Origin of the sequence: Streptomyces sp. NPDC090022 (assembly GCF_044748145.1) — a bacterium.
Lineage (GTDB): Bacteria > Actinomycetota > Actinomycetes > Streptomycetales > Streptomycetaceae > Streptomyces.
This window is the reverse complement of the sequence record NZ_JBIVFN010000004.1, coordinates 1-54,584: the sequence shown is the minus strand read 5'-3', so window position 1 is coordinate 54,584 and position 54,584 is coordinate 1. Positions and strand designations below refer to the sequence as shown.

Genomic DNA, 54,584 nt, shown 5'->3' with positions numbered 1-54,584 from the left:
CGACGACACGATCGCCACGGTGACGCTGACCAATCCGGCCAAGCGAAACGCCCAGTCCCCCGCGCTCTGGCGGGCGTTGGCGGAGGCCGGGCGGTCGCTGCCGGGCACCGTCCGGGTCGTGGTGCTGCGCGGTGAGGGCAAGTCCTTCTCCGCCGGACTGGACCGGCAGGCCTTCACGCCCGAGGGGTTCGAGGGCGAGCCGTCCTTCCTCGACCTGGCGCGCGGCTCCGACCAGCTGCTCGACGACACCATCGCCGAGTACCAGGAGGCGTTCACCTGGTGGAGGCGCAACGACATCATCACGATCGCGGCGGTGCAGGGGCACGCGATCGGCGCGGGCTTCCAGCTCGCGCTCGCCTGTGACCTGCGCGTGGTCGCCGACGACGTGCAGTTCGCCATGCGCGAGACCAGCCTCGGACTGGTGCCGGACCTCGGTGGCACCCAGCCGCTGACCTCCCTCGTGGGCTACGCCCGCGCCCTGGAGATCTGCGCCACCGGCCGCTTCGTCCACGCCGAGGAGGCCGAGCGCACCGGCCTGGCCAACCTGGTCGTGCCCGTCGGCGAGCTCGACGCCGCCGTGGCGGACCTGACCGCCGCCCTGACCACGCCGCCGCGCGACGCGGTCGTGGAGACCAAGGCGCTGCTGCGCGGCGCGGTCACCCGTACGTACGACGACCAGCGCGTCGCCGAGCGCGCCGCCCAGGCCCGTCGGCTGCGCGATCTCGCCGGTCTCTCGGACTGACGGCCGCGCCCGCCGGCCGGGCATGAGCGGGCGGCGCGCGGGCAGGGCGCTTACGGTGGTCGGGAGTCCGAACGCGCGAAGGGACAGGATGATGAGCGAATCCACATCCGCAGGACCCCCTCGGGACCCGGCCGACCGGGGCCGTACGTCGATCGCCGACGGAGTGGTCGAGAAGATCGCCGGCATGGCCGCCCGCGAGGTCGTCGGCGTCCACGCCATGGGCAGTGGCCTCTCCCGCACCTTCGGCGCGGTCCGCGACCGGGTGCCCGGCGGGGCCAAGGCCTCCGTGACGCGCGGGGTGAAGGCCGAGGTCGGTGAGGTCCAGACGGCGATCGACCTGGAGATCGTCGTGGACTACGGCGTGGCGATCCGGGACGTGGCCCGCGCGGTCAGGGAGAACGTCGTCGCGGCGGTGGAACGGATGACGGGCCTCGAGGTCGTCGAAGTGAACATCGCCGTCATCGACGTCAAACTCCCCGACGAGGAAGACGAGGAGCCGGAGCCCGGCACCACCCGGATCCAGTAGCCGCCGGATCCAGTAGCCGCCGGATCCCGCAGCCGCCGGATCCCGCAGACGGCGGTATCCGCCGAGAGGAGCCCGCATGAGTATGGCGGTCGCCGGCCTGCTGGCCGGCATGGCCCTGGGATTCGCCGGGTACTTCGGCGGATTCGGAGCGTTCCTGCTGGTCGCCGCCCTGGGCGCCGTCGGCTTCATCGCCGGCCGGTTCCTCGACGGGGACCTGGAACCCGGCGACTTCTTCCGCCCGCGCGGCGACCGGCGCCGGTGACCCCCCGATGACCACACCACGGGCCACCGCGCCGTCCCGGGCCACCCGGGTGCCGCCGGCCGAGCGCGGGGCCACCCAGATCACCGACCGGGTCGTCGCCAAGATCGCGGCCAGGGCCGCCCGCGAGGCGCTGGGCGGCCCGCCGCCCGGCGGTACGGCGCCGCACGCGACCGTCACCGTGCACCACGACATCGCCCGCGTCCGCATCAGCCTCGAACTCGGCTACCCCGGCGACCTCGCCGCCCAGTGCGCCGCCGTCCGCCGCCACGTGACCGAGCGCGTCGAGAGCTGCGCCGCCATGACCGTGCCGGAGGTGGACATCGACATCGAGCACCTGCACGCCGCGCACACCGGGCCCGGCTCCCGGCGGAGCCGGCTGCGATGAGCGCGGCCCCCACCGAGGCCGACGTCCCCGGGAGCCCGGCGCCCGCCGGCCGCGCGCGCCGGTTCCGCTCCACCCGCCGGATCCCGGCCGTGCTCACCGCGCTCGCCGTCCTCGGGGCCGCGGGCCTCTTCCTCTACGACCTGGTCGCCGTACGGACCGAGCGCCCCGGCATGCGCTGGCGCCGCGAACTCGCCCGCCAGCTCGACCGGCACACCCTCGCCGAGGCCGCCGTCGTCACCGGCGCCGCGCTCCTGGCCCTGCTGGGCCTGGTGCTGCTGGTGCTCGCCTGCACCCCCGGCCTGCGCAGGGTGCTGCCGATGCGGTCACCGGCCGCCGGGGTGCGCGCCGGACTCGGCCGCAAGGGCGCCGCCCTGCTGCTGCGCGACCGGGCCATGGAGGTCTCCGGCGTGCAGTCCGTCCGGGTCGCGGTGCACCGCCGCCGCATCACGGTGCGGGCCGCCTCGCACTTCCGCGAACTGGACGACGTACGGGCGGACCTGGACGCGGTGCTCCGCGTGGGCCGCGAGGAACTGGGCCTGGCCCGTGAGCTGCCGCTGCGCGTGCGGGTCGTGCGGCGCGCCGCCGGGAAGAGGTGAGTGGACATGCTCCGCCGGGTCAACCGGATCGTCCTCGGCCTGATCGGCACGGCGCTGCTGGCGGCCGGGGCCGTCGTGCTCGTCGGCACCTGGCCGTTCGCGGGCCGGCACGAGCCGCTGCTCAGCGAGGCCCGCCGACGCGGGTTCCACGCCGAGGGATGGCGGTGGTGGGTACTGCTCGCCGCCCTCGCCCTCTGTGTCGTCCTGGCGCTGTGGTGGCTGCTGTCCCAGCTGCGCCGCCCACACCTGCGGGCCGTCCTGGTGGACACGGGTGACGGGGCGTACGCGACGCTGCGCGGCCGGGCCCTGGAGGAGGCGGTGGCGGCGGAGTGCGGAGCGCTGGGCGGTGTCGCGGCCTGCCGGGTCCGGCTCCAGGGCCGCCGCGGCGCGCCCGTCCTGCGCATCGCCCTCAGCCTGGAGCCGTACGCCGTGCCCGCCGACGTGGTGGCCGCGCTCGCGGGGCCCGTCATCGAGCGGGCCCGCGCCTCCGCGGGCCTGCCGGACCTGTCCGCCGAGGCACGGCTGACCATCACCGGGCACCGGGCACGGCGGGTGCTGTAGCCCCCGGGACGCGGGCCCCGTGGCGAGGCCCCCCGGGCGCGGGGCCCCCGGGCGCGGGGCCCCCGGGCGCGGGCACACCGGACGCGGGTCCCCCGTGGCGCGGGCCCCGGGGGACCCGCGTCCGGTGTGCCCGTAACGCGACGCGGTCAGAAGCCGTGCCGGGCGCCGCCGTCCACCGGCACCATGATCCCGGTCAGGTACGACGCGGCGGGCGAGAGCAGGAACGCCGCCGTGCGGCCGAACTCCTCCGGCGTGCCGTAGCGCCGCAGCGGGATCCGGGACTCGTGGCCCGCCCGGGCCGCCTCCGCGTCGCCGGAGAGGGCGTCCAGCTCGCGCACCCGGTCGGTGTCGATCCGGGCCGGCAGCAGCCCGACCACCCGGATGCCGCGCGGGCCCAGGTCGTCGGAGAGCGACTTCGCGAAGCCCGCCAGCCCCGGGCGCAGCCCGTTGGAGATGGTCAGCCCCGGGATCGGCTCGTGCACCGAGCCCGACAGGACGAAGCCGATGACCCCGCCCTCACCGAGTTCGGCGGCCGCGGCGCGGGCCATCCGTACGGCGCCCAGGAAGACGGACTCGAACGCCGTCTGCCACTGCGCGTCGGTGTTGTCCGCCGCGGAGCCGGGGGCCGGACCGCCGACGCTGACGAGGACGCCGTCGAAGCGGCCGAAGCGCTCGCGGGCGGTCTCGACGAGCCGGCGGGCGGCGTCCGGGTCGGCATTGTCGGCGGCGACGCCGACCGCGTTCGGGCCGAGCGCGGCGGCGGCCTCCCGCGCGCGCCGCTCGTCCCGTCCGCTCAGGACGACCTTCGCGCCGTCGGCGGTCAGTTCGCGGGCGGTCGCCAGGCCCAGGCCACGGGTGGCGCCGGTGACGACGTAGACACGGTCCTGCAGTCCAAGATCCATGCCCGACACGCTACGCCGTCGCGGCCGTGGCCTCCTCGGCGGGCGGGCTGCCGGCGGCCGGGGTGCCGACGGCGGCGGCCTGTTCGCGGTCGCGCCGCTCGCGCCGGACGAGGACCACCCAGCCCACCGGGACCCCGGCCGCGAACAGCCACCACTGCACGGCGTACGCCATGTGCGCGCCGATGGAGTCGTGGTCGGGCGCACCGATCGGGTCGGGGCTGCGGTCGGCCGGGACCGGCGCGGTCAGCTCCAGGTAGCCGCCGAGCACCGGCCTGCCCAGCGTCTGCGCCTGCTGCCCGCTGTTGATCAGCATCACCTGGCGGTCCGGCAGGCCCTTGCGGTCCTTGATGCCGCTGCCGCCGCTGGTCTCGTCGGCCTTGAGCCGGCCGGTGACGGTCACCTCGCCCGCGGGCGGCGCGGGCACCGGGGGGTAGGCGCGCGGGTCGCCGCCGCCCGGCACCCAGCCGCGGTTGACCAGGACCACCCGGCCGTCGGTGAGGACCAGGGGGGTCAGCACGTGGAAGCCGACCTTGTCGTCGGCGTCGGTCCGCATCCGCACCACGACCTCGTGCGCGCTGTCGTACGTACCGGTGGCCGTGACCGCGCGCCAGTAGTCGGAGCGCGGGACCGTGTGGCCGGGGGAGGTGAGGTCGGTCACCGGCACCGGCTGCGCCGACAGAGCGGCCGCGATCAGCTCGTTGGACGCCACCCGGCGCTCGTGGCGGTGGAACTGCCAGAACCCCAGCTTGATCATCACGGGGATGAGGACGAGGGCCACGAGGGTGAGGCACACCCACTGCCGGGTCAGCACAAAGCGGTACACGCCATCGACGGTACCCCGCGCGCGAGCGGCCCCGGCGGCCGGGTGGCCGGCCGGGGCCGGGGGAAACAGGGGGAGGGGCGACGGGCGACGGTGGGGGAAGGGGGTCAGACGCGGTCGACGATGCCCACCTTCCCCTCCGAGCGGGCGCAGTGGGCTCCGCAGAACCACTGCCCCTCCACCTCGACACCCTGCCCGATGATCTGGACCCGGCAGTGCTCACAGATGGGCGCCATGCGGTGAATGGCGCAGGAGAAGCAGTCGAAGACGTGCACCGCGCCCTGCGCGTGCACCTCGAAGGACATGCCGTAGTCGTTTCCGCAGACCTCGCAACGAGCCATGCGCCGCATGCTCCGGAGCGCGCCCGCGCGGAGCAAGATCCAGCGGGGTGAGTCGTCCGCGGCGCACCCGCCCGGCGCAACGGCGGCCGGATGCGCCGGGGATGCGGGGTGCGCCGGGATGCGGGGTGCGCCGGGGATTGCCGGGTGCGCCGGGGATTGCCAGGCCCCCGCGACCGGCCCGGGGCGGGCGTCAGTCCCCGGCCGGGGCCACGTCGCGCAGCAACTGGGTGAAGGCCGCCTCGTCGACGACCGGCGTGCCGTACGCCTTGGCCTTGACCGTCTTGGACGTGGCCGAATCCGGATCGTTGGTCACCAGCAGCGAGGTGAGCCGCGACACACTCGTGGCGATGTGCAGGCCCGCCTCGACGGCACGGTCCTCCAGCAGCTCGCGCTCCACGGAGGTGTCACCCGAGAAGGCGACCCGCATGCCCTGCCGCAGGCCCTCGCCGTCCTCGAAGCGCCCCGGGTTCGGGTACGGGCACGCCGGGCGCTTGCGCGCGGGGCGCCAGCTGACCGGGCGGTAGGACGCCTGGTGGCCCACGCGCGGGGCGGCGGGGGAGTCCGACCACTCCGTCAGCGGCCGGCACTCCAGCAGCGGCAGGCGGACGCCGCCCTGCGCCGCGGCGTGCAGCGAGGGCCGGAAGGCCTCGGCCAGCACCCGCGCGTCGTCGAGCGCGTGGTGGGCGCGCTGCTGGACCACGCCGAAGTGCGCGGCCAGCGACTCCAGCTTGTGGTTGGGCAGCGGCAGGTTCAGCTCCTTCGACAGGGCGATGGTGCACAGCCGCTGACGGACCGGCGCCGCGCCCTCGGCCCGCGCGTACTCGCGGGCGATCATCTGCCAGTCGAACATGGCGTTGTGCGCGACCAGCACCCGGTCCGCGAGCCGCCCGGCGAACTCCTCGGCGATGTCCTTGAACAGCGGGGCGTCCGCGAGCATGTCGCTGGTGAGCCCGTGGATCCACACCGGCCCCGGATCGCGCTGCGGGTTGACCAGCGTGTACCAGTGGTCCTCGACCTCGCCCTGCGCGTCGAGCCGGTAGACGGCGGCCGACACGATCCGGTCGTCGCGCGCGAGCCCGGTGGTCTCCACGTCGACGACCGCGTACCCCTGGGGGTACGCGGTCGGCCAGGTCGTCTCTGCGGTCGTACGGTCGTCGAGCATGGTCACAGAGGATACGGGCCCCGACTGACAGCCGTGGCCGGAAGGCCGGACGTACGCGGCTTTCAGCCGAGTTCCGCGAGCAGGTCGCCGGCCTCGGCCCGGACGAAGGAATCCGGTACGTCCCCGTCGCCCTCGAAGAGCCGGTACGCCGTCCCCGAAGCCCCCTCGGGAGCCGGTCCGGCGTGCACCCGGGCGAGGAACACCCGCTTCCCGGCGGCCTCCTGGAGGGCCGCCGCCTCCGGGTCCGGACACGTCAGGCGCTCCTCGGGGACGTCGAGCCGGGCGATCCGCGCGGCGAACGCGACGGCCTCCTCGGCGGCCCCGCGCCGGTAGCGCAGCAGCTCCCCGTCGCGCACGACATCCACCTCGCGGCAGCGTGCCGCGGCCCGCCACACCGTCAGGTCCCACAGGGTGACCCGGGTTCCCGACCCGAAGTGGTCCCACAGGTCGCGGGCGACGGAGGCGAGCCGCTCGCCGTGCGAGCCGACGCTCTGGAAGCCGTCGGCCGGCGGCAGGTGGACGTCCGTCCAGCGGGCCCGGCGCGCGGCCAGGTCCACCACCATCGGCAGGGTCACCAGCGACGCGCCCGCCAGGTCGAAGCGCTGGCGGACCGTGCGCGGGTCGTACTCCGCGTCCCGGGGCGCGCCGGCGGGCAGGGCCATGAAGCCGGCGAAGGCGTCGGGCAGCTCGTCGAAGGGCACGTTGTTGTAGCTGAAGACCACCGGTACCGCGTACACGTCACCGCGCCGGGCGAGGGCCTCCAGGTCCAGGTCGACGTACTCGGTGGCACCGGCCGGGGCCGGGGCCGAGGTGAGGTCGCCGGAGTGGACGGCCTCGCCGTGGTCGCCGTGGTGCAGCGAGGTGTAGTCGCACAGGCCCGTGAAGTTCCAGCCGGCGTCGAAGAACGCCACCGACAGGTCCAGGTCGGTGCGCCGGTCCGCCGGCTGCGTCCAGTGCAGGAACAGCCGCACCACCTGGCCCGCGGGCAGGGTCAGCGTGCTGCCGCGCGGCACGGCCACCAGGGCGCGCGCCGTGGAGCGCGCGCCGAAGGGCACCGTGAGGTCCGCGAGTCCGGCGTCCAGCACCGCCCGCTCGTACGCCCGCCCCCGCTCGCCCGGCTCCGCGCCGGCGGCCTCGAAGCGGCGTACCACCTCGGCCTCCAGCAGCGCCGTGACCGCCCCCACGAGCGCGGCGGGCAGCGGCGCCCGCTCCTCCGGGGCGACCTGCGCCCGGGCGACCCGGCCGGCCGGGAAGAACACCCGGCGGGTCGCGGTGCGGTCCTCGGCGCGCGGGCGCAGCGCGCCCAGCGCCGACAGCAGCGGGCCGGGACCGGCCCCGGGCAGCGCGCGCCGCAGCGCCCGCTCCAGCTCGGGGACGAGTGCCTCGCCGGTGTGCAGCCGCAGCAGGTGGTCCAGGCGCCGGACGAGCTCGCCCGGCCGCTGCCCGGCCAGCTCCGCCGCCCGGCCCGCGTCGCCCTCGGCGAGCGCCTGCTCCAGGCGGCCCGCCCAGGTGGCGGGGCGGATCCGGTCGCCCTCGACGCGGACCGCGTCGGGGTGCATCGAGGCGTGGTCCAGCAGCCAGGCGCCGAACGCGGTCACCGGCGAGGGCACGCTCCCGCGCAGCACGGCGAACGCCATCGCCGCCCGCGGGAAGCGGATGTGGTGCTCGAAGGGGTGCAGGCCCTCCCCGGCCCGCTTCCAGGCACGCGGGTGCCGCAGCAGGTCCTCCACGAGGTAGGGGGCCGGCAACACGTCGAGGGCGCCCAGCAGTTCGCGGCGCAGCGGCCGGGGCAGGCCGGTGAACCGGGGCAGCGTGTCCAGCCCGGGGTCCCCGCCCGCGTACACGGCCAGCAGCCGCAGCACGTCGGTCGCGGTCGTCAGCCGGGCGGCGAGCAGGAGCCGTACGGCGTCGCGCGTGCGCGCGTCGCGCAGCAGCGAGCCGAGCACCAGCGCCTTGGTCTCGCGCACCGGGATGTCCACGGGCAGCCAGCCCAGGTCCGCGGGCGCCCAGGGCAGCAGCGCGGCGAGGTCGTCGAGGTCCTGCGGGGCGGGCGGGGTACGCCGGGCCAGCAGGCCGGCGAGCACCGCGCCCGCGTCCGCCGCGCGGTCCGTGCCCAGGCGCAGCAGCCGCAGCGGTCCCGCGGGGGCCTTGCGGATCCGGCGGGAGGCCGCGGCGGCGCGGGAGGCCGGGCGCAGGAAGGGGTCGGCGGGGTCGATCCGGCGGTGGCACAGGGGGCAGCCGGCGTAGTCGGAGCCGTCCCAGCACAGCCGGCAGACCAGGTGCGCGCAGGGCGCGACGGGGAAGACGGTGCGCTGCTCCCCGCACAGCACGCACGGCTGCTCGGGGGCCTGGAGCAGGTGCGCGAAGACCCGGTCGACGTACAGCCGGTCGGTGTCGCGCGGCGTGCTGAACGGGAAGCGGCGCAGCAGCGGGACGTGGACGCGGTCGGCGCCCAGGAGCGCGTCGGTCAGCGCCGTCAGCCGGGCGCCGGCCGGGGCCAGCCGGGCGGCGGGCAGGGCCGCCAGCGCGGCGTACAGGTCGGGCGAGAGGGTCCAGCCGCGCTGGAGGAGGTCGTTCTCCAGACGGCGCAGCGCGGGGCCGGCCGGCTTCGTGGCCGGGGTGGCCAGGGTGTCCCGGTCCACGTGGACGGTGCCCAGGCGGCGCAGCAGAACGGCCGCGACGGCCGCGACGGACTCGCTGGATTCGCTGGATTCGCCGGACTCGCCGGACTTCGTGGATGCGACGGACTCGGTGCCTTCGACGGCGCTCACTTGGCGGATTCCCCTCCGGGTACGGAAAACGGGGGCGGAGAGTGGGCGCGCGGATTTTCACCTGAAGAAAGTAGAGAAGGATGCACGCCGGGGAGCCGCCCCCGTCACCCCGATCCCACCACACGCGGTCCGCCCGGCCAAACCGTTATCGGGCGGCCGGGGCCGTCATCCGGGCGCCGGGCCGTCGAGCAGGGCGGCCACCAGGGCCCGTACGGACAGCAGGAACAGCCGCTCCGGGTCGGCCGGCCGGGCCAGCGCCCGGGACAGCGCCGGGTCCCCGGGAGCGGCGGCCGCGTCCCACAGCTCGCCCTCGCCGGGGGACTGCACGGGGGAGCGCTCGCGGTTGCGCTCGACCAGGACGAAGCCGACCACCTGGAACTGCACCGCCCGTACGGCGTCCGCGGCGCGCGTCCCGCGCAGGCCCGCCGCGTGCACCTCGTGGACGAGCGCCTGCTGGGCGGGCAGGAACATCCGCTCGGTCAGTCCGCGTTCGTGGACCATCGCGATCAGGTGCGGTCGCTCGCGCAGCTCCCGGCGCAGGATCCGGGCGACGGAGACGATCCGCTGGGCGGGGGTGCGGCCGGTCGGGCGCAGGTCGCCCATGTCCCGCACGGTGCGCTCCACGAGCGCGTCGAGCAGCGACTCGCGGTTGCCGACGTGCCAGTAGATGGAGGTCACCGCGGTGCCCAGCTCGGCGGCGAGTCCCCGCATGGTCAGTGCCGCCGGGCCGTGCCGCTTGACCAGGAGCGCGGCCGCCCCCAGCACCTCCTCGCGGGTCAGTGCTCTTCTGCCCATGACCCGGCCCCCTCGATCTGTCGAACCGTCAGTTCTGGTGCGTGCAGCCCTCTTTACCCTTCATCGGCGCCGGTGTAACTGTGTTACAGAAGCCGGCAGACCCGTCGACGAAGGGTGGTCCACCCATGGCACGCGTACGGTACGGCGCACGGACGGAGGCCGAGATCTCGGCCTCGCGCGAGAAGAACTCCCAGCTCCCCGACATCTGGTCCACCGGCGTGGTGGCGCTGTGGGAGAGCGATCCCGACGTGGTCGCGGCGGTCCTGCCGCCGCCGCTGAAGCCCGCCGAACGCCCGCTCGTACGGGCCAACATCAGCAAGGTCGACCTGCCCGGCTACCCGCTCGGCGCCGGCTCGGTGGCGGTCGCGGCCCGGCACGGCGGGGTCGAGGGCTGGTACCCGCTGGTCATGCCGATGACCCACGAGCGCGCCCTGACCGGCGGCCGCGAGGTCTTCGGCGAGCCGAAGAAACTGGGCGAGGTCACCGTCGAACGGGACGGCCTCGTCGTACGGGCCGCGCTCGCCCGGCACGGCATCGCCTTCGTCGAGGTGCGCGGCGCCGTCGACGGCGCGCTGCCCCTGCCCGAGCCCACCCGCAAGACGGACTTCTACTTCAAGTTCCTGCCCGCCGTGGACGGCAACGGCTTCGACGCCGACCCGGTGCTGGTGCACTGCACCCGCAACGAGAAGGTCCGCAAGCTGGAGAGCATCACCGGTGACGTGGTCCTGCGGGAGTCCATGTTCGACCCCGTGGCCGACCTCCCGGTCCGCCGGATCGTCGAGATCACCATCGGCGAGAAGACCACCGACCAGCAGGGCCGGATCGTCGAACGCGTCAGCGCCCAGGCCCTGCTGCCCTACATCCACCAGCGCTACGACGACCCGATGCAGATCCTCGACGGGCCGCCCGCGGGGAGCGTGTGACATGCGGCTCGAACCCGGCCGGACCGCCGTCGTCACCGGCGCCGCGAGCGGTATCGGCCTCGCCATGGCCCGCCGCTTCGCGGCCGAGGGCCTCAAGGTCGTCCTCGCCGACGTCGAGGAGAAGGCCCTGGAACGGGCCGCCGACGAGCTCACCGCCGACGGCGCCGAGGTCCTCGCCCGCCCCGTCGACGTCGGCGACCGCGCGTCCGTCCTCGCGCTCGCCGACGCCGCGTACGAGGCCTTCGGCGCGGTCCACGTCCTGTGCAACAACGCCGGGGTCGGCTCCGGCGCCGAGGGCCGGATGTGGGAGCACGAGCCCAACGACTGGAAGTGGGCCTTCTCCGTCAACGTCTGGGGCGTCTTCCACGGCATCCAGGCCTTCGTCCCCCGCATGATCGCCGGCGGCGCCCCCGGCCACGTCGTCAACACCTCCTCCGGCGACGGCGGCATCGCCCCGCTGCCCACCGCCTCCGTGTACGCGGTCACCAAGGCGGCCGTGGTCACCATGACCGAGTCGCTCTACGCCCACCTGAAGGCCGAGGGCGCGGCCATCGGCGCCAGCGTCCTCTTCCCCGGCCCCCACATGCTGCGCACCGGCCTGTGGGAGTCCCACCGCAACCGCCCCGAGCGGTTCGCCAAGCAGCGACCGCGCCGGACCCCGTACCGCAGCCTCGACCAGTACGAGTCCGCGATGAAGCAGGCCGGCCACGAGGTGAACTTCACCCCGGTCGAGGAGGTCGCCGACCACGTCGTGGCCGGCATCCGCGCCGACCGCTTCTGGATGCTCCCGGCGAGCGAGCACAGCGACCGGCAGATCCGCGCCCGCTCGCAGTCCATGCTCGACCGCGCCAACCCCGCCTACCTGGAAAGCTTCATCCTCGACTGAGGGGACCGACGTGCCCGACGAGACGCACGAGACGCACGAGACACACGAGACACACGAGACACACGAGACGTACGAAGACCCGTACCTGATCATCTCCTCCGACTGCCACGCGGGCCTGCCCACCGAGCGGTACCGCCCCTACCTGGACGCGCGCTTCCACCCCCGGTTCGACGAGTTCCTGGGCCAGCGCGACGCCCGCCGCGAGGAGGCCACCCGCCTGGGCGTCCGCAACGAGGCCTTCGCCGAGAAGTGGTTCCACGACCACGAGGAGGGCCTCAAGGGCGGCTGGGACGTGGCCCAGCGCCTGAAGGAACTCGACGGCGACGGCGTGGCCGCCGAGGTCGTCTTCCCCGACGCGGACGCCGTCGACAGCCAGACCGCGGCCCCCTTCGGCGTGGGCCTGGGCCTCTCCGGCGACCAGGACCCCGAGCTCGGCATGGCCGGCGCGCAGGCGCACAACCGCTGGCTGGCGGAGTTCGTCTCCGAGAACCCCGAACGCCACTGCGGCGTGGCCCTGCTGCCCATCACGGGCGAGCCGGACAAGGTCGTCGCCGAGATCCACCGGGCCAAGGAGTCGGGCCTGGGCGCGCTGATGATCCCCTCGATGTGGGTGGACCGGGCGCCGTACCACGACCGCCGCTACGACCCGGTCTGGGCGGCGGCCGCCGAGACGGCCATGCCGGTCGTCACCCACTCCGGGGCCGCGCCCCGCCACGAGTACGGCGACCACCTCGGCATCTACGTCTCCGAGGTCACCTGGTGGCCGGCCCGGCCCCTGTGGTTCCTGCTCTGGTCCGGTGTCTTCGAGCGCCATCCGGGCCTGAAGTTCGGGGTCGCCGAGTCCGGCTGCTGGTGGCTGCCCAACCAGCTCTGGTTCATGGACCGCCTCTACCTCGGCGCCCACGGCGGCAAGAAGCTCTCCCCGTTCGCGGAGCTGAAACGGCCGCCGAGCGAGTACCTGGACCGCCAGGTGTTCGTCTGCGCGACCAACACCAAACGGCGCGAGCTCGCCCAGCGCTACGAGATCGGCGTCGACAACATCCTGTGGGGCTCGGACTTCCCCCACCCCGAGGGCACCTGGCCCAACACCCGCACCTGGCTGCGCACCACCTTCCACGACATCCCGGTCGGCGAGACCCGCCGCATGCTGGGCCTGGCGGCGGCCGACGTCTTCGGCTTCGACACGCAGAAGCTGGCCCCGCTCGCCCGCCGGATCGGCCCCACCCCGGCGGAGCTGGGCCAGAGCACGGACCAGGCGGCGGTGGAGGCCTCCTGGGCGCGCTCGCGCGAGGTGGGCCGGCACTGGCTGACCGAGCACGACTTCCCCGTGCTGGGGGCCGGCCGATGACCGACCGCTACACGGTGATCTCGGCGGACTGCCACGCGGGCGCCGACCTGCTCGACTACAAGCCGTACCTGGAGAAGAAGCACCACGACGACTTCGACGCGTGGGCGGCCACCTACGTCAACCCGTACGAGGACCTCCTCGCCGACACCGCCGACCGCAACTGGAACTCCGCCCGCCGGCTGGCGGAACTGGAGGCCGACGGCATCGTCGCCGAGGTGGTCTTCCCCAACACCATCCCGCCGTTCTTCCCCAAGGCCTCGCTGATGGCCCAGCCGCCGGAGCGGGCGGAGTACGAACAGCGGTGGGCGGGCCTGCAGGCCCACAACCGCTGGCTCGCCGACTTCTGCGCGGACGCGCCGGGACGGCGGGCGGGCGTCGTACAGATCCTCCTCAACGACGTGGACGCGGCCGTCGCCGAGGTCCGCCGCACCCGCGAGGCGGGCCTGACGGGCGGCATCCTGCTGCCCGGCGTCCCGCCCGGCTCGCCCGTACCGGAGCTGTACTCCACGGCGTACGACCCGCTGTGGGCGGTGTGCGCCGAACTCGGCGTCCCCGTCAACCACCACGGCGGCTCGGCGTCGCCGCCGCTGGGCGACGAACCGGCAGCCCGCGCCGTGTTCATGGTGGAGACCACCTGGTTCTCGCACCGCGCCCTGTGGCACCTGATCTTCGGCGGCGCGTTCCGGCGCCACCCGGACCTCAGACTGGTCCTGACCGAGCAGGGCTCGGGCTGGATCCCGGGCGTGCTGGAGATGCTGGACTACTACCACGGCCGGCTGGTGTCCGCCGCGACGAAGGCGGCCACGGCGGAGTCCAAGTTCGGCGCGGGCCTGGCGGAGGCCATGGGACGGGGCCCGAGCGAGGTCTGGCGGGACAACTGCTTCGTGGGCGCGAGCTTCATGCGACCCCACGAGGTCCCGCTGCGGGACCGGATCGGCCTCGACAAGATCATGTGGGGCAGCGACTACCCCCACGACGAGGGCACCACCCCCTTCTCCCGCGAAGGCCTGCGCATCGCGTACGCGGGCCTGCCGCGCGAGGAGGTCGCGGCGATGGTCGGCGGCAACGCGGCCCGCGTGTACGGCTTCGACCTGGCCCGCCTGGACGCGCTGGCCGCCGTCCACGGCCCGACGGTCACGGAGATCGCCGAGCCGCTGACCACGGTCCCGGACGGCGCCACCAGCCCGGCCTTCGCCACGGGGGGCTCGGTCCGGGTCTGGTGACGGGGGTTCCCGCCGGGGCGGCCGGGCTCAGTGGACCCGCAGCCGCTCCGGCGGGAACCCTTCCGCACCGGTTACGTCGGTGCCGCCGTAGAGATGGACGGTGAGGTCCGCGAGCCCGGCCAGGGGGGCCAGGTCCACGGTGCCGCAGGCGCTGAGGGAGAGGGTCTTCAGCCCGGTCGCCTGCCGCAGGACCCCGAGCCCGCCGGTGAACCGGCAATCGGCGAAGTAGAGGCCGTCCAGCCGGGGGAACCGCAGCACATCCTCGAGGTCGTAGGCGTCGTCGTGGAGGAGCTGGAGCGAGGTGAGGTCCGGTGGCCGGGCCATCGAACGCAGCTCCTGCGCCTGCCGGCTCCCCGTGATGCCCAGGAACGACAGGTCGGGCCAGCGCTCCAGGCCGTCCAGGGACATGTCCTCGGTCCCTTCGTGGAGCCACGCACTGGTGAGCTGGTACCGCCCCGGGAGCTCGCCCACCGACCGGTGGCCGCCCGTGGTGGCCAGGCCGAGCGAGTCGAGCCCCGGCAGTCGCTCCAGGACGCCCAGATCGACATGGTGGCTGCCGAAGGTGAACAGGTACCTCAGGGGTACCTCCGCGAGGGGACCCAGGTCCGTCAGCGCCGTGCAGTCGGTCAGGCTGATGTGCTCCAGCTCCCGGCATCCGGACAGCGGCCCGAGATCGGTCAGCTCGGGCGAGTCGATTACGTACAGCGCTTCCATGCCGCGGTGGGCGGCGACCTCGGGCGGCACCCGCCGGACGTCGTCCAGCCGCAGGCGCTTGAACTGCGGGAGCGCCGCCAGGCAGTCCAGCTGGTGCTGGGTCCGCAGGGTCAGCACCCCACTGCCCAGCGAGGCGCCGTCGAGCACGGCCTCGGCGTACTCGTCGGCCTTGAACCGGCCCCAGGCGTCGTCCAGTTCCCTGATCACCTCGGGGCGGACGTCCTCGCGGAACCGGCGGATCACCGCCAGTGCCTGGTCCCCGCCCACCAGGGCCGCCGTGCGGACGGTCGCCGCCGTCTCCGCCTCGCCCAGGCCGTCGGCCGACGCCGGCAGCAGGTCCAGGACCAGCCCGCCGGCCTTGGCCAGCTCCTCCGCCTGCTCCGGCGTCCGCGGCGGCAGCAGGTCCGCCGTCCGGGCCTGGACGTCCGCGCGGACCGCCGGGTCCAGTTCCGGGGCGTGTTCCAGGCCGGCCGCCGCCAGCAGGACCAGCCGGTTGCGGATGCCCTTGGTCCGGTCGGCCCGTCGCAGCAGGCCCCGCAGCAGCCGGGTCCGCTCGTCCGGGCGGGCGTGGCCCACCGCCATGCGGACCACGTCGTCCCACGTGTCGTCGTGCGCGTTGCGCACCAGCACGCCGAAGTCCCGTGACTCCACCGCCGCCTTGGCCCCCAGGTAGTCCTGGAAGGTCCGGTGGACGAAGTCCACCGTGCCCGGCACCGGTTCGCGCAGCAGTCCGCTGCGGATCAGCAGGTGGGCGAAGACCTGCTCCGCGTCCCCCTGCTCCCGCACCTGCGGCATCGCGGCCAGCCATTCCCCGGTCATCTCGACGGCCTCGTCCCGGTCCGCCTGCACCTGCCCGTTGCGGATCAGCCAGTACGCGAACCGCTGGAGCAGCAGGATCTGCTCGTCCCGGGTGAGCCGGACCCCCTCCACCCCGTGGATCTCCCGCTCCGTGTCCCGCCGCACCAGCAGCATGTCCAGCGCTGCGTCGTACAGCTCCTTGCGCGCCCGCGGCAGCTGCATCCGCCGGTCCCGGTTCAGCGCGCACAGCAGGGCGCACATCAGCGGGTTGGTGGCCAGCCGGACCAGGTCCCGGCGGGCCGAGACCGCCTCCAGCAGCGAGGCCTCGTACGCCGCCAGGTCCTCCCCGTCGGTTCCGGACGGGCCGGCCTCCGCGCGCGCCGCCCGGTGCCAGTGGGCGAGGAAGTCCCGCACGTCCTCGCGTTCCATCGGCACCAGCGCGTGCGGGGTGAACCGCTGGCCCGCCAGCCAGTCCTCCGGAACCGCCGAGGGCCGGGTGGTCACGACGTACCGGGCCATCGGGAACGCGGAGACCAGCGAGCGCAGCCAGGTCTCGGTGCGGGCGCGCAGCCGCTGCGGGACCTCGTCGACGCCGTCCACCAGGACCAGGGCGCGGCCGCTGTGCATCAGGTCCTCGGCCCAGCCGGGCGGGGCCGCCAGCGGCACGCCCGCCGCCTTGAGGAACTCCTCCGGGAGCGGCAGCGCCTGCGCCGTGGTGAACGCGCGCAGGCGCAGCACGAACGGTACGTACGTGCCCCACGGCCCGCCCGCCCGGCGGGCCGCGTCGACGGCGAGCCACTGGAGCAGGGTGCTCTTGCCCGAGCCGGCCGGCCCGCGCAGCAGCACCCGGTCCGCCGCCGCCAGGGCCTGCTCGGCCCTGACCGTGGTCCGGTGCGGCACGGCTTCGCCCGGCAGCGGATGCTGCTGCTCGCCGCTCACGGCGAGGCCGATGTACGCGAGGTCCAGCGCCCACTCCTCCCGCCGCCTGCCCGTGGTCAGGCCGAACAGCTGGAGCCGGCCGTGGGTCTTCGCGATGTACCGCGCGTACCGCTCCTCGAACGCCCAGGCCGCCCCGCCGGGGCGGTCGGCGCGGTCGGCGCGTTCGGCCAGCCGGTCCACGGACCGCTGCAACCGCCCCGTCCGCCGGACCAGTTCCACGTCGGCCCGGGCCCCGAAGCCGGGCAGTGTCGTCAGGTACTCCACGGCGTGCACGCACGTCAGCCGGATCAGCTCCCGGCACACCGGCTCGGCGGCCGTGCTCAGGCCCGCGCCGGGCGGTACGGGCAGCCGGGCCGCCAGCGCCGCCGGGTCCAGGTCGGCGGCCAGGAGGGCGTCGGCGTCCACCGGCCCCAGCGCGGCGAAGGCGTCGGCGGCGGCGTCGAGGGCCGCCAGCCGCTCGTGCTCCGGCAGCCCGGCGGCGGCCCCGCCCAGCCGGTCCGCCAGTCCCTCGGCCAGGCGGCGCAGCTCGGCCTCGCCCAGCCCGGCCGGCCGCCGCCAGCGCGCGGCCGGACGTACCGGCCGCTCCGTCAGGCCCGCGCCGGGCACCTGCCCCAGCCGCGCCGTGACCAGCCGTCCCACCATCGCCGTCGCCGTCCGTAAGACGGCCGTCTCGATCCCCGCCATTCCCTCCGCCCCTCCCCGGATGTCCTGGTCCGGACCCTAGTCGGCGAACCCTCGGTAACACCGGCGCATACCGATCGGTAACAACCTCTGGCGGCTCCCCGGATCCCGCCCTAGGGTGCGGGCATGCCGAACCTGCCCGACGTCGTGCTGTGGTCCGTACCCGCCTTCGTGCTGCTCACGATCCTGGAGGCGGTGAGCTACCGGATCCGTCCGGACGAGGACGCCGCCGGGTACGCCGCCAAGGACACGGCCACCAGCCTCACCATGGGCCTCGGCAGCCTGGTCTTCGACTTCTTCTCGAAGATGCCCTTCGTCGCGCTGTACGCGGCGGTGTACGAGCTGACCCCGCTGCGGGTGCCGTTCCTGTGGTGGACCCTCGCGCTCATGCTGCTCGCGCAGGACTTCTGCTACTACTGGCAGCACCGCAGCCACCACGTCGTGCGCATCCTGTGGGCCTCGCACGTGGTGCACCACAGCAGCCGCAGGTTCAACCTCTCCACCGCCCTGCGCCAGACCTGGACCGGCGCCACCTCCTGGCCCTTCTACCTGCCGATGATCGCGCTCGGCGTGCACCCGGCGGCCCTGGCCTTCTGCTACTCGGTGAACCTGCTCTACCAGTTCTGGATCCACACCGAGCGGATCGGCAGGCTGCCCCGGCCGGTCGAGTACGTCTTCAACACCCCCTCGCACCACCGCGTCCACCACGCCTCCCAGGGCGGCTACCTGGACCGCAACTTCGGGGGGATGCTGATCGTCTGGGACCGGTTGTTCGGCACGTTCACGGTGGAGACGCAGCGCCCGGTCTTCGGCCTGACCAAGAACATCACCACGTACAACCCGCTGCGGGTGGCCACCCACGAGTACGCCGCCATCGCCCGCGACGTACGGGCCGCCACGAGCTGGCGCGAGCGCGCCGGCCGGATCTTCGGCGGGCCGGCCTGGCAACCGGCCCCCGCCACCGCGGTCAGCGCCCCCGCCACCGCGGTCAGTGCCCCCGCCACCGCCCCCTCGACCCCCACGGAGTCCCCCGCATGAGCGCCCGCACCACCCCCACGCCCGATCCGGCGGGCGCCGCCGCCCCGCTGCGCGCGCCTTCCTGGGCCGTCCCCGCGGCCGCCGGGCGCCGTGCCGCCGCGGGCCGGGTGCTGCTGCTCGCCTTCGGCGTGGCCGCCGCCGTCGACCTGGTCTCCCTGCTCGCCGGCTGGGACCCCGGGCACCTGGTCGCCAAGCCGCTGCTGATGCCCCTGCTCGTCGGGTACGTCCTGACGCGGCGCGCCCCGCGGCTGCTGGTCGCCGCCCTGCTCTTCGGCTGGGGCGGCGACGTGGCCCTGCTCTTCGACGCCGAGGCCGCCTTCCTCGTCGGCATGGGCTCCTTCGCCCTCGGCCACGTCTGCTACCTCGTCCTCTTCGGCCGCCGCCCGGCCGACCCGCGGCTGGCCGCCGGGTACGCCGTCGCCCTCCTCGGCACGATCGCCCTGCTCTGGGGCGACCTCCCCGCCGACCTGCGCGTCCCCGTCGCCGGCTACAGCCTGCTGCTCACCGCCATGGCCTTCCGCTCCAGCGCCCTGGGCCGGGCCGCGGGCACCGGCGGCGCGCTGTTCCTGCTCTCCGACACCCTGATCGCCACCGGCGTCGCCGAGTGGCCCCAGCTGCCCCGGCCCGACTTCTGGATCATGAGCACCTATCTGGCCGCCCAGTGCCTGCTGGCCCGCGGCGCCCTCGCGCGGGGGGCAGGCGTACGGTAGGGAGGTTCCGCCCGCCTGACGCCCCGCCCGCCCGACCCCGAAGGACCCGCACCATGCGCGCCACCGTCATCCACGCCCCGCACGACATCCGCGTGGAGCAGGTGCCGGACGCCGCCGTCGAGCAGCCCACCGACGCGGTCGTGCGCGTGCTGCGCGCCTGCATCTGCGGCAGCGACCTGTGGGCCTACCGCGGCGAGGCCCAGCGGCAGCCGGGCCAGCGCATCGGCCACGAGTTCCTCGGCGTCGTCGAGGAGGCCGGCTCCGCCGTCTCCGGCTTCCGGGCCGGCGACCTGGTCGTCGCCCCCTTCATGTGGTCCGACGGCACCTGCGACTACTGCGCCGAGGGCCTGCACACCTCCTGCCCGAACGGCGGCTTCTGGGGCTCGGTCGGCTTCGACGGCGGCCAGGGCGAGGCCGTCCGCGTCCCGCAGGCCGACGGCACCCTGGTCAAGCTGCCCGCCGACGCCGTCTCCGACGACCACCTGCTGACCGGGCTCCTCGCGCTCTCCGATGTCATGGGTACGGGCCACCACGCCGCCCTCGGCGCCGGCGTGCGCCCCGGGTCCACCGTCGCCGTGGTCGGCGACGGCGCGGTCGGGCTGTGCGGCGTCCTGGCGGCCAAGCGGCTGGGCGCCGAGCGGATCATCGCCCTGGGGCGGCACACCGCCCGTACCGACATCGCCAAGCGCTTCGGCGCCACCGACGTGGTCGCCGAGCGCGGCGAGGCCGCCGAGGCCGCCGTACGCGAGCTGACCCGCGGTCAGGGCGCCCACGCCGTCATCGAGGCCGTCGGCACCGAGCAGTCCATGCGCACCGCCGTGAACATCACCCGCGACGGCGGGGCCATCGGCTACGTCGGCGTCCCGCACGGCAGCGGCACCGGTCTCGACCTCGGGGTGATGTTCGACCGCAACATCACCCTGCGCGGCGGCGTGGCACCGGTGCGCGCGTACCTCCGCGAGCTGCTGGCGGACGTCCTCGACGGCCGCGTCGACCCGGCGCCCGTCTTCGACCGCACGGTGGGCCTGGACGACGTACCGGCCGGCTACCGCGCCATGGACGACCGCAGCGCCCTCAAGGTGCTCATCACCCCCTGAGGGCGCCTGCCGCCGACGGGCCGTCAGGTCACCACTTCACGGCCTTCAGCGCGTTCACCACGCCCGCCCCGTAGTAGCCCGTGCGGCCCAGCGCCCCGGTCTGGCAGGTCGTCGCCGGGATCGGCTTGCCGGTGGCCGGGTCCAGGATGTGCTCCGGGCAGCCCGGGTTGTCGGCCTGGACCTTGAGCAGCAGCTGGATCTGCGCCGGCGAGGCCCACGGGTGCCGGCTCTTGATCAGCGCGGCCACCCCCGCCACGTGCGGGGCGGCCATCGAGGTGCCCTGCTTGTAGCCGTACGCGCCGCCCGGCAGCGTGGACAGCACCCGGCCGTTGGCGTCCGGCGTGGCCGCCTTCTGCCACTTGTCGCCGCCGGGACCGGCGACGTCCACCACGCCCAGGCCGTAGCTGGAGTAGTACGAGCGGAAGCCCTCCGGGCCGACCGCCGACACCGAGACCACCCCCGGCAGCTGCGTCGGCAGGTCCAGGCAGACGCTCGGGTCGATGGTCCGCGGCACCGGAGTGGTGTCGTTCGGGCTGGTGTCGTCGACGATCGCGTCGGAGGCCAGGTCCCAGTTCTCGTTGCCCGCCGAGGCGACGTTCAGGGTGCCCCTGCGCTCGGCGTACCGGCTCGCCCGGCCGATGGCCTCCACCAGGGCCTTCTGGTCGTCGTCCGTGGTGCAGTTGAAGTACCAGGGGTCGACGTAGTAGCTGTTGTTGGTGATCTCGATCCCCTTCTCCGCGGCGAACATGAAGCCGCAGACCACCGACTCGGTGTAGAAGAGGCCGCTGCCGGGGTCGCTCACCTTGATGGCCGCCACCTTCACGCCCGGCGCGACCCCGCTGATCCCGGCGCCGTCGCGGGCCGCCGCGACCGTACCCGCCACATGGGTGCCGTGGTCGCTGCCGTCCGGGTACGGCCGCCAGGCGCCCTCGGTGGTGTCGGCCACGCCGCCCACGCAGTTGGCGGACTGCCCCCGGGAGAAGTTCGCCGCCAGATCGGGGTGGGTGTCGTCCACACCCGTGTCGATGACACCCACCGTGACGTCCGGGCTGCCATCGTTGATCTTGTGAGCCTGATCGGCCTTGATCGCCCGCAGGTCCCACTGGCTGGGCTCCAGCGGCTCCTGGCCCGGCGCGGCGGCCGCCGCGGCCCGGGCGGCCTCCGCCGCGCCCAGCACCTCGGTGGTGCCCTCCTGCGTGGTCTGCACGGCCGTCAGCGGGGCCGTACGGGTGGCGCCCACCGAGGACACCCCGCGCTGCGCCCGGACCTCCTCGGCGAAGGCCGGGTTCCCGGAGTGCGCGACGACGACCCCGATCTGCTCATAGGCCGTCACCACCCGGCCGCCGGCCCGCTCGATCGCCCTGCGCGCCTGCTTGACCGCGCCCTTGCCCTCACCGGTCAGGTTGACCACGTACGAGAGCGCCGGGCCGGCGCCGGGGGCGGTCGCGCCCGGCGCGGTGGCCGCCGTCGCGTCCTCGGGCGCGGCCGCGGCCGGGACCGCCGACAGCAGGGCGAGCGAGGCCGTGAGCGCCAGGCCGACCGGTATGGCGAGCGTGCGCCCGCGCCGACCGGACCGACGCGATCCCGGATGAGTCATGGGGTCTCCACATCCTCGTGAGGAAGCCGCCCCGCCGCGGGCCGCGGCTGGCGGGTTCATGACAGGTGAAGCTAGCGCCGGTGTTCCCGTCCGCGCCATCAGTTCGAGAAATCAGGCACGAAAGATCCAGCGGGTGTTGAACCGTCCCGACGCGCGGTACGTGCCGTTGACAAGGGGGCATCAGCACCACCGCCCCCCACCGGAGGTCTTCATGTCCGTCGTCCCCACCGCATCCGTGCCACAAGGAGAGCCCCCCGTGACCACCGAAGCAGCGCCGCCCTCCGGCGGCGCGGACACGCACCCGGCGAGTCCCACGGCAGCAGAGTTCGCAGCCGTCCAGGAGAGCGCGGAGTTCGGCGAACTGCGCCGGTCCTACCGTTCCTTCGCGTTCCCCCTCACCGTGGCCTTCATCGCCTGGTACCTGCTCTACGTGCTGCTGTCCAACTACGCGACCGGCTTCATGGGGACCAAGCTCTTCGGCAGCGTCAACGTCGCCCTCGTCCTCGGCCTCGGCCAGTTCGCCACCACCTTCGCCATCGCCTGGTGGTACTCCAAGCACGCCGCCGAGAAGCTCGACCCCAAGGCCGAGGCCATCAAGTCCCGCATGGAGGCCGGAGCATGAGCGCCCCCCTGGCCGCGACCCTCGCCGTCGGCGCCTCCGAGCACCGCCCGCTGATCATCACCCTCTTCGGGCTGTTCGTCGTCGCCACCCTGGCCATCACCGTGTGGGCCGGCCGCCAGACCAAGGGCGCCGCCGACTTCTACGCCGGCGGCCGCCAGTTCACCGGCTTCCAGAACGGCCTGGCCATCTCCGGCGACTACATGTCCGCCGCGTCCTTCCTCGGCATCGCCGGCGCCATCGCCCTCTTCGGCTACGACGGCTTCCTCTACTCCATCGGCTTCCTCGTCGCCTGGCTGGTCGCCCTGCTGCTCGTCGCCGAGCCGCTGCGCAACTCCGGCCGCTACACCATGGGCGACGTCCTGGCGTACCGGATGCGCCAGCGGCCCGTACGGACCGCCGCCGGCACCTCCACCATCGTGGTGTCGATCTTCTACCTGCTCGCCCAGATGGCCGGCGCCGGCGTGCTCGTCTCGCTGCTGCTCGGCATCACCAGCGACGGCGGCAAGCTCGCCATCGTCGGCCTGGTCGGCGTCCTGATGATCCTCTACGTCACCATCGGCGGCATGAAGGGCACCACCTGGGTCCAGATGGTCAAGGCCGTCCTGCTCATCGCGGGCGCCCTGCTGCTGACCTTCCTGGTGCTGTGGAAGTTCAACTTCAACATCTCCGACCTGCTCGGCAAGGCCGCCGAGAAGAACAGCAACGAGGTCCTCAACCTGGCGCCGGGCACCCCCGAGTTCCTCGAGCCCGGCCGCAAGTACGGCGCCACCGAGACCTCGAAGCTCGACTTCATCTCCCTCGGCCTCGCGCTCGTGCTCGGCACCGCCGGCCTGCCGCACATCCTGATCCGCTTCTACACCGTCCCCACCGCCAAGGCCGCCCGCAAGTCCGTGAACTGGGCCATCGGCATCATCGGCGCCTTCTACCTGATGACCATCGCCCTCGGCTTCGGCGCCGCCGCCCTGCTGAACCGGGCCGACATCATCGCCTCCAACCCGGCCGGCAACACCGCGGCCCCGCTGCTCGCCCAGGCCCTCGGCGGCGGTGCCGACTCCACCGGCGGCGCGATCCTGCTCGCCGTGATCTCGGCCGTCGCCTTCGCCACCATCCTCGCGGTGGTCGCCGGCCTCACCCTGGCCTCCTCCTCGTCCTTCGCCCACGACATCTACGTCAACGTGATCCGCAGGGGCAAGGCCACCGAGCAGGAGGAGGTACGCGCCGCCCGCTGGTCCACCGTCGTCATCGGCGCCGTCGCCATCGTCCTGGGCGCCCTCGCCCGCGACATGAACGTGGCCGGCCTGGTGGCCCTCGCCTTCGCGGTCGCGGCCTCCGCCAACCTCCCGACCATCCTCTACAGCCTCTTCTGGAAGCGCTTCACCACCCAGGGCGCGCTGTGGTCCATCTACGGCGGCCTGGTCTCCTCCGTGGTCCTGGTGCTCTTCTCACCCGTGGTCTCCGGCAACCCCAAGACCTCGATGTTCAAGGGCGTCGACTTCCACTGGTTCCCGCTGGAGAACCCCGGCCTCATCTCCATCCCGCTGGGCTTCCTGCTCGGCTGGCTGGGCACGGTCCTCTCCAAGGAGACCCCCGACCGCGAGAAGTACGCGGAGCTGGAGGTGCGCTCCCTCACCGGCACCGGCGCCCACTGAGGCACTGCGTCGATCATCCGAACACGGACCGTGGCCGCGTCGTACGTCCCTACGACGCGGCCTCGTCACGTCTCGTTCTTTCCTGCTCACCAAAGCGACACATGCGTCGCGTAGGCTCGAATCGAGCGCATCACTTGCGTGAACCTCATCGGAACCGGACCAGGGGAGGGGGCCACTGTGCTCATCGACACCTACGGCCGCGTGGCCACTGACCTGAGGGTCTCGCTCACCGACCGGTGCAACCTGCGGTGCACGTACTGCATGCCCGAAGAAGGCCTGCAGTGGCTGGCCAAGCCCGACCTGCTCACCGACGACGAGATCGTCCGGCTGATCCGGATCGCCGTCACCGGCCTCGGCGTCACCGAGGTCCGCTTCACCGGCGGCGAGCCGCTGCTGCGCCCCGGCCTGGTCGGGATCGTCGAGCGGTGCGCCGCTCTGGAACCGCGCCCGCAGATGTCGCTGACCACCAACGGCATCGGCCTGGGGCGCACCGCGCGGGCTCTGAAGGCCGCCGGCCTGGACCGCGTCAACGTCTCGCTGGACACCCTGCGGCCCGAGGTCTTCAAGACCCTCACCCGCCGCGACCGCCACAAGGACGTCGTCGAGGGCATGGCCGCGGCCCGGGAAGCCGGCCTCACCCCGGTCAAGGTCAACGCCGTCCTGATGCCCGGACTCAACGACGACGAGGCCCCCGACCTGCTGGCCTGGGCCGTCGACCACGGCTACGAGATGCGCTTCATCGAGCAGATGCCGCTCGACGCCCAGCACGGCTGGAAGCGCGACGGGATGATAACCGCCGGTGACATCCTGGAATCGCTGCGCACCCGCTTCGAGCTGACCCCCGAGGGCGAGGAGCGCCGCGGCGCCGCCCCCGCCGAGCGCTGGCTCGTCGACGGCGGCCCGGCCACCGTGGGAGTCATCGCCTCGGTCACCCGCCCGTTCTGCCGCGCCTGCGACCGCACCCGGCTCACCGCCGACGGCCAGGTCCGTACGTGCCTGTTCGCGACCGAGGAGTCCGACCTGCGGTCCGCCCTGCGCTCCGGCGCCCCGGACGAGGAGATCGCCCGGCTCTGGAAGGTCGCCATGTGGGGCAAGAAGGCCGGCTCCGGCCTGGACGACCCCTCGTTCCTCCAGCCCGACCGCCCGATGTCAGCGATCGGCGGCTGACCACTCCTCCAGGGTCACCACGTCCTTCAGGAACCCGCGCACGCCCAGGAACTGCGACAGGTGCTCGCGGTGTTCCTCGCACGCCAGCCACGTCTTGCGCCGTTCCGGCGTGTGCAGCTTCGGGTTGTTCCAGGCCAGCACCCATACGGCCGCCTCGCGGCAGCCCTTGGCGGAGCAGATGGGGGAGTCGGCGGCCCCGGCGGGGTCCTGATCGGCGAAGAGGTTCACGCCCCCACCCTAAGAGACCCGGACGGAGACATGACGACGCCGAGCAGCCACGGGGGGAGCTGCCCGGCGTCGGTCCGTCGCTCCGACGGGGGATGCGGAGCGCGTAGGCAGTATGTCACGCAGGACCGGGTACGGTGCACTGGAACTTCATGATTGATCTGAGGTTTTCTTGAGGTTCCCCGTCTCCAGCGCCGGACGCGCAGGTGGGGCGATGAAGTTCGAGGGCAGGGAAGGCGTCGATTCGCGCCCCGCGTTGGCGATGACGACCGCGATGTACGGCAGCAGCGCACCGGCCACGAGCGTCACGATCGCCACGTGTCGCTCGATGTTCCACAGCACGACGGTCGCGATGACCGACAGCGTCCTGATCGTCATCGAGATGACGTAACGGCGCTGCCGTCCCCGGACGTCTTCCTCGAGCCCCATCCGGGCCCCGGTGATCCGGAAGACCTCGGCCTTGTTCCGCTTCTTCGCCTTCACCCTTCCACGGTACGCGCCGCCCGCCGCGCTGCCACGAGGGGGTACGCCCCGGACGGAGCCGCCCGACATGCGCGGCGGGCCGGACGGGCCGAGACTGGCCGCACATGCGCACCGCGCGTCACGAGGAGGCGAGATGAGCTGGTTGTGGGCGATCATCGTGGGTTTCGTGCTGGGGCTCATAGCCCGGGCCGTCCTGCCGGGCAAGCAGCACCAGCCGCTCTGGCTGACCACGCTGTTCGGCATCGCGGGCGCCGTCCTCGGCAACGCGGTCGCCGTCTGGTTCGGGGTCGGCGAGACCAAGGGCATCGACTGGACGCGGCACCTGCTGCAACTCGTCGGAGCCATCGTCATCGTCGCCCTGGGCGAGATGGTCTACAAATCGCTGCGCGGCCGGCGCACCGCGTAACCCGGCGGGCGCGCGGGCGACCCGCGGGCCGTGACGGACCCGGCGGTGCGCGGGGCAGCACAGGGCGGAGGGGCCGGACGGACAGTGTCGTCCGTACCGGCCCCTCCGCCGTGCGCTGCTCCCGCCGGGTGCCGCGGGGGTGGTCGGTCAGGCGCCGGTGACCTCGACCGCGGCCAGGCTCTTCTTGCCGCGGCGCAGCACCAGCCAGCGCCCGTGCAGCAGGTCCTCCCGGGCCGGGACCGCGTCCTCGGCGGTGACCTTGACGTTGTTCACGTACGCGCCGCCCTCCTTCACCGTCCGGCGGCCGGCCGACTTGCTGGCGACCAGGCCGGTCTCGGCCATCAGGTCCACGACCTGGCCGAGCTCGGCGACCTCGGCGCGCGGCAGCTCGGACAGGGCCGCGGCCAGCGTGGCCTCGTCCAGGTCCGCGAGCTCGCCCTGGCCGAACAGCGCCTTGGACGCGGCGATCACGGCGGCGCACTGGTCGGCGCCGTGCACCAGCGCCGTCAGCTCCTCCGCGAGCGCCCGCTGCGCGGCCCGCGCCTGCGGCCGCTCGGCGGTCTGCGCCTCCAGCTCCTCCAGCTCCGCGATGGACCGGAAGGACAGGATCCGCATGTAGGTGGAGATGTCCCGGTCGTCCACGTTCAGCCAGAACTGGTAGAACGCGTACGGCGTGGTCATCTCCGGGTCGAGCCACACGGCCCCGCCCTCGGTCTTGCCGAACTTGGTGCCGTCGGCCTTGACCATCAGAGGCGTCGCCAGCGCGTGCACCTCGGCCTGCGGCTCCAGGCGGTGGATCAGGTCCAGGCCGGCCGTCAGGTTGCCCCACTGGTCCGACCCGCCCTGCTGGAGGGTGCAGCCGTGGCGGCGGTACAGCTCCAGGAAGTCCATGCCCTGGAGCAGCTGGTAGCTGAACTCGGTGTAGCTGATGCCCTGGTCGGACTCCAGCCGCTTGGCGACCGAGTCCTTCGTCAGCATCTTGTTGACGCGGAAGTGCTTGCCGATGTCCCGCAGGAACTCGATGGCGGACATGCTCGCCGTCCAGTCCAGGTTGTTCACCAGGACCGCCGCGTTCTCGCCCTCGAAGGACAGGAACGGCTCGATCTGCGACCGCAGCCGGCCGACCCACTCCGCGATGACGGCCGGGTCGTTCAGGGTGCGCTCCGCGGTCGGCCGCGGGTCACCGATCTGACCGGTGGCCCCGCCGACCAGCGCCAGCGGCCGGTTCCCGGCCAGCTGGAGCCGGCGCATGGTGAGCACCTGCACCAGGTGACCCACGTGCAGCGAGGCCGCCGTCGGGTCGTAGCCGCAATAGAACGTGACCGGACCGTCCGCGAACGCCTTGCGCAGCGCTTCTTCGTCGGTGGACTGGGCGAACAGCCCGCGCCACTTCAGTTCGTCGACGATGTCCGTCACGGTTCTCTCGACTCCTTCGCAGGGATGGGTACGGCGTTCAGTCTAGGCTGGCGGGGCGGGTGTCCCCGCCCCGCCGGCCTCATACGCCCTTGCTGACCGAGCTCATGTTGAAGTCGGGGATCCGCAGCGCCGGCATCGCGGCCCGGGTGAACCAGTCGCCCCACTCGCGCGGCAGCGTCTTCTCGGTCCGTCCGGCCTCCGTCGCCCGCGACAGCAGGTCCACCGGCGACTCGTTGAAGCGGAAGTTGTTGACCTCCCCGACGACCTGCCCGTCCTCCACCAGGTAGACGCCGTCCCGGGTCAGGCCCGTCAGCAGCAGCGTCGCCGGGTCGACCTCGCGGATGTACCACAGGCAGGTCAGCAGCAGCCCGCGCCCGGTCGCCGCCACCATCTCCTCCAGGGACGCGCCCCCGCCCCCGTCCAGGATCAGGTTCCCGAAGCCCGGCGCCGACGGCAGCCCCGTCAGGGCCGCGCTGTGCCGCGTGGTCGTCAGGTGCGCCAGCTCGCCGCCGCGCACCCACTCCACCGGCGGCACCGGCAGACCGTTGTCGAAGACGGACGCGTCGTCGCCCGAGCTGTGCGCGATCACGAACGGCGCCGACTCCAGCCCCGGCTCCGCCGGGTCGCTGCGCAGCGTCAGCGGCAGAGCGGAGAGCTTCTCGCCCAGCCGGGTGCCGCCACCGGGCCGGGAGAACACCGTGCGGCCCTCCACCGCGTCCCGGGCCGCCGCCGACCACATCTGGTAGATCAGCAGGTCCGCCACCGCCGTCGGCGGCAGCAGCGTCTCGTACCGGCCGGCCGGCAGCTCGATCTTCCGCTCGGCCCAGCCCAGCCGCACGGCCAGCTCGCCGTCCAGCGCCAGCGGGTCGACGTCCTTGAAGTCCCGGGTGGCCCGGCCCACCCAGGCCGACCTCTGGCGGTCGGGTGACTTGGCGTTGAGCTCCAGGGTGCCGTTGGGCTGGTCGTGGCGCAGCCGCAGCCCGGCCGAGGTGCCGACGTACGTGGTGACCAGCTCGTGGTGGGCGAAGCCGTACAGCTCCCGGCCGCCCGCCCGGGCCCGCGCGAAGGCCTCGCCGAGCGCCGGGGCGAAGTCGGCGAACACCGCCGAGGAGGTCTCGCCCGGTCCGTCCGCGAAGTCCGGCGACGACGGCGTACCGGTGACCAGCGGCTGGGCGTCCTCGGCGGGGCCCGCGGTGCGTGCGGCCGCCTCGGCGGCCCGCACCAGCGGCTCCAGGTCCGCGGCGGTCACGGCGGAGCGCGAGACGACCCCCGAGGCCGTGCCCTCCTTGCCGTCCACCGTCGCGATCACCGTGAGGGTACGGCCGCGGGTCACGCCGTTCGTGGTCAGCGCGTTGCCCGCCCAGCGCAGGTTGGCGCTCGACTCCTCGTCGGCGATCACCACGCAGCCGTCGGCCGTGGACAGCTCCAGTGCCCGCTCGACGATCTCGTGGGGCTTGGTGCGTCCGTTCGAAAGCGTGCTCATCGGCCGGCCTCCTGCGTGGTGTTCAGGATGTTCACGTCACGGAACAGTGCGGACGGGCAGCCGTGCGAGACCGCCGCCACCTGGCCCGGCTGGGCCTTGCCGCAGTTGAAGGCGCCGCCCAGGACGTACGTCTGGGGGCCGCCGACCTTCTCCATCGACCCCCAGAAGTCGGTGGTCGTGGCCTGGTACGCGACGTCGCGCAGCTGACCGGCCAGCCGCCCGTTCTCGATCCGGAAGAAGCGCTGCCCGGTGAACTGGAAGTTGTAGCGCTGCATGTCGATCGACCACGACCGGTCGCCGACCACGTAGATGCCGCGCTCCACCCCGCCGATCAGGTCCTCGGTGGAGAGCCCGCCCGGATCCGGCTGGAGCGAGACGTTCGCCATCCGCTGCACCGGCACGTGCCCGGGGGAGTCGGCGAAGGCGCAGCCGTTGGAGCGGCCCAGCCCGGTGAGCTTCGCGATGCGGCGGTCGAGCTGGTAGCCGACCAGGGTGCCGTCCTTGACCAGGTCCCAGGACTGCGCCTGGACGCCCTCGTCGTCGTAGCCGATGGTGGCCAGGCCGTGCTCGGCCGTGCGGTCACCGGTCACGTTCATGATCGGGGAGCCGTACGTCAGCTTGCCCAGCTGGTCGAACGTGGCGAACGAGGTGCCCGCGTACGCCGCCTCGTAGCCCAGCGCCCGGTCCAGCTCGGTGGCGTGCCCGATGGACTCGTGGATGGTCAGCCACAGGTTGGAGGGGTCGACCACCAGGTCGTAGCGCCCGGCCTCGACGCTCGGCGCCCGCATCTTCTCCGCCAGCAGCGAGGGGATCTGCTCCAGCTCGCCGTCCCAGTCCCAGCCGGTGCCCGTCAGGTACTCCCAGCCCCGGCCGGCCGGCGGCGCGATGGTCCGCATCGAGTCGAACTCGCCGGTCTTGGCGTCCACGGCCACCGCGGTCAGCTGCGGGTGGATCCGCACGCGCTGCTGGGTGGTCACGGTCCCGGCGGTGTCGGCGTAGAACTTGTTCTCGTGCACGGCGAGCAGCGAGGCGTCGACGTGCGCCACGCCCTCGGCCCGCAGCAGCCGGTTGCTGAAGTCGGCCAGCAGCGCCGCCTTCTCCTCGTCCGGCACCGAGAACGGGTCCACGTCGTAGGCGGACACCCACGTCCTGTCCGCGTGCACCGGCTCGTCGGCGAGTTCCACCCGCTCGTCCGAGCCGGCCGCCTTGATCACCTTCGCGGACAGCTGCGCCATCGCGACGGCCTGCGAGGCCACCTTGGCGGCCCCGTCCATCGTCAGGTCCACACCCGAGGCGAAGCCCCAGCTGCCCCCGTGCACCACCCGGACCGCGTACCCGAGGTCGGTGGTGTCGGACCCGCCGGAGGGCTTGGCGTCCCGCAGCCGCCAGGAGGCGTTGCGGATCCGCTCCAGCCGGAAGTCGGCGTGGTCGGCGCCCAGCGCGCGCGCCCGCGCGAGCGCCGCGTCGGCGAGCGCCCGCAGGGGCAGGTCGGTGAAGGACGAATCAATTCCGTGGACCACGGGTGGCCTCACTCTCCTCGTGCCGGGTGACTTCCACGTGCTCCGGTGCCCCCCGGAGCCGTGGGGCTCCGGTGCTCCGTTCGCACCGGGAAGTCAATCACGCTGGGCGACGGACCTGCGACGGAAATTGCGGTGCGTCCGCCGCGCCGCGGAGGGCGCCACGGACCGCCCGGTTCTGTAGGGAACCCACAGAGCCCGTCGCGCGGCCCTGTCGGGGACCGATTCCCCGGATGGGGGGTGCGCCCGATAGGTTTTTGGTATTCAGACCGCTAGTGAAAGGGTGATCTGTTGAGCCGCTCGGTTCTCGTCACCGGAGGAAACCGGGGCATCGGCCTCGCCATCGCCCGCGCCTTCGCCGAGGGCGGCGACAAGGTCGCGATCACGTATCGCTCGGGCGAGCCGCCGGAGGCCCTCACCGAGCTGGGAGTGCTGGCGGTCCGCTGCGACATCACCGACTCCGAGCAGGTCGAGCAGGCGTACAAGGAGATCGAGGACAAGCACGGCGCGGTCGAGGTGCTGGTGGCGAACGCCGGCATCACCAAGGACCAGCTGCTGATGCGCATGTCCGAGGAGGACTTCACCTCCGTCCTCGACACCAACCTCACGGGCACCTTCCGCGTCGTCAAGCGTGCCAACCGCGGCATGCTCCGCGCCAAGAAGGGCCGCGTCGTCCTCATCTCCTCGGTCGTCGGGCTGCTGGGCTCGGCCGGCCAGGCCAACTACGCCGCCTCCAAGGCCGGCCTCGTCGGCTTCGCCCGCTCCCTCGCCCGTGAGCTGGGCTCCCGCAACATCACCTTCAACGTGGTGGCCCCCGGCTTCGTGGACACCGACATGACGAAGGTGCTCACCGACGAGCAGCGCGCCGGCATCGTCTCGCAGGTCCCCCTCGGCCGCTACGCGCAGCCCGAGGAGATCGCCGCGGCCGTGAGCTTCCTGGCGTCCGACGCCGCCGCGTACATCACTGGAGCCGTCATTCCCGTTGACGGCGGATTGGGCATGGGTCACTGATCACATGAGCGGAATTCTCGACGGCAAGCGCATCCTCATCACGGGTGTGCTGATGGAGTCGTCCATCGCCTTCCACGCCGCCCGGCTGGCCCAGGAGCAGGGCGCCGAGGTCATCCTCACGGCGTGGCCACGCCCGAGCCTGACCGAGCGCGTCGCCAAGAAGCTGCCCAAGCCCGTCAAGGTGATCGAGCTCGACGTCACCAACGAGGAGCACCTCGCCCGCCTGGAGGGCCTCGTCCGCGAGGAGCTCGGCAGCCTCGACGGTGTCCTCCACTCGATCGGTTTCGCGCCGCAGGACGCCCTCGGCGGCAACTTCCTGAACACGCCGTTCGAGTCGGTGGCCACCGCCATGCACGTCTCGGCGTTCTCGCTGAAGTCGCTGACCATGGCCTGCAAGCCGCTGTTCCCGGCGGAGGGCGCGGCCGTCGTCGGCCTCACCTTCGACGCGCAGTTCGCCTGGCCGCAGTACGACTGGATGGGCCCGGCCAAGGCGGCCCTGGAGGCCACCAGCCGCTACCTCGCCCGCGACCTGGGCAAGGAGAACATCCGCTGCAACCTGGTCTCGGCCGGTCCGCTCGGCTCGATGGCAGCGAAGTCCATCCCGGGCTTCTCGGACCTCGCGGAGGTCTGGAACACCCGCTCCATGCTGGAGTGGGACATGAGCGACCCGGAGCCCACGGGCAAGGCCATCGTGGCCCTGCTGTCCGACTGGTTCCCGAAGACCACCGGCGAGATCGTCCACGTGGACGGCGGCCTGCACGCGATGGGCGCCTGAGCGCCTGAGCACCTGACGAACGTATGCCCGTACGCGCGCGCGTACGGGCCGGGCCGCGCCCCCCTTCCGGGGGCGCGGCCTTCCGCGTTGCGTGGCCCGACCGGGTCGTTCCGAGTCGAGAATGCGGGCATATACCTGCAAACTGACCGGGTCGGGATCTTCCCGGCGTGCTGCGGGGAGGAGGTACGGGAGTGCGCGCGAGGCGGAGCCGGGCGGTATCGCTGCTGGTCACCTCGGTCGTCCTGACCGGCCTTCTGATCCCGGGGGCGGTCGCGCAGCCCCCGGACGCCGGCCCGGCGGCAGGGCCCGGGACGGCCGCGTCGGCGGAGGAGCGGGCGGAGGCCGATGCCGTGGACGCGGACGTGGGCGCGGCGGGGGCGGTGGGCGCCGGGGGCGGGGCGGATTCCGGCGGCTCGGACGCGGTGGACGCCGGTGACATCGCCGCGGAGCCCCCCGCCCAGCCCGCCCGGCCGCCCGCCCGGGACCTGTTCGGCGCGGACTGCGACCTGGAGATCACGGGCTCGTACGTCGCCGCGTACTGCCACAACCGCTACGCCGAGACCGACCTGGTCCGCCTGCACGTCGAGTGCGACCGCTGGTGGGACGTGGACGGCGACGGAGCGCCGGCCGCGGTCGGCCCGGCCGGGCGCGTCGAGCTGGCCGGCCGCTGCTGGAAGGAGGTCCGCTCCGCCTGGGTCAGCCACGAGCGGCCGTGAGCCCGGGCGCGCCCGGTGCGGGGCGCCGGGTGCGGGGCGCCGGGTCCGAGGCCGGGTGCGGGGCGCGGGGTCAGCGCCGCTCGCCGAGGCAGGCGAAGGGGTAGCCGCCCGCTTCCGAGGCCGCCGTGGCGCCGTCCCGGCGGCGGATCGCCTCGATCAGCCGGGCGTGGTCCAGGTGCGTCCCGGGAGTGAGCTCGGTGCCCACGTCCGTGCGCAGCCAGTCCCGCACCAGGTCGCCGAGGTCGGCGTACAGCTCGATCAGGACCTCGTTGTGCGAAGCGGTCACGACCGCCATGTGCAGGGCCATGTCGGCGGCCACGAAGCGCTCGGCGTCCCCCGAGGCCCAGGCCTCCTCGCGGCGCGCGAGCAGCGCGTCCAGCTGGAGCAGGTCCTTGTCCGTGCGCCGCTCCGCCGCCAGCCGCCCCGCCGACGACTCCAGCGTCGAGCGCACCTCCGCGATGTGCCGCGGATCGGCGCCCGCGAAGCGCCGGTGCATCACCCCGGCCAGCTCGCTGGTGGCCAGGACGTACGTGCCCGAGCCCTGCCGGATGTCCAGCAGTCCGTTGTGCGCCAGGGCCCGCACCGCCTCGCGCACGGTGTTGCGGGCCACGCCCAGCAGCTCGACCAGCTCCGGCTCGGTGGGGATGCGCGAGCCCACCGGCCACTCGCCGGAGGTGATCTGGTTGCGGAGCTGGGCGATCACCTGGTCGACCAGTGCGGAGCGCCGGGGGGACGTCAGCGGCATGGGGCCTTCTTCGTTCCAGGGTGGACAACGCTGCGGGAAGCGTATCGGGGTGGACAGCCAATCATCCCATGATTCTATGATGGCGCCATGCCCGACGAAGACATACAGACCATGAAGCGGCCCGCCGTCACCCGTCCGGACCGGCGCGGTCCCGGCTCCGGGACCACCGCCGGGTCCGCCGCGGCCCAGGACCCCCGGTGGCTCGGTCCCGTGCTCATCGTCGGCATCGTGCTCGCCGCCCTGAACCTGCGGCCCGCCATCACCAGCCTCGGTGCCCTGTTCGAGGAGGTCCGCACCGGCCTCGGCATGAGCGGCACCGTCGCCGGACTGATCACCTCCGTCCCCGCCCTGTGCTTCGCCGTCTTCGGCATCACCGCGCCCCGGCTCTCCCGCCGCTTCGGCCCGGCCGCCGTCGTCTGCGCCGGCATGGCCGCCGTCGCCACCGGCCTGCTGATCCGGCCCTTCACGCACGGCGCGGCCGGTTTCCTCGCCGCCAGCGCCCTCTCGCTCGCCGGCATCGCGCTCACCAACGTGCTGCTGCCGGTGATCGTCAAGCGCTGGTTCCCCGACAGGGTCGGCACCATGACCGGCCTGTATTCCATGGCCCTGGCCGCCGGCACCTCGCTGGCCGCCGCCGCGACCGTGCCGATGACCGAGGGCCTGCTGGGCGGCGGCTGGCGGGCCGGGCTGCTGGTGTGGGCCGTGCTCGCGCTGGCCGCCGTACTGCCCTGGCTGCCCATCGCCCTGCGGGCCCGCCGGGACGCGCGCAGCGGGGCGCCCGCGGCCGCCGCGGACCCGGGCATCCGGATCGTCCGCAGCCGTACCGCCTGGGCCCTGGCCTGCTACTTCGGCCTCCAGGCCACCGGCGCCTACATCACCATGGGCTGGCTCCCGCAGATCTTCCGCGACGCCGGGGTCTCCGCCGGCACCGCCGGTGTGCTGCTCGCCGTCACGATGGTGATGGGCGTCCCGCTCGCCTTCGTCATTCCCGGGGTCGCCGGACGCCTGCGCAACCAGGGCGTCATCGCCGTCGTCCTCGGCCTCTTCGGCCTCGCCGGATACGCCGGCCTGTATTTCGCCCCGGCCGCCGGCGCCTGGGCCTGGGCCCTGCTGCTCGGCGTCTCCAACTGCGCCTTCCCGCTCGTCATCACGATGATCGGACTGCGCGCCAAGTCCCCGGCGGGCGTCGTCAAGCTCTCCGCGTTCGCCCAGAGCACCGGCTACCTCATCTCCATCCCCGGACCCCTGATCATCGGCACCCTCTACCAGCACAGCGGCGGCTGGGACCTGCCGCTGGCGCTGATGGCCTGCCTGCTCGTGCCGCAGATCGCGCTGGGCGTCCTGGCGGGCCGGGACCGCACGGTCGAGGACGAATGCGGCGTGCGAGACTGATGGGCATGCCCGTTCTCGAACCGAACCCCGCCAACGGCCACAAGAAGCTCGGCATCGTCCTCGGCGCGATGCTCGGCGTGACCGTGATCATCGCCATCATCGCGACGATCGCCTCGCCCTGACGGCCCCCGCGGTGGCCCCCGCCGGGCCCTTGGTGGGGTTAACCCCCGTAACCCCTAGGGGGCGGGGCTCAGGGTGATCTGGGGTGTGCCCCGGATGGGAAGCGCGTCCTTCGATCCATAGATTCGGAGTGAGCGAGGAAGTCCCAGCCGAAACCCCACGGAGGCGGTCATGTCGGCCCCGACGCACACCCGGTCCGTCACCCCGGCCACCACGGCGTACGCGCACTCCGCGTCGTATACCACCCCTCCCCAGGCCTCCGCGGCGCGGTACGCCTCCGCGGCGCGGTACGCCTCCGCGGCGCGGTACGCCTCCTCCGGGCCGTACGGTTCCTCCGCGCCGGCCGCGCGGATACGGCCCCGGGCGGCGGCCGGTGCCGACGCCCGGCTGCACTGGTGGGCCCTCGCGCTGCCCGCCCTCGCCTTCGTCCTGCTGCTGCTCCTGCTCGCCGGCTCCGGCCAGGCCCAGGCGGCCTCCGGTGAGGGCCCCGCGATCACCCAGGTCACCGGCCAGATCCTGCGCGCCCTCGGCTGACCAGGGCCGACAGGCCCCGCCCAGGGGCGCACAGCCCGCCGCGGGCGTGCGCCCTGCCCCGTGCGGGTGAGCCCCTCAACACCCTGCGCCCCATGGCTCGTTTCGTGCGAAGCTGGGAGTCATGAGCGCCGACACACCCCGCAGGATCGCCCTCCTCCGGCACGCCAAGGCCGACTGGCCCGAGGGCTCCGACCATGAAAGGCCGCTGGCGGAGCGAGGTCGCAAGGATGCCCCGGCCGTCGGACTGAAGCTTGCCGAAACCGGCATCACCTTCGACCTGGCCCTCTGCTCCACGGCCGTCCGCACCCGCGAGACCTGGAAGCTCGCCGTGCAGGAACTGCCCCACCGGCCCAAGACGGTCTACGAGGAGCGGCTGTACGACGCCTCGCTGGGCGAGCTCATCGCCCTCGTCAACGAGACCTCCGACGAGGTCGGCGACCTCCTGGTCATCGGCCACAACCCGGGCATGCACGCCCTCGCGGACGCGCTCGCCGGCCGGGCCGAGGGCGACACCCTGGCCCGGATGAGCCGGTCCGGCTTCCCGACCGCCGCGCTGGCCGTCGTCTCCTTCACCGGCTCCTGGAAGTCCGTCGAGCACGGGGTCGGCACCCTGCTGGACTTCTGGACCCCGAAGGACCACTGACCCGCATACGGCAGCCTGCATACGGCGGCCCGCATACGGCGCTGGGCCCCGGCGACCGCCGGGGCCCAGCGTCGTATCCGGGGGCCGCTCACGCCAGGTCGGCGGCCTCGACCTCTTCCCGGGTGATGCCCAGCAGGTACAGCACGGCGTCCAGGAACGGCACGTTCACCGCGGTGTGCGCGGCCTCGCGGACCACCGGCTTGGCGTTGAAGGCCACGCCCAGCCCCGCCGCGTTCAGCATGTCCAGGTCATTGGCGCCGTCCCCGATCGCCACCGTCTGCGCCAGCGGCACCCCGGCCTCGGTGGCGAACCGGCGCAGCAGCCGCGCCTTGCCGGCCCGGTCGACGACCTCGCCCACGACCCGGCCGGTGAGCTTGCCGTCGACGATCTCCAGGGTGTTGGCGGAGGCGAAGTCCAGCCCCAGCCGCTCCTTGAGGTCGTCCGTGACCTGCGTGAACCCGCCGGAGACGACCCCCACCTGGTACCCGAGCCGCTTGAGCGTCCGGATCAGGGTCCGGGCGCCGGGCGTGAGCCGTACCTCGGCCCGCACCTTGTCCACGACCGAGGCGTCCAGCCCGGCCAGCAGCGCCACCCGCGCGTGCAGCGACTGCTCGAAGTCCAGCTCGCCGCGCATCGCCCGCTCGGTCACCTCGGCCACCTCGGCCTCGCAGCCGGCGTGCGCCGCGAACAGCTCGATGACCTCGTCCTGGATCAGGGTCGAGTCCACGTCCATGACGACCAGCCGCTGCGCCCGGCGGTGCAGCCCGGCCGACACCACGGCCACGTCCACCCCGATGTGCCCGGAGGCGAGCGCCAGCGCGGTGCGCAGGGGCTCGGTCTCGGTGCCGGAGACGGCGAACTCGACGGCGGTCACGGGATACTTGGCGAGCCGGAAGATACGGTCGATGTTGCCGCCGGTCGCCGTGATCCGGGCGGCGATCGCCGCCGTGGCCTCCGCGGTGAGCGGGTGACCCAGCACCGTGACATGGGAACGGCCACTGCCGCGCGGCCGGTTGTCACCGGTGCCCGAGATGATCTCGGCCTGGAGCCGGAGGGACTCGGCCCAGCTGTGCACGGTGGCCCGCAGCTCGCCCTCCGCGCCCACGGCGGGCTTGGTGACGAGGGCGCACAGCACGATGCGGCCACGGGTGACGACCTGCTCGATGTCGACGACGTCGACGGAGTAGGCGGCGAGGGTGTCGAACAGCCCGGCGGTGATCCCGGGACGGTCCTTGCCGAAGATCTTGACGAGGAGGGTGGGGACGTCGGAGGTCTGCGAAGCGCTCATGGTGCGACCACGGTATCTTCCCCGTCCTCTCCGGGCGCCCCTGGACCACTCTGTGGACGCCGCTCCCCCCGAACCTCCCCGCACGGCGGTCCTCCCGGTGGTCGGGCCGGTGGCCCCGGGGTGAACACCTCCCGACATCCGGCCCGCGTCGCCGCCCTGCCCCCGTCGCCGGTGCTCCCGGCGGGCCGAGAAGTCCCGTATCCGACTCTCCGGGTGCCTTTCGGTCCCGTCGCGGGCGGCCCGCGCGGGCCCGATGCGAGGCCCGAATACCACTTGTGGCCGCAGGCCTGGAATAGTTCCCCACGATGTTCGCGATCCCTAGACTCCCTGACGTCAGGGGGATCCTCGGGGGACAACAAGTGGGGCTGGAGTGCCGGAACTCGTACTGGAATTGAACGGAAGGACCTGGACGCTCGATCCGTCCAGGTCGTACTCACTGGGGCGCGACCCCCAGGGCGACGTGGTGATCGATGACGCCCGGGTCTCCTGGCGGCACGCCACCATCAGCTGGAACGGCCGGGGTTGGGCCATCGAGGACCACGGCAGCACCAACGGCACGTACGTGCTGGGCAGCCGGGTGCAGCAGGCCGAGCTGACGCCCGGTACGCCGGTGCTCCTCGGCAACGCCAACGACGGCCCGCGGCTGAACCTCAGCGCCGTCGCCGCACCGCAGCCGGCCGTCGCGCAGGCGGCGCAGCAGGCCCAGCAGGCCTGGCCCGGCGCGCAGCAGCAGGCTCCGGTCCAGCAGCAGGCGTACCAGCAGCCGCAGCAGCAGCCGCAGGCTCAGCAGTACCAGCAGCAGCCCTTCGTCCCGCAGCAGCACGGCGGCGGTGACGCCGCCGGCCGCGCCGCCGCGCCCGGCGGCGGCCAGCAGGGCTACAGCGACCGCAGCCCCACCACGTTCCACCAGATCGCCGTCGGCCGCGTCATGCGCATCGGCCGTGCCCTGGAGAACGAGCTCGTCGTCTCCGACCTCCAGGTCTCGCGCCACCACGCGGAGTTCCGCTCCACCGGTGGCCGCTTCGAGATCCACGACCTCGGCAGCCACAACGGCACGTACGTCAACGGCCAGCCGCTGCCCAAGTCCGGCACCGCGCTGCTCGGCCCGAACGACATCGTCGGCGTCGGCCACTCCACCTTCCGCATCGTCGGCGACCGCCTCGAGGAGTTCGTCGACTCCGGCGACGTCTCCTTCTCGGCCCGCCACCTGACGGTCACGGTCGACGGCGGCAAGCAGATCCTCAAGGACGTCACCTTCGGCGTCCCCGAGAAGTCGCTGATCGGTGTCATCGGCCCGTCCGGCTCCGGCAAGTCCACCCTGCTCAAGGCGCTGACCGGCTACCGGCCCGCCGACCAGGGCGACGTCCTCTACGACAACCGCAACCTGTACAAGCAGTTCGCGGAGCTCCGCCAGCGCATCGGCCTGGTCCCGCAGGACGACATCCTGCACAAGGAGCTGAAGGTCTCCACCGCCCTGAAGTACGCGGCCAAGCTGCGCTTCCCCGGCGACACCGCCGAGTCCGAGCGCGCCGCCCGTATCGACGAGGTGCTGCGCGAGCTCAAGCTCGACATCCACAAGGACAAGAAGATCACCGCCCTCTCCGGCGGTCAGCGCAAGCGCGTGTCCGTGGCCCTGGAGCTGCTGACCAAGCCCTCGCTGATCTTCCTGGACGAGCCCACCTCCGGCCTCGACCCGGGCATGGACCGCGACGTCATGCAGCTGCTGCGCGGCCTCGCCGACGACGGCCGCACGGTCCTGGTCGTCACCCACTCCGTCGCCGAGCTGTCGCTGTGCGACAAGCTGCTGGTGATGGCCCCGGGCGGCTCGGTGGCCTACTTCGGCCCGCCGGACGAGGCGCTGAACTTCTTCGGCTACCAGACCTGGGCGGACGTCTTCTCGGCCTTCGAGAACTACCGCGACTACGACTGGGCCGGCCGCTGGAAGGGCTCGCAGCACTACCAGCTGTACGCCGCCGACCTCGACGCCGTCGCCCCGCAGTCGGTGACCATGCCGACGCCGCAGCAGCTGAACCCGCCGAAGCCGCAGGCCTGGGGCTCCCAGCTGTTCACCCTGATCCGCCGCTACGTCTCGGTGATCGCGTCCGACAAGGGCTTCCTCGGTCTGATGCTGATCCTGCCGGCCGTCCTCGGCGTGGTCTCCATCGTCATCCCGGCGACCTTCGGCCTCGGCAAGCCGACCCCGCCCAGCCGGTTCAACGGCGACGCCGGCACGATCATGCTGATCCTCGCGGTGGGCATGTGCTTCTCCGGCGCCGCCAACTCGGTCCGTGAGCTGATCAAGGAACGGGTCATCTACGAGCGCGAGCGCGCCACCGGTCTGTCCCGGTCGGCGTACCTCATGTCGAAGGTGATCGTCCTCGGCGTCATCACCGCCATCCAGGGCGTGATCATCTGCGGCATCGGCTTCGCGCCCCGCGCGCTGCCCGAAGAGGGCCTGCTCATGCCGCCGGCCGTCGAGCTCTGCCTGTCGGTGATCGCCCTCGGCTTCACCTCGATGATGTTCGGCCTGGTGATCTCCTCGCTGGTGAAGACCGCCGAGAAGACCATGCCGCTGCTGGTCATGTTCGCGATCGTCCAGGTCGTCTTCACCGGCATCCTCTTCCAGCTCTACGACTCCCCGGGCCTGGAGCAGTTCGCCTGGCTGATGCCGTCCCGCTGGGCCGTCGCCGCCGCGGGCACCACGCTGGACCTCGGCCACCTGATGCCGCCGTGGGACGCGAAGAACCCCGGCAACCTCGACCCGCTGTGGGAGGCCACGGTCGGCCAGTGGACGCTGGACATCACGATCCTGGTCCTCATGGGCGTCGCCTGCGGCTTCGCGGTGGCCCGCCTGCTGCGCCGCCACGAGCCCGAGGTCATGCGCAAGTAACGCGACAGGGCACGCACGCACGTACGCCGCAGGGCGGCACCCGGATCCGGGTGCCGCCCTGCGGCGCATGGGGGACTGGTGGGGAACAGCCTCGGTGCCCTTAGTAGGCGCTGTTCACGTTGTCCATGGAGCCGTAGCGGTCGGCCGCGTAGTTGCAGGCGGCGACGATGTTGGCGACCGGGTCGTACTGGTCGAACTTGGTGCCCTTGACGTGGTACGCCTTGAAGGTCGGCAGGATGACCTGGAGCAGACCCTTCGAGGGGATGCCGTTCCGGGCGTTGATGTCCCAGTTGTTGATGGCGCGCGGGTTACCGCTGGACTCGCGCATGATGTTCTTGTGGATGCCCGCGTAGGTGCCGGGGATGCCCTCCTTCTTCATGATGAAGAGGGCTTCCTTGATCCAGCCGTCCAGGTTGTTGGCGAAGACCGGGGTGCGGGCGGCGGAACGGCTCGCGGCCGCCTTCTGCTCGCGGGCCTTCTTGGCGGCGGCCTCGGCCTTGGCCTTGGCGTCGTCCGCCTTCTTGGCGGCGACGACCTGCTGGGCGCTCAGGTGCGCGGCGGTCTTCGCGGGGGTGGCGGCGGTCCACGCGACGGGGGCGACCGTCAGGGACTGGGCCTGCGCCTGGGTCGCACCGGCGGGAACCAGGGAGAAAGCGAGGGCAGCGGCACCGAGGGTGGCGACGCCGGCGATCGACATCTTGTGGGCCTTGGTCAGACGGCTATGACCGGCAGAGCTGGACGCAGACATGGAGCACACCTTTACGAAGAGCGGGAGCCGCAGGAAAGCGCCGCTCGGATCCGGGATCCGCGGCGCTGTTGCGACGACGGCAATTCTTAGCGGCGGCAAAATCCTGTGGCAAAGGTGTGACGTACGAAGCCGGATAGTGGATCAGGGTCTGGGGGGCAACCTCCGATTTCGGTACCAGAGCCTCCCACAGCAGCCCTAACACCGTCTTTATGGATCAACTACACCACTTCGTAAGTGACCTGGGTCCTATGCGCGGGCTCACATCGGCCATGTAACGGTCTCACCCCGCGTTGCGTCAGCAATGCAATGCGTTACCGCTCTCGTCCTTAAGCAGTAGATGCAGGTCACCGAACTCGTGCCAAAGGCAGAGGCGGGCCAGCGCCTCGGCATACCCGCGACGTACGGCCGCCCGCCCCGCGACCGCCTCCAGCATCAGCAGGTGCGAGGCCTGCGGCTCGTGCAGCCCGGTCACCAGGCCGTCCACCACCCGCACCCCCCGCTCCGGGGTCACCACCAGGTCCGTCCACCCCGCGGCCGCCCGCACCACCCCGTCCGCCCCGGCCGCCGACTCCAGTGCCCGCACCGCCGTCGTCCCCACCGCGATCACCCTGCCCCCGCCGGCCCGGGCCGCGTTCACCAGCCACGCCGTGGCCGGCGGGACCGCGTACCGCTCCGGGTACGGCGGCTCGTGCGCCTCCGCCGACGCCACCCCGGTGTGCAGGGTCAGCGGCGCGAACTGCACCCCCCGGCTCACCAGCCGCGCCACCAGCGCCTCCGTGAAGGGCCGGGCCGCGCTCGGCATCTCGGCCGACCCCGCCCCGTCGGGCGAGGGCAGCGCGAACACCGTCTGGTACGCCGACAGCGGCTGGTCCCGCTCCGTGTACGCGTACCGGATCGGCCGCCCGTACGCCCTCATCACCTCCAGCGCGTCCCGCCCCGACGGGCGCGCCCACCACAGCCGGTCCGCTCCGGCGGCCAGCGGCTCCTCCAGGGCGAGGCGGAGGCCGTCCGGCAGCTCCACCACCGCCCCCGCCGGACCGCCCGCCCGGGGCGCGGTCGTGCCCCGCCGGTCCTTGTCCCGGAGCTCCACGGCCCAGCGGCCGTCGTCCCCGCGCGTCGAGAAGTGCACGACGACCCCGGCTGCGCCGAGCCGCCCGTCCACCGCCGCCGGCAGCGTGGCCGACGTGTTGACCACCAGGACGTCCCCGGCCCGCAGCAGGTCCGGCAGCTCGGCGAAGGCGCGCAGGTCCACCGTCGTGCCGCGCGAGACCAGCAGCCGCACCGAGTCCCGGCCCCGCCCCGGCCCGCGCTGCTCGGCCGGGACCCGCGCCGAAAGCTCCGGCGGAATGTCCGGTATATACAGAGAAGGGATGGTCACCGCAGCCCCCCACCCACACGCCCGCCGACGCCACCGCCCGCGGAAGCCCCCGTGCCCGCCGCGACCCCCGTACCCGACGAGCCGTCCGTGCCCGCCGGGACCCCCGTACCCGACGAGCCGTCCGTGCCCGCCGCGACCCCCGTACCCGACGAGCCGTCCGCGAATCCGTCCGCCAGCTCCTCAGCGGTGTACCGCCCGCTCGGCAGCCCCTCGGCCACCAGCCGCAGCAGCACCGGAGCCACCTCCCCCGGCGCCGGCAGCCCCGTCAGGTCCTCCTCCGGCTCCGCCGCCGCCATCATCCGCGTCCGCATCGACCCCGGATCCGCCCACCACACCCGCAGCCCCGGCTCCTCCACCGCGAGCACCGCCGACAGCTGGTCCACCGCCGCCTTGGTCGCCCCGTACGCCCCCCACGTCGCGTACGCCACCACCGCCGCGTCCGAGCTCACGTTCAGCACCGCCCCGCCCGCCGCCGACGCCCGCAGCAACGGCAGCGCCTCCTGGACCAGCCCCAGCGGCCCCACCACGTTCACCGCCAGCGCCCGCTCGAACCCCGCCAGCCCCTGCTCGGCCAGCGGCACCAGCGGCTCGGCCCCCAGCACCCCCGCGTTGTTCACCAGCAGGTCCAGCCCGCCCAGCTCCCGCGCGGCCGCCACCAGCGCCGCCCGGTACGGGCCCGAGGCCACGTCACCCGGCACCGCCACCACTCGCCCGCCGCCGCCGCTCCCGGTGAGCTCCGCCGCCGCCTCCCCGAGCGCCCCGGCGTCCCGCGCCCCCACCACCACGTCCCAGCCGCGCCCCGCCAGCTCGCCGGCCAGCGCCCGGCCCAGCCCCCGCGAAGCCCCCGTCACGATCGCCACCGCCATGACCACCCCTGCCTTCCGTCGCGTCGGTCCCTCTTCGGATGCCCCCAACGTAGGAACGCGGCCACCCCCCGCGCCTCGGCCCCCGGCCCCACCCCGCCCCCACCCTTGGCCCTAGTCCCGAAGCCCGATCCCGCAGGTCACGGCCGCGGGTACGGTGAGCCCATGCACAACGGACCACGCGCGGGCCTGGCAGCGGTGAGCACCGCGCTGCTGGCCATGAGCCGCCACCTGGAGGTCCGCGACGTCCTCAAGACGATCGTCGTCTCGGCCCGCGAGCTGCTCGACGCCGAGTACGCGGCCCTCGGCGTCCCCGACGACCACGGCGGCTTCGCCCAGTTCGTCGTCGACGGCGTCAGCGACGAACAGTGGCGCCGCATCGGCCCGCTGCCCCGCCAGCACGGCATCCTCGCCGCGATGCTCCACCAGCCCGGCGCCGAGCGGCTGGCCGACGTACGCGAGGACCCGCGCTTCGGCGGCTGGCCGGCGGCCCACCCCGAGATGTCCGACTTCCTCGGCCTGCCCATCCGCGACGGCGAGGAGATCCTCGGCGCCCTCTTCCTCGCCAACAAGCGCTGCCCCCGCCCCGGCGGCGGCTGCGGATTCACCGCCGAGGACGAGGAACTCCTCGGCATCCTCGCCCAGCACGCCGCGATCGCCCTGACCAACGCCCGGCTCTACGAACGCAGCCGCGAGCTCACCATCGCCGAGGAGCGCTCCCGGCTGGCCCACGAACTGCACGACGCGGTCGCCCAGAAGCTCTTCTCGCTGCGCCTGACCGCCCAGGCCGCCACCGCGCTCGTCGACCGCGACCCGGCCCGCGCCAAGGGTGAGCTCCACCAGGTCGCCGCCCTGGCCGCGGAGGCCGCCGACGAGCTGCGCGCCGCCGTCGTCGAGCTCCGCCCGGCCGCCCTCGACGAGGACGGCCTCGTCGCGACCCTGCGCAACCAGATCCACGTCCTGGACCGCGCGCACGCCGCCCATGTCACCTTCACCTGTGACGGTGTACGCGCCCTGCCCGCGGCCCAGGAGGAAGCCCTCCTGCGCGTGGCCCAGGAAGCCCTCCACAACGCCCTGCGGCACGCGGACGCGGCGCAGGTGGCGGTCACCCTCACCCGCGGCGGCGGTGGCGCGGTCCTGCGGGTGGCGGACGACGGCAAGGGCTTCGACCCCCGGACCGTCCGCCGGGCCGGCCGCCACCTCGGCCTGGTCTCCATGAGCGACCGCGCGAGCGGTGCGGGCGGACGGCTCACCGTGCAATCGGCGCCCGGCGAGGGCACCACGATCGAGATGGAGGTCCCCGGTGGCTGACACGCCCATCCGCGTCCTGCTGGTGGACGACCACCAGGTCGTACGGCGCGGCCTGCGCACGTTCCTGGAGATCCAGGACGACATCGAGGTGGTGGGGGAGGCGTCGGACGGCGCGGAGGGCACCGAGCGCGCCGAGGAACTCCGCCCCGACGTGATCCTGATGGACATCAAGATGCCGGGCACGGACGGCGTCGACGCGCTGCGGCGGCTGCGCGAGCTGGCCAACCCCGCCCGGGTCCTGATCGTCACCAGCTTCACCGAGCAGCGCACGGTGATCCCCGCGCTGCGCGCGGGCGCGGCCGGCTACGTCTACAAGGACATCGACCCCGAGGCGCTGGCCGCGGCCATCCGCTCGGTCCACGCGGGCCACGTCCTGCTCCAGCCCGAGGTGGCGGTCGCCCTCCTCGCCCAGGACGAGTCCCCGTCCTCGCGCGGCGGCACGGCCCTGACCGAACGCGAACGCGAGGTGCTGTCCCTGATCGCGGACGGCCGTTCCAACCGCGAGATCGCCCGCGCGCTGGTCCTGTCCGAGAAGACGGTCAAGACGCACGTCTCGAACATCCTGATGAAGCTGGACCTGGCGGACCGCACCCAGGCGGCGCTGTGGGCCGTCCGGCACGGCCTCACGGACTGATTCATACGGACGGGTGTACGTCGCCCACATGGCGTATCCCGCCCGGGCGCCGGCCGTTCTCCATGCGTGCCGCGGCGGCTGGCCGCGGCAGACGCACTGGAGGAATCCGAACGTGAAGAACATCAAGAAGGCCGCTGCCGTCTCCATGATCGCGGGCGGCCTCGTCGCCGCGGGCGCCGGTGTCTCGGCGGCGCACGGCGGCGCCCACGCGGCCGGCGAGGCCGTCGGCTCGCCGGGCGTGGCCTCGGGCAACCTCATCGAGGTCCCGCTGCACGTCCCGGTCAACGTGGTGGGCAACACGGCGAACGTCATCGCCCTCCTGAACCCGGTCTGGGGCAACACGGCCGTCAACGCCTGACGCAGCCCCCCGACCAGGCCCCGCCGGGATCCCCCGCCCCGGCGGGCCCCCGCCCGGGAGGCGCCCCCCGGGAGGTCACCGGCCGACCGCCGGCGCGCGGCCCGACCCGGCGGCCTGCCGGGGGCGCGGACCTGCCCGGGAGCGGCGCACCCCCGATGACCAACCGCCCCGACCGGGCCGGCCCGGGGTGCGGCGGCGCCCACCCGTGACCGCCGCGTCTTGGGCGGACGGGTGGCAGGCCATCCCGACCGACGGTCAGCCGACCCGGCGGCTCCGCCGCCGACGTGACGCCCCGCGGTGCGGACGGACGGCCCGCACCCGCCCGCAGTGCGCAACCGTGACCGGGCGGGTCCGCTTCTGGCCACCGCGTCATGGGTGGGCGGGTGGGAGGCCACCCCGCGCGGAGCGTGGGGCACCCCCACCGGCGGTCAGCCGACCCCGCCGCCCGCAGGGCAGCCGGACGTGCCGCCCGCACGGCCCGGCGGGGAGCCGGACACCGGACCGCAGCCCGCCGGGCGGCTACCCCGCAGTGCGGCCCCCGGCGGGGGAGCGGGTACCGGGGCCGCAGCCCCGGGCGGATACCCGCCGACGGCGCGCAACCGTGACCGGGCGGGTCCGCTTCTGGCCACCGCGTCATGGGTGGGCGGGTGGGAGGCCACCCCGCGCGGAGCGCGGGGCACCCCCACCGGCGGTCAGCCGACCCCGCCGCCCGCAGGCCGTGCCGCCCACCACCCGTGGGAGCCGAACGCAAGGCCCGCCTGCGGGGAGCCGACCCCGCAACCACGCCGCCCGCAGGGCAGCCGGACGTGTCGCCCGTCGCCCGCTGCCCGCAGGGTGACCCGCAGGGCCCGGCGCGGGAGCCGGACACCGGGGCCGCAGCCCGCCGGGCGGCTACCCCCGCAGGGCCCGGCCAGGGACCCGGGCACCAGGGTCGGCCGCCCGTAGGGCGGCCCCCCGGCGGGGGAGCCGGACGTGGACTGCCGCGGCCCGCCGGGGGGCTACCGCTCGCGGGCCTCCACCGCCGCGTTGTACGCCGCCACCTGCGCCCGCCTCCCCACCCGTTCCACCGGCCGCAGCGCCACCGCCCGCGCCGTCATCTCCGACGCGGACACCGCCGCCCCGTGCCCCCGCTCGTACGCCAGCGAGATCATCAGCCCCACCCGCTGCGCCAGCTCCAGCACCCGCGCCGCCCGGGGCGGGTAGCCGGGCGCCAGGATCTCCCGCCCCGCCTCCGCCCGCGCGCGGTACGCCGCCAGCGCCGCCTCCGCCACCGGGCCCGACCCGGCCAGGTCCAGCCGCGTCAGGACGGCGGTCGCCTCCCGCAGCGCCTCCGCCAGTTCCCGCTCCGCCTCGCCCAGCGACGGCACGTCCGCCGGCGGGGCGTCCCGTACCGGCAGGCACTGCCACAGCACCGAGACGTGCTCGTCCCCGGCCGGCCCCGCCGACGTGACCTCCGGCACCAGCCCGAACGCCGCGCCCCGGCACACCACGGCCTCCTCGGCTTCCAGCGCCCGCGCGTTGAACGACGGCGGACCGCTCAGCCCCAGCGGATGACCCGGCGCCGGCAGCGCGACCCGCAGGCCCGTCACCCCCAGCGCCCGCAGCCGCCCGAGCGCCAGCGTCAGGCCGACCGGCCCCGCCTCGCCCGGCAGTCCCGTGACGCGGTGCACCGCGTCCTCGCCCACGATCGACAGCACGGCCTCGTCGGGCGAGACGAGACCGGCCAGCAGAGCGTTCCCCCAGGCGGCCAGCCGCCCTGAACGTGGTTCCACAAGCATCCCCCCACCATACGGACCCGGCCACGGCCGGGCCCCGGCCCCGGACCGCTCCGCCAGTGGCGTAGGTTTGCGTCTGGGGCTGCGCCCGCTGGCGCACACAGAACCGTGACTGCAAGGGGTGACAACACGCTCATGAGCGATGTTCTGGAGCTGGTGGACGTATCCGTGGTCCGCGAGGGCCGGGCTCTGGTGGACCAGGTCTCCTGGTCGGTCAAGGAGGGGGAGCGCTGGGTCATCCTCGGCCCCAACGGCGCCGGGAAGACCACTCTGCTCAACGTCGCCTCCAGCTACCTCTTCCCCACCAAGGGCGCCGCCACCATCCTCGGCAGCACCCTCGGCAAGCCCGGCACCGACGTCTTCGAGCTGCGCCCCCGCATCGGCGTGGCCGGCATCGCGATGGCCGACAAGCTCCCCAAGCGGCAGACGGTCCTGCAGACCGTGCTCACCGCGGCCTACGGCATGACCGCCGGCTGGCAGGAGGAGTACGAGGACATCGACGAGCAGCGCGCCCGCGCCTTCCTCGACCGCCTGGGCATGAGCGACTACCTCGACCGCAAGTTCGGCACCCTCTCCGAGGGCGAGCGCAAGCGCACGCTGATCGCCCGCGCGCTGATGACCGACCCCGAGCTGCTGCTCCTGGACGAGCCCGCCGCCGGCCTCGACCTCGGCGGCCGCGAAGACCTCGTACGCCGCCTCGGCCGCCTCGCGCGCGACCCGATGGCGCCGTCCATGGTGATGGTCACGCACCACGTCGAGGAGATCGCCCCCGGCTTCACGCACGTCCTGATGATCCGTCAGGGCAAGGTGGTCACCGCCGGTCCCCTCGACCTCGAACTGACCTCCCGCAACCTCTCCCTCTGCTTCGGGCTCCCGCTCGTCGTCGAGCGCAACGACCACGACCGCTGGACCGCCCAGGGTCTGCCCCTGCGCTGACCGGCGCCGCGCAGCGGCCGCCACGGTCACACCCCGACGGTTCACGGGACCTTCGCACCCTGTCCGGACCGCGCCCGCCGGACCTACCATGACCATGTGGACATCGACGCATGGGTGTGGTGGCTCATCGGCGCGGTCGGACTGGGGATCCCCCTCGTCCTCACCGCCATGCCGGAGTTCGGCATGTTCGCCGTGGGCGCGGTCGCGGCCGCCGTCACGGCGGCCCTCGGTGCGGGCGTGGTCGCCCAGGTCCTGGTCTTCGTGATCGTCTCGGTCGCCCTCATCGCGGTCGTCCGGCCGATCGCCAACCGGCACCGCAGCCAGCGGCCCCAACACCGCACCGGGATCGAGGCGTTGAAGGGCAGAACGGCCGTCGTGCTCGAACGCGTCGACGGCGCCGGCGGACGCATCAAGCTCGCCGGGGAGATCTGGTCCGCGCGCACGCTCGACGCGCACACCACCTTCGAACCCGGCCAGCAGGTCGACGTCGTCGACATCGACGGCGCGACCGCCGTCGTGATGTGACATGGCGACCGCCGTCGTCAGGTGACATCGCGAGCGTGACACCGCATCACATCAGCACCAGGCACGTCAAAGCAGCCGACCCGCGGCCCCCGGGTCTGCGAGACTCCGCTCAACGGGGCTGCACGGACAGCCGGAAGGGCACGGGGAACGCATGCAACCGATCATCATCGTCCTGATCATTCTGGTGGTTCTGGTCTTCATCGCACTGGTCAAGACGATCCAGGTGATCCCGCAGGCCAGCGCCGCCATCGTCGAGCGGTTCGGCCGCTACACCCGCACCCTCAACGCGGGCCTGAACATCGTCGTCCCGTTCATCGACTCCATCCGCAACCGGATCGACCTGCGCGAGCAGGTCGTCCCGTTCCCGCCGCAGCCGGTGATCACCCAGGACAACCTGGTCGTCAACATCGACACCGTCATCTACTACCAGGTGACCGACGCCCGCGCCGCGACGTACGAGGTCGCCAGCTACATCCAGGCCATCGAGCAGCTCACCGTCACCACCCTGCGCAACATCATCGGCGGCATGGACCTCGAGCGCACCCTCACCTCCCGCGAGGAGATCAACGCGGCCCTGCGCGGCGTCCTCGACGAGGCCACCGGCAAGTGGGGCATCCGCGTCAACCGCGTCGAGCTCAAGGCCATCGAGCCGCCGACCTCCATCCAGGACTCGATGGAGAAGCAGATGCGCGCCGACCGCGACAAGCGCGCCGCGATCCTCCAGGCCGAAGGTGTCCGGCAGTCCGAGATCCTGCGCGCCGAGGGCGAGAAGCAGTCCTCCATCCTGCGCGCCGAAGGTGACGCCAAGGCCGCCGCACTGCGCGCCGAGGGCGAGGCCCAGGCCATCCGTACGGTCTTCGAGTCCATCCACGCCGGTGACCCGGACCAGAAGCTGCTCTCCTACCAGTACCTCCAGATGCTCCCGAAGATCGCCGAGGGCGACGCCAACAAGCTCTGGATCGTGCCCAGCGAGATCGGCGACGCCCTCAAGGGCCTCTCCGGCGCCATCGGCAACTTCGGCGGCGGTGGCGGTGTCGGCGGCGGACTCCAGCCGCCCCAGGCGCCGCACGTACCCCCGCAGGCACCGAAGAACGTCGGCGGGGAGCGGCGGGAGCAGCCCCCCATCGACTGAGTGGGCAACCGCTCCTGCATGATCGGTGAGGCCCCTCGACCTCTGGCGGGGAGGCGTCTCACCGACTGAAGGAGATGGCCTTGTCCATCTGGGAAGCGCTCGCGGTCTTCGCCGCCGGCATCGGCGCCGGCACCATCAACACCATCGTCGGCTCCGGCACCCTGATCACTTTCCCGGTGCTGCTGGCCACCGGGCTCCCCCCGGTCACCGCCAACGTGTCCAACACCCTGGGCCTGGTCCCGGGTTCCATCAGCGGAGCCATCGGCTACCGCGCGGAACTCCGCGGCCAGGCCCGGCGCGTGCTGCGGCTCGCGGTCACCGCCCTCGTCGGCGGTCTCGCCGGCGCGATCCTGCTCGTCACCCTGCCCTCGGAGTCCTTCGACACGATCGTGCCCGTCCTCATCGGACTCGCGCTGATCCTCGTCGTCATCCAGCCCAAGGTCGCCAAGACCCTGCGCGCGCGACAGGAAAAGGCCGGCGGCGGCGCCGGCGACCCCGACGGGGGACCGGCACTGCACGCCGGCATGCTGCTCGCCAGCGCCTACGGCGGCTACTTCGGCGCCGCCCAGGGCGTGCTCTACATCGGCCTGATGGGCCTGCTCCTCCACGACGACCTGCAACGCATCAACGCCGTCAAGAACGTCCTCGCCGCCGTCGTGAACGGCGTCGCGGCCGTCTTCTTCCTCTTCGTCGCGGAGTTCGACTGGACGGCCGTCCTGCTCATCGCCGTCGGCTCCACCCTCGGCGGCCAGCTCGGGGCCAAGGTCGGCCGACGCCTCCCGCCGACCGTGCTGCGCGCGGTCATCGTGGTGGTCGGCGTCATCGCCATCATCCAGATCCTGCTCCGCTGACCGCCGTACCGGAGATACGCCGCCCGTCCGGCCCCTCCGGCCCGTCCGGCCGTCCGACGCCGACGCGCCGGACCGACCCTAGGCGGTCCGCTCCAGCCAGTCCGGCAGTGCCTCCCGGCTGCTCGCCCCCATGGCCAGCAGCATCGCGTCCGCGGGGGAAGGCACGAAGGGCTTGCGCAGCAGCGGCATGCCCGCCTCCTCCGGAGTCCGGGCCGCCTTGCGGTGGTTGTCCTCCGCACAGGACGCCACCGTGTTCATCCAGGTGTCCCCACCGCCCTGCGCCTTGGGCAGTACGTGGTCCACGGTGGTCGCCCGCCGCCCGCAGTACGCGCACCGGTGCTGGTCCCGCGCCAGCACACCCCGCCTGGACCAGGGAGCGTGTCTTCGGAAGGGCACCCGGACATACCTGCACAGCCTGATCACCCGGGGCATCGGAAGATCCACGGCGGCGGCGCGCACACGCAGTTCGGGGTGCGACTGCTCGACGACGGCCTTGTCCTGGAGCACCAGAACGACAGCACGATTCAACGTCACCGTCGACAGCGGCTCGAAGCTCGCATTCAGCACCAGCGTGTCCCGCATCTCGCCCACCTCCCGTGTGCAGGCCCGCGACCACCCTGGCGGCAAAGCCCGCAACCACTCTGGCCGCGCGCGCCACGCGGGACAACGCAATAAAAATGCCCGGTCCTGGTCACCTTTAGACCAGGACCGGGCAAACGCTCGGAGAACGATCGGCCCGCCTCAGCCGCCGGCCGGAGCCTCGTACTCCGCGATCAGCTGCGCACGCCCCAGCGTGTGGAAGCGCAGATTGAATCCGACGACGGCAGGAGACACGTCGGCGCCGGGGCCCAGCTTCTCCTGGTCCACCGCGTAGACGGTGAACACGTAACGGTGCCGCTCCCCGGCGGGCGGCGCCGCCCCGCCGAAGTCCTGCGTGCCGTAGTCGTTGCGTACGTGCACGGCCCCGGCCGGCAGCCCCTTGAAGGAGCCGCTGCCCGCCCCGGCCGGCAGCTCGGTCACCGAGACCGGCAGATCGAAGAGCACCCAGTGCCAGAACCCGCTGCCCGTCGGCGCGTCCGGGTCGAAGCACGTCACCGCGAAGCTCTTCGTCCCCTCCGGGAACCCCTCCCACCGCAGCTGCGGCGAGACGTTCCCGCCCGCGTGCAGCTGGGCGTGGCCCAGATCCGCACCGTGCCGGACGTCGTCGCTCACCACGGTGAAGGCGTGCACCTCGGGATGGAAGTCGTGCGGAAGCGGCGCCCTGCGCTGATCACTCACCTCTGGACCCTCCTGATCGCGAACGTGTGGTCGTCAGGAGCCTAGAACCAGTTGCGCTGCGAACCCACCGAGGCGATCCACTGGTTCAGGTACGCCGCCCAGTCGGTCCCCTGGTAGGACTGCAGACCCACCTGGAAGCAGCGGTAGGTGTCGCTGCCCTCGGTGAACATCCCCGGCTTCTTGTCCATCTCCAGCACGACGTCCATCTCGTGCCCGTCCGCGATGAAGGTGAGCTCCACCTGGTTCAGCCCCCGGTACTGCTGGGGCGGCAGGAACTCGATCTCCTGGTAGAAGGGCAGCGACTGCCGCGTCCCGCGGATGTGCCCGCGCTCCATGTCCGCGCTGCGGAAGCGGAAGCCGAGCTGCCCGAACGCGTCCAGGATCGCCTGCTGCGCCGGCAGCGGGTGCACGTTGATCGGGTCCAGGTCACCGGCGTCGACCGCGCGGGCGATCGCCAGCTCGGTGCTCACCCCGATGTTCATCCCGTGCAGCTGGTACGCGGCGACGTGGGTCACCGGCGTCTCCCACGGGATCTCCAGGCTGAACGGCACCTCGTGCATCGCGCCCGCCTGCACCGCGAAGGCACCGCCGAGCCGCTGCTTGGTGAAGACGATGTCCTGCTTCAGCTCCTGGTCGCCGCCCTCCACCTCGACCCGCGCCTGAAGACCGATCGACAGCCCCTCGATCTGCTGCTCGACGGTGCCGCCCTGGATGCGGACCACACCCTGGACGATGCCGCCCGGGACGACGTTGGGCTCGGTGATGATCGTGTCCACCGAGGCACCGCCGGCACCGAGCGCCGCGAACAGCTTCTTGAACCCCATGCTCGTTACTCCCCTTACTCGTCCTGCTGGAGCAGGCGTGCGACTACCTCTTATCCACGCGGAACCATAGGCCCCGGTTGCGGGCGTACGCGTTCCACTACGCTCGACCGGATGAGCGCGCGCCCCGACCGTACGCCCCTGCCCCGCAGCTTCTACGACCGCCCGGTCCTCACCGTGGCGCCCGACCTCCTCGGCCGCGTCCTGGTCCGCCGTACCCCGGACGGCCCCATCGAGCTGCGCATCACCGAGGTGGAGGCGTACGAGGGGGAGGCCGACCCCGGCTCCCACGCCTACCGCGGCCGCACCGCCCGCAACGCGTCGATGTTCGGCCCGCCCGGACACGCGTACGTCTACTTCATCTATGGGATGTGGTTCAGCGTGAACCTCGTCTGCGGCCCCGTCGGCCAGGCGAGTGGTGTCCTGCTCCGCGCGGGTGAGATCACGGTGGGCGCCGAGCTGGCCCGTAAACGTCGACTTTCCGCCAGAAGGGATGCGGAACTGGCCAAAGGGCCGGCCCGCCTGGCGACCGCCCTCGACATCGACCGCTCCCTGGACGGCACCGACCTCTGCGCCGGCCCGTCCTCCCCTCTCTCCTTGCTGGCGGGCACCGCCACCCCCTCCGACCAGGTGAGCGTCGGCCCCCGCACGGGAGTGGGCGGCGACGGCGCGCACCATCCGTACCGCTACTGGATCACCCACGACCCGACGGTGAGCCCGTATCGCGCCCACGCGCCACGCCGCCGCTCAACTTGACTCGGCCTAGGCGGACGCCTAACGTAGCCCGAGCCGCTTGAAACGGGGCACTGCTGTCAGCAGCCCTCGAAGCGGCCAAACCACTACGACGATTCACCCTGGCGGGGATGAATTCGGCATGCCCGAATTCGGAGTCGGCGGCTCGATTATGAACCGCAAGCGAAATCCGCTAACGTAGTGACCACGCCGAAAGGGAAACGCGAAAGCGAACACCCCGGAAAGCGCCGAGGAAATCGGATCGGAAAGATCTGATAGAGTCGGAAACGCAAGAACGAAGGAAGCGCCCGGAGGAAAGCCCGCGAGGGTCAGTACAAAGGAA

General features: G+C 73.3%; 54 protein-coding genes and 1 pseudogene (1 of these 55 running past the window's edge). 33 read left to right on the top strand and 22 right to left on the bottom strand.

From position 1 onward, the window contains the following. From ACIPXB_RS10665 to ACIPXB_RS10640, 6 genes are all read left to right on the top strand, one after another. On the top strand, positions 1 to 742 hold the 3' portion of the coding sequence (locus ACIPXB_RS10665; RefSeq protein ID WP_401447297.1) for an enoyl-CoA hydratase/isomerase family protein. 38 nt of this gene lie to the left of the window's left edge; the window shows 742 of its 780 coding nt (coding positions 39-780); its start codon lies off the left edge, out of view; the stop codon is at positions 740 to 742. 88 nt (positions 743 to 830) lie between these two features. Continuing rightward, positions 831 to 1,268 (top strand): Asp23/Gls24 family envelope stress response protein, encoded by a 438-nt coding sequence (locus ACIPXB_RS10660; protein ID WP_401447295.1) that lies wholly within the window; start codon positions 831 to 833, stop codon positions 1,266 to 1,268. A 76-nt stretch (positions 1,269 to 1,344) separates the two neighbouring features. Then, positions 1,345 to 1,530 (top strand): hypothetical protein, encoded by a 186-nt coding sequence (locus tag ACIPXB_RS10655; protein WP_401447294.1) that lies wholly within the window; start codon positions 1,345 to 1,347, stop codon positions 1,528 to 1,530. 7 nt (positions 1,531 to 1,537) lie between these two features. Then, positions 1,538 to 1,915 carry a hypothetical protein gene (locus ACIPXB_RS10650; protein WP_401447292.1) on the top strand — a complete coding sequence of 126 codons (378 nt, stop codon included), beginning with the start codon at positions 1,538 to 1,540 and terminating at the stop codon, positions 1,913 to 1,915. Beyond that, entirely contained in the window at positions 1,912 to 2,511 is a 600-nt protein-coding gene (locus ACIPXB_RS10645; protein ID WP_401447290.1) for a DUF6286 domain-containing protein, read from the top strand. The genes ACIPXB_RS10650 and ACIPXB_RS10645 overlap by 4 nt, the downstream gene beginning before the upstream one ends. 6 nt (positions 2,512 to 2,517) lie before the next feature. Further along, positions 2,518 to 3,072, top strand: a complete 555-nt coding sequence (locus tag ACIPXB_RS10640; protein WP_401447288.1) for an alkaline shock response membrane anchor protein AmaP — start codon at positions 2,518 to 2,520, stop codon at positions 3,070 to 3,072. A 146-nt stretch (positions 3,073 to 3,218) separates the two neighbouring features. Here ACIPXB_RS10640 and ACIPXB_RS10635 read toward each other — a convergent pair whose 3' ends face one another. The 6 genes from ACIPXB_RS10635 to ACIPXB_RS10610 all read right to left on the bottom strand — a co-directional run bounded on the left by ACIPXB_RS10635 (position 3,219) and on the right by ACIPXB_RS10610 (position 9,863). After that, a complete protein-coding gene (locus ACIPXB_RS10635; protein WP_401447287.1) occupies positions 3,219 to 3,974 on the bottom strand; it encodes an SDR family oxidoreductase in 756 nt (251 codons plus the stop codon). Positions 3,975 to 3,984: 10 nt separating this feature from the next. After that, positions 3,985 to 4,797 carry an SURF1 family protein gene (locus ACIPXB_RS10630; protein ID WP_401447285.1) on the bottom strand — a complete coding sequence of 271 codons (813 nt, stop codon included), beginning with the start codon at positions 4,795 to 4,797 and terminating at the stop codon, positions 3,985 to 3,987. A 104-nt stretch (positions 4,798 to 4,901) separates the two neighbouring features. Further along, positions 4,902 to 5,135, bottom strand: a complete 234-nt coding sequence (locus ACIPXB_RS10625; RefSeq protein ID WP_401447283.1) for a hypothetical protein — start codon at positions 5,133 to 5,135, stop codon at positions 4,902 to 4,904. Between the two features lie 190 nt (positions 5,136 to 5,325). Further along, positions 5,326 to 6,297 (bottom strand): DEDDh family exonuclease, encoded by a 972-nt coding sequence (locus ACIPXB_RS10620; RefSeq protein WP_401447281.1) that lies wholly within the window; start codon positions 6,295 to 6,297, stop codon positions 5,326 to 5,328. A 62-nt stretch (positions 6,298 to 6,359) separates the two neighbouring features. Continuing rightward, positions 6,360 to 8,966 carry an MXAN_6230/SCO0854 family RING domain-containing protein gene (locus ACIPXB_RS10615; protein ID WP_401448233.1) on the bottom strand — a complete coding sequence of 869 codons (2,607 nt, stop codon included), beginning with the start codon at positions 8,964 to 8,966 and terminating at the stop codon, positions 6,360 to 6,362. Positions 8,967 to 9,233: 267 nt separating this feature from the next. Then, positions 9,234 to 9,863: a TetR/AcrR family transcriptional regulator gene (locus ACIPXB_RS10610; protein ID WP_401447278.1), complete on the bottom strand. Its 630-nt coding sequence runs from the start codon at positions 9,861 to 9,863 to the stop codon at positions 9,234 to 9,236. Between the two features lie 125 nt (positions 9,864 to 9,988). Here ACIPXB_RS10610 and ACIPXB_RS10605 point away from each other — a divergent pair, with 125 nt between their 5' ends. The 4 genes from ACIPXB_RS10605 (at position 9,989) to ACIPXB_RS10590 (ending at position 14,243) form a co-directional block, all read left to right on the top strand. Next, a complete protein-coding gene (locus ACIPXB_RS10605; RefSeq protein WP_401447275.1) occupies positions 9,989 to 10,786 on the top strand; it encodes an acetoacetate decarboxylase family protein in 798 nt (265 codons plus the stop codon). Between the two features lies 1 nt (position 10,787). Further along, positions 10,788 to 11,672 (top strand): SDR family NAD(P)-dependent oxidoreductase, encoded by an 885-nt coding sequence (locus ACIPXB_RS10600; RefSeq protein WP_401447272.1) that lies wholly within the window; start codon positions 10,788 to 10,790, stop codon positions 11,670 to 11,672. 85 nt (positions 11,673 to 11,757) lie between these two features. Then, entirely contained in the window at positions 11,758 to 13,020 is a 1,263-nt protein-coding gene (locus ACIPXB_RS10595; protein WP_401448231.1) for an amidohydrolase family protein, read from the top strand. Continuing rightward, complete coding sequence (locus ACIPXB_RS10590; RefSeq protein ID WP_401447270.1) at positions 13,017 to 14,243, top strand: amidohydrolase family protein; 1,227 nt, start codon at positions 13,017 to 13,019, stop codon at positions 14,241 to 14,243. The genes ACIPXB_RS10595 and ACIPXB_RS10590 overlap by 4 nt, the downstream gene beginning before the upstream one ends. Positions 14,244 to 14,270: 27 nt before the next feature. On the opposite strand, the gene ACIPXB_RS10585 is transcribed toward ACIPXB_RS10590, so the two are convergent. Continuing rightward, the gene (locus tag ACIPXB_RS10585; protein ID WP_401447268.1) at positions 14,271 to 17,378 is read right to left on the bottom strand and encodes an NACHT domain-containing protein; all 3,108 of its coding nucleotides are present in this window, start codon (positions 17,376 to 17,378) and stop codon (positions 14,271 to 14,273) included. 123 nt (positions 17,379 to 17,501) lie between these two features. Between ACIPXB_RS10585 and ACIPXB_RS10580 the strand changes: the two genes are divergently transcribed. From ACIPXB_RS10580 to ACIPXB_RS10570, 3 genes are read left to right on the top strand one after another with little or no spacing between them, the layout of a single operon-like run. Continuing rightward, entirely contained in the window at positions 17,502 to 18,413 is a 912-nt protein-coding gene (locus ACIPXB_RS10580) for a sterol desaturase family protein (RefSeq protein WP_401447266.1), read from the top strand. Further along, positions 18,410 to 19,123, top strand: coding sequence for a lysoplasmalogenase (locus ACIPXB_RS10575; RefSeq protein WP_401447264.1), 714 nt, complete (start codon positions 18,410 to 18,412; stop codon positions 19,121 to 19,123). Before ACIPXB_RS10580 ends, ACIPXB_RS10575 begins: the two co-directional genes overlap by 4 nt. Positions 19,124 to 19,176: 53 nt before the next feature. Then, entirely contained in the window at positions 19,177 to 20,220 is a 1,044-nt protein-coding gene (locus ACIPXB_RS10570) for a zinc-dependent alcohol dehydrogenase family protein (RefSeq protein ID WP_401447261.1), read from the top strand. A 28-nt stretch (positions 20,221 to 20,248) separates the two neighbouring features. On the opposite strand, the gene ACIPXB_RS10565 is transcribed toward ACIPXB_RS10570, so the two are convergent. Continuing rightward, complete coding sequence (locus ACIPXB_RS10565) at positions 20,249 to 21,817, bottom strand: S8 family serine peptidase (RefSeq protein WP_401447259.1); 1,569 nt, start codon at positions 21,815 to 21,817, stop codon at positions 20,249 to 20,251. 256 nt (positions 21,818 to 22,073) lie between these two features. Between ACIPXB_RS10565 and ACIPXB_RS10560 the strand changes: the two genes are divergently transcribed. The 3 genes from ACIPXB_RS10560 to moaA all read left to right on the top strand — a co-directional run bounded on the left by ACIPXB_RS10560 (position 22,074) and on the right by moaA (position 25,255). After that, positions 22,074 to 22,439 (top strand): DUF485 domain-containing protein, encoded by a 366-nt coding sequence (locus ACIPXB_RS10560; protein ID WP_401447258.1) that lies wholly within the window; start codon positions 22,074 to 22,076, stop codon positions 22,437 to 22,439. Continuing rightward, positions 22,436 to 24,088 (top strand): cation acetate symporter, encoded by a 1,653-nt coding sequence (locus tag ACIPXB_RS10555; RefSeq protein WP_401447256.1) that lies wholly within the window; start codon positions 22,436 to 22,438, stop codon positions 24,086 to 24,088. Before ACIPXB_RS10560 ends, ACIPXB_RS10555 begins: the two co-directional genes overlap by 4 nt. Before the next feature lie 177 nt (positions 24,089 to 24,265). Then, the gene (gene moaA, locus ACIPXB_RS10550; RefSeq protein WP_401447254.1) at positions 24,266 to 25,255 is read left to right on the top strand and encodes a GTP 3',8-cyclase MoaA; all 990 of its coding nucleotides are present in this window, start codon (positions 24,266 to 24,268) and stop codon (positions 25,253 to 25,255) included. Here moaA and ACIPXB_RS10545 read toward each other — a convergent pair. Continuing rightward, entirely contained in the window at positions 25,238 to 25,483 is a 246-nt protein-coding gene (locus ACIPXB_RS10545) for a hypothetical protein (RefSeq protein ID WP_401447252.1), read from the bottom strand. The two genes, moaA and ACIPXB_RS10545, sit on opposite strands and share 18 nt — an antisense overlap. Before the next feature lie 147 nt (positions 25,484 to 25,630). Next, a complete protein-coding gene (locus ACIPXB_RS10540) occupies positions 25,631 to 25,963 on the bottom strand; it encodes a DUF3099 domain-containing protein (protein ID WP_401447249.1) in 333 nt (110 codons plus the stop codon). 133 nt (positions 25,964 to 26,096) lie between these two features. On the opposite strand from ACIPXB_RS10540, the gene ACIPXB_RS10535 reads away from it, so the two are divergent. After that, on the top strand, positions 26,097 to 26,369 hold the full coding sequence (locus tag ACIPXB_RS10535; RefSeq protein WP_401447247.1) for a GlsB/YeaQ/YmgE family stress response membrane protein: 273 nt from the start codon (positions 26,097 to 26,099) through the stop codon (positions 26,367 to 26,369). A 147-nt stretch (positions 26,370 to 26,516) separates the two neighbouring features. On the opposite strand, the gene tyrS is transcribed toward ACIPXB_RS10535, so the two are convergent. From tyrS to ACIPXB_RS10520, 3 genes are all read right to left on the bottom strand, one after another. Further along, entirely contained in the window at positions 26,517 to 27,785 is a 1,269-nt protein-coding gene (gene tyrS / locus ACIPXB_RS10530) for a tyrosine--tRNA ligase (RefSeq protein ID WP_401447245.1), read from the bottom strand. A gap of 79 nt (positions 27,786 to 27,864) precedes the next feature. Further along, complete coding sequence (locus ACIPXB_RS10525; protein ID WP_401447243.1) at positions 27,865 to 29,268, bottom strand: metallopeptidase TldD-related protein; 1,404 nt, start codon at positions 29,266 to 29,268, stop codon at positions 27,865 to 27,867. Then, on the bottom strand, positions 29,265 to 30,788 hold the full coding sequence (locus tag ACIPXB_RS10520; protein ID WP_401447240.1) for a TldD/PmbA family protein: 1,524 nt from the start codon (positions 30,786 to 30,788) through the stop codon (positions 29,265 to 29,267). The genes ACIPXB_RS10525 and ACIPXB_RS10520 overlap by 4 nt, the downstream gene beginning before the upstream one ends. Before the next feature lie 288 nt (positions 30,789 to 31,076). On the opposite strand from ACIPXB_RS10520, the gene fabG reads away from it, so the two are divergent. The 3 genes from fabG to ACIPXB_RS10505 all read left to right on the top strand — a co-directional run bounded on the left by fabG (position 31,077) and on the right by ACIPXB_RS10505 (position 33,287). Then, entirely contained in the window at positions 31,077 to 31,796 is a 720-nt protein-coding gene (gene fabG / locus ACIPXB_RS10515) for a 3-oxoacyl-[acyl-carrier-protein] reductase (protein WP_401447238.1), read from the top strand. A gap of 4 nt (positions 31,797 to 31,800) precedes the next feature. Beyond that, positions 31,801 to 32,571: an enoyl-ACP reductase FabI gene (gene fabI / locus ACIPXB_RS10510; RefSeq protein WP_401447236.1), complete on the top strand. Its 771-nt coding sequence runs from the start codon at positions 31,801 to 31,803 to the stop codon at positions 32,569 to 32,571. A 350-nt stretch (positions 32,572 to 32,921) separates the two neighbouring features. After that, positions 32,922 to 33,287, top strand: coding sequence for a hypothetical protein (locus tag ACIPXB_RS10505; RefSeq protein WP_401448229.1), 366 nt, complete (start codon positions 32,922 to 32,924; stop codon positions 33,285 to 33,287). 70 nt (positions 33,288 to 33,357) lie between these two features. Here ACIPXB_RS10505 and ACIPXB_RS10500 read toward each other — a convergent pair whose 3' ends face one another. After that, on the bottom strand, positions 33,358 to 34,032 hold the full coding sequence (locus ACIPXB_RS10500; protein ID WP_401447235.1) for a FadR/GntR family transcriptional regulator: 675 nt from the start codon (positions 34,030 to 34,032) through the stop codon (positions 33,358 to 33,360). 87 nt (positions 34,033 to 34,119) lie between these two features. Here ACIPXB_RS10500 and ACIPXB_RS10495 point away from each other — a divergent pair, with 87 nt between their 5' ends. The 4 genes from ACIPXB_RS10495 (at position 34,120) to ACIPXB_RS10480 (ending at position 36,721) form a co-directional block, all read left to right on the top strand. Continuing rightward, entirely contained in the window at positions 34,120 to 35,424 is a 1,305-nt protein-coding gene (locus tag ACIPXB_RS10495) for a CynX/NimT family MFS transporter (protein ID WP_401447232.1), read from the top strand. Between the two features lie 5 nt (positions 35,425 to 35,429). Then, positions 35,430 to 35,546: an SGM_5486 family transporter-associated protein gene (locus ACIPXB_RS10490; RefSeq protein ID WP_401447230.1), complete on the top strand. Its 117-nt coding sequence runs from the start codon at positions 35,430 to 35,432 to the stop codon at positions 35,544 to 35,546. Between the two features lie 169 nt (positions 35,547 to 35,715). Then, positions 35,716 to 36,078, top strand: a complete 363-nt coding sequence (locus ACIPXB_RS10485; protein ID WP_401447227.1) for a hypothetical protein — start codon at positions 35,716 to 35,718, stop codon at positions 36,076 to 36,078. Positions 36,079 to 36,199: 121 nt separating this feature from the next. Further along, positions 36,200 to 36,721, top strand: a complete 522-nt coding sequence (locus ACIPXB_RS10480) for a SixA phosphatase family protein (protein WP_401447224.1) — start codon at positions 36,200 to 36,202, stop codon at positions 36,719 to 36,721. 88 nt (positions 36,722 to 36,809) lie between these two features. Here ACIPXB_RS10480 and serB read toward each other — a convergent pair whose 3' ends face one another. After that, on the bottom strand, positions 36,810 to 38,009 hold the full coding sequence (gene serB / locus ACIPXB_RS10475) for a phosphoserine phosphatase SerB (RefSeq protein ID WP_401447222.1): 1,200 nt from the start codon (positions 38,007 to 38,009) through the stop codon (positions 36,810 to 36,812). Positions 38,010 to 38,400: 391 nt separating this feature from the next. On the opposite strand from serB, the gene ACIPXB_RS10470 reads away from it, so the two are divergent. Next, positions 38,401 to 40,899: an FHA domain-containing protein gene (locus ACIPXB_RS10470; protein WP_401448226.1), complete on the top strand. Its 2,499-nt coding sequence runs from the start codon at positions 38,401 to 38,403 to the stop codon at positions 40,897 to 40,899. Between the two features lie 100 nt (positions 40,900 to 40,999). Here ACIPXB_RS10470 and ACIPXB_RS10465 read toward each other — a convergent pair whose 3' ends face one another. The 3 genes and pseudogenes from ACIPXB_RS10465 to ACIPXB_RS10455 form a co-directional block, all read right to left on the bottom strand. Further along, the gene (locus ACIPXB_RS10465) at positions 41,000 to 41,647 is read right to left on the bottom strand and encodes a transglycosylase SLT domain-containing protein (RefSeq protein WP_401447220.1); all 648 of its coding nucleotides are present in this window, start codon (positions 41,645 to 41,647) and stop codon (positions 41,000 to 41,002) included. Positions 41,648 to 41,942: 295 nt separating this feature from the next. Next, positions 41,943 to 43,025: an S-adenosylmethionine:tRNA ribosyltransferase-isomerase gene (locus tag ACIPXB_RS10460; RefSeq protein ID WP_401447218.1), complete on the bottom strand. Its 1,083-nt coding sequence runs from the start codon at positions 43,023 to 43,025 to the stop codon at positions 41,943 to 41,945. 164 nt (positions 43,026 to 43,189) lie between these two features. Further along, positions 43,190 to 43,891: pseudogene (locus ACIPXB_RS10455) on the bottom strand (SDR family NAD(P)-dependent oxidoreductase); the annotation flags it as partial. A 162-nt stretch (positions 43,892 to 44,053) separates the two neighbouring features. On the opposite strand from ACIPXB_RS10455, the gene ACIPXB_RS10450 reads away from it, so the two are divergent. The 3 genes from ACIPXB_RS10450 (at position 44,054) to ACIPXB_RS10440 (ending at position 46,191) form a co-directional block, all read left to right on the top strand. Further along, the gene (locus tag ACIPXB_RS10450; RefSeq protein ID WP_401447216.1) at positions 44,054 to 45,199 is read left to right on the top strand and encodes a GAF domain-containing protein; all 1,146 of its coding nucleotides are present in this window, start codon (positions 44,054 to 44,056) and stop codon (positions 45,197 to 45,199) included. Beyond that, positions 45,192 to 45,833 carry a response regulator gene (locus ACIPXB_RS10445; protein WP_401447214.1) on the top strand — a complete coding sequence of 214 codons (642 nt, stop codon included), beginning with the start codon at positions 45,192 to 45,194 and terminating at the stop codon, positions 45,831 to 45,833. Before ACIPXB_RS10450 ends, ACIPXB_RS10445 begins: the two co-directional genes overlap by 8 nt. Positions 45,834 to 45,945: 112 nt before the next feature. Continuing rightward, positions 45,946 to 46,191, top strand: a complete 246-nt coding sequence (locus ACIPXB_RS10440; RefSeq protein WP_401447212.1) for a chaplin — start codon at positions 45,946 to 45,948, stop codon at positions 46,189 to 46,191. Between the two features lie 998 nt (positions 46,192 to 47,189). On the opposite strand, the gene ACIPXB_RS10435 is transcribed toward ACIPXB_RS10440, so the two are convergent. Beyond that, positions 47,190 to 47,969, bottom strand: a complete 780-nt coding sequence (locus tag ACIPXB_RS10435) for a hypothetical protein (protein ID WP_401447210.1) — start codon at positions 47,967 to 47,969, stop codon at positions 47,190 to 47,192. A gap of 132 nt (positions 47,970 to 48,101) precedes the next feature. On the opposite strand from ACIPXB_RS10435, the gene ACIPXB_RS10430 reads away from it, so the two are divergent. The 4 genes from ACIPXB_RS10430 (at position 48,102) to ACIPXB_RS10415 (ending at position 51,410) form a co-directional block, all read left to right on the top strand. After that, on the top strand, positions 48,102 to 48,902 hold the full coding sequence (locus ACIPXB_RS10430) for an ABC transporter ATP-binding protein (protein WP_401447208.1): 801 nt from the start codon (positions 48,102 to 48,104) through the stop codon (positions 48,900 to 48,902). A 96-nt stretch (positions 48,903 to 48,998) separates the two neighbouring features. After that, on the top strand, positions 48,999 to 49,427 hold the full coding sequence (locus tag ACIPXB_RS10425) for an NfeD family protein (RefSeq protein WP_401447207.1): 429 nt from the start codon (positions 48,999 to 49,001) through the stop codon (positions 49,425 to 49,427). A gap of 151 nt (positions 49,428 to 49,578) precedes the next feature. Continuing rightward, positions 49,579 to 50,559, top strand: a complete 981-nt coding sequence (locus ACIPXB_RS10420) for an SPFH domain-containing protein (protein ID WP_401447205.1) — start codon at positions 49,579 to 49,581, stop codon at positions 50,557 to 50,559. A gap of 74 nt (positions 50,560 to 50,633) precedes the next feature. Next, a complete protein-coding gene (locus ACIPXB_RS10415) occupies positions 50,634 to 51,410 on the top strand; it encodes a sulfite exporter TauE/SafE family protein (protein WP_401447203.1) in 777 nt (258 codons plus the stop codon). Between the two features lie 78 nt (positions 51,411 to 51,488). Here ACIPXB_RS10415 and ACIPXB_RS10410 read toward each other — a convergent pair whose 3' ends face one another. The 3 genes from ACIPXB_RS10410 to ACIPXB_RS10400 all read right to left on the bottom strand — a co-directional run bounded on the left by ACIPXB_RS10410 (position 51,489) and on the right by ACIPXB_RS10400 (position 53,512). Beyond that, positions 51,489 to 51,992 carry an HNH endonuclease gene (locus ACIPXB_RS10410; protein WP_401447200.1) on the bottom strand — a complete coding sequence of 168 codons (504 nt, stop codon included), beginning with the start codon at positions 51,990 to 51,992 and terminating at the stop codon, positions 51,489 to 51,491. 159 nt (positions 51,993 to 52,151) lie between these two features. Then, positions 52,152 to 52,688, bottom strand: coding sequence for a YbhB/YbcL family Raf kinase inhibitor-like protein (locus tag ACIPXB_RS10405; protein WP_401447199.1), 537 nt, complete (start codon positions 52,686 to 52,688; stop codon positions 52,152 to 52,154). A gap of 41 nt (positions 52,689 to 52,729) precedes the next feature. After that, a complete protein-coding gene (locus ACIPXB_RS10400; RefSeq protein ID WP_401447197.1) occupies positions 52,730 to 53,512 on the bottom strand; it encodes a sporulation protein in 783 nt (260 codons plus the stop codon). Positions 53,513 to 53,623: 111 nt separating this feature from the next. Between ACIPXB_RS10400 and ACIPXB_RS10395 the strand changes: the two genes are divergently transcribed. Further along, positions 53,624 to 54,265: a DNA-3-methyladenine glycosylase gene (locus ACIPXB_RS10395; RefSeq protein ID WP_401447194.1), complete on the top strand. Its 642-nt coding sequence runs from the start codon at positions 53,624 to 53,626 to the stop codon at positions 54,263 to 54,265. The last annotated feature ends 319 nt before the right edge of the window (positions 54,266 to 54,584 follow it).

Excerpts from the sequence above, each read along its gene's own strand:
- ACIPXB_RS10660 (WP_401447295.1), top strand. The coding sequence starts at position 831 with ATGATGAGCGAATCCACATCCGCAGGACCCCCTCGGGACCCGGCCGAC.
- ACIPXB_RS10655 (WP_401447294.1), top strand. The coding sequence starts at position 1,345 with ATGAGTATGGCGGTCGCCGGCCTGCTGGCCGGCATGGCCCTGGGATTC.
- ACIPXB_RS10650 (WP_401447292.1), top strand. The coding sequence starts at position 1,538 with ATGACCACACCACGGGCCACCGCGCCGTCCCGGGCCACCCGGGTGCCG.
- ACIPXB_RS10645 (WP_401447290.1), top strand. The coding sequence starts at position 1,912 with ATGAGCGCGGCCCCCACCGAGGCCGACGTCCCCGGGAGCCCGGCGCCC.
- ACIPXB_RS10640 (WP_401447288.1), top strand. The coding sequence starts at position 2,518 with ATGCTCCGCCGGGTCAACCGGATCGTCCTCGGCCTGATCGGCACGGCG.
- ACIPXB_RS10635 (WP_401447287.1), bottom strand. The coding sequence starts at position 3,974 with ATGGATCTTGGACTGCAGGACCGTGTCTACGTCGTCACCGGCGCCACC.
- ACIPXB_RS10625 (WP_401447283.1), bottom strand. The coding sequence starts at position 5,135 with ATGGCTCGTTGCGAGGTCTGCGGAAACGACTACGGCATGTCCTTCGAG.
- ACIPXB_RS10620 (WP_401447281.1), bottom strand. The coding sequence starts at position 6,297 with ATGCTCGACGACCGTACGACCGCAGAGACGACCTGGCCGACCGCGTAC.
- ACIPXB_RS10610 (WP_401447278.1), bottom strand. The coding sequence starts at position 9,863 with ATGGGCAGAAGAGCACTGACCCGCGAGGAGGTGCTGGGGGCGGCCGCG.
- ACIPXB_RS10605 (WP_401447275.1), top strand. The coding sequence starts at position 9,989 with ATGGCACGCGTACGGTACGGCGCACGGACGGAGGCCGAGATCTCGGCC.
- ACIPXB_RS10600 (WP_401447272.1), top strand. The coding sequence starts at position 10,788 with ATGCGGCTCGAACCCGGCCGGACCGCCGTCGTCACCGGCGCCGCGAGC.
- ACIPXB_RS10590 (WP_401447270.1), top strand. The coding sequence starts at position 13,017 with ATGACCGACCGCTACACGGTGATCTCGGCGGACTGCCACGCGGGCGCC.
- ACIPXB_RS10585 (WP_401447268.1), bottom strand. The coding sequence starts at position 17,378 with ATGGCGGGGATCGAGACGGCCGTCTTACGGACGGCGACGGCGATGGTG.
- ACIPXB_RS10580 (WP_401447266.1), top strand. The coding sequence starts at position 17,502 with ATGCCGAACCTGCCCGACGTCGTGCTGTGGTCCGTACCCGCCTTCGTG.
- ACIPXB_RS10575 (WP_401447264.1), top strand. The coding sequence starts at position 18,410 with ATGAGCGCCCGCACCACCCCCACGCCCGATCCGGCGGGCGCCGCCGCC.
- ACIPXB_RS10570 (WP_401447261.1), top strand. The coding sequence starts at position 19,177 with ATGCGCGCCACCGTCATCCACGCCCCGCACGACATCCGCGTGGAGCAG.
- ACIPXB_RS10565 (WP_401447259.1), bottom strand. The coding sequence starts at position 21,817 with ATGACTCATCCGGGATCGCGTCGGTCCGGTCGGCGCGGGCGCACGCTC.
- ACIPXB_RS10555 (WP_401447256.1), top strand. The coding sequence starts at position 22,436 with ATGAGCGCCCCCCTGGCCGCGACCCTCGCCGTCGGCGCCTCCGAGCAC.
- ACIPXB_RS10535 (WP_401447247.1), top strand. The coding sequence starts at position 26,097 with ATGAGCTGGTTGTGGGCGATCATCGTGGGTTTCGTGCTGGGGCTCATA.
- ACIPXB_RS10525 (WP_401447243.1), bottom strand. The coding sequence starts at position 29,268 with ATGAGCACGCTTTCGAACGGACGCACCAAGCCCCACGAGATCGTCGAG.
- fabI (WP_401447236.1), top strand. The coding sequence starts at position 31,801 with ATGAGCGGAATTCTCGACGGCAAGCGCATCCTCATCACGGGTGTGCTG.
- ACIPXB_RS10500 (WP_401447235.1), bottom strand. The coding sequence starts at position 34,032 with ATGCCGCTGACGTCCCCCCGGCGCTCCGCACTGGTCGACCAGGTGATC.
- ACIPXB_RS10495 (WP_401447232.1), top strand. The coding sequence starts at position 34,120 with ATGCCCGACGAAGACATACAGACCATGAAGCGGCCCGCCGTCACCCGT.
- ACIPXB_RS10490 (WP_401447230.1), top strand. The coding sequence starts at position 35,430 with ATGCCCGTTCTCGAACCGAACCCCGCCAACGGCCACAAGAAGCTCGGC.
- ACIPXB_RS10485 (WP_401447227.1), top strand. The coding sequence starts at position 35,716 with ATGTCGGCCCCGACGCACACCCGGTCCGTCACCCCGGCCACCACGGCG.
- ACIPXB_RS10480 (WP_401447224.1), top strand. The coding sequence starts at position 36,200 with ATGAGCGCCGACACACCCCGCAGGATCGCCCTCCTCCGGCACGCCAAG.
- serB (WP_401447222.1), bottom strand. The coding sequence starts at position 38,009 with ATGAGCGCTTCGCAGACCTCCGACGTCCCCACCCTCCTCGTCAAGATC.
- ACIPXB_RS10465 (WP_401447220.1), bottom strand. The coding sequence starts at position 41,647 with ATGTCTGCGTCCAGCTCTGCCGGTCATAGCCGTCTGACCAAGGCCCAC.
- ACIPXB_RS10450 (WP_401447216.1), top strand. The coding sequence starts at position 44,054 with ATGCACAACGGACCACGCGCGGGCCTGGCAGCGGTGAGCACCGCGCTG.
- ACIPXB_RS10435 (WP_401447210.1), bottom strand. The coding sequence starts at position 47,969 with ATGCTTGTGGAACCACGTTCAGGGCGGCTGGCCGCCTGGGGGAACGCT.
- ACIPXB_RS10430 (WP_401447208.1), top strand. The coding sequence starts at position 48,102 with ATGAGCGATGTTCTGGAGCTGGTGGACGTATCCGTGGTCCGCGAGGGC.
- ACIPXB_RS10420 (WP_401447205.1), top strand. The coding sequence starts at position 49,579 with ATGCAACCGATCATCATCGTCCTGATCATTCTGGTGGTTCTGGTCTTC.
- ACIPXB_RS10415 (WP_401447203.1), top strand. The coding sequence starts at position 50,634 with ATGGCCTTGTCCATCTGGGAAGCGCTCGCGGTCTTCGCCGCCGGCATC.
- ACIPXB_RS10410 (WP_401447200.1), bottom strand. The coding sequence starts at position 51,992 with ATGCGGGACACGCTGGTGCTGAATGCGAGCTTCGAGCCGCTGTCGACG.
- ACIPXB_RS10400 (WP_401447197.1), bottom strand. The coding sequence starts at position 53,512 with ATGGGGTTCAAGAAGCTGTTCGCGGCGCTCGGTGCCGGCGGTGCCTCG.
- ACIPXB_RS10395 (WP_401447194.1), top strand. The coding sequence starts at position 53,624 with ATGAGCGCGCGCCCCGACCGTACGCCCCTGCCCCGCAGCTTCTACGAC.